General features: G+C 71.2%; 49 protein-coding genes and 1 pseudogene (2 of these 50 cut by a window edge). 27 read left to right on the top strand and 23 right to left on the bottom strand.

The genetic code is table 11. The features are described from left to right. From ACZ5T9_RS04730 to ACZ5T9_RS04715, 4 genes are all read right to left on the bottom strand, one after another. Positions 1–112, bottom strand: the 5' portion of a protein-coding gene (locus ACZ5T9_RS04730; RefSeq protein WP_083855329.1) for a nuclear transport factor 2 family protein. The gene continues 98 nt to the left of window position 1, outside the view; only the first 112 of its 210 coding nucleotides appear in the window; it begins with the start codon at positions 110–112; the stop codon falls past the left edge of the window. A 42-nt stretch (positions 113–154) separates the two neighbouring features. Next, positions 155–1,423, bottom strand: a complete 1,269-nt coding sequence (tnpB, locus tag ACZ5T9_RS04725; RefSeq protein WP_464834134.1) for an IS607 family element RNA-guided endonuclease TnpB — start codon at positions 1,421–1,423, stop codon at positions 155–157. A gap of 132 nt (positions 1,424–1,555) precedes the next feature. Next, positions 1,556–1,738, bottom strand: coding sequence for a nuclear transport factor 2 family protein (locus ACZ5T9_RS04720; RefSeq protein ID WP_040826220.1), 183 nt, complete (start codon positions 1,736–1,738; stop codon positions 1,556–1,558). 143 nt (positions 1,739–1,881) lie between these two features. Then, entirely contained in the window at positions 1,882–3,678 is a 1,797-nt protein-coding gene (locus tag ACZ5T9_RS04715) for a GmrSD restriction endonuclease domain-containing protein (protein WP_464834133.1), read from the bottom strand. 320 nt (positions 3,679–3,998) lie between these two features. Between ACZ5T9_RS04715 and ACZ5T9_RS04710 the strand changes: the two genes are divergently transcribed. From ACZ5T9_RS04710 to ACZ5T9_RS04665, 10 genes are all read left to right on the top strand, one after another. Beyond that, entirely contained in the window at positions 3,999–4,817 is an 819-nt protein-coding gene (locus ACZ5T9_RS04710; RefSeq protein WP_006903283.1) for an SDR family oxidoreductase, read from the top strand. A 135-nt stretch (positions 4,818–4,952) separates the two neighbouring features. Next, a complete protein-coding gene (gene msrA / locus ACZ5T9_RS04705; protein ID WP_464834131.1) occupies positions 4,953–5,582 on the top strand; it encodes a peptide-methionine (S)-S-oxide reductase MsrA in 630 nt (209 codons plus the stop codon). A gap of 67 nt (positions 5,583–5,649) precedes the next feature. Beyond that, entirely contained in the window at positions 5,650–7,353 is a 1,704-nt protein-coding gene (locus ACZ5T9_RS04700) for a long-chain-fatty-acid--CoA ligase (RefSeq protein WP_464834129.1), read from the top strand. Between the two features lie 241 nt (positions 7,354–7,594). Continuing rightward, positions 7,595–8,425, top strand: coding sequence for an enoyl-CoA hydratase/isomerase family protein (locus ACZ5T9_RS04695; protein WP_464834127.1), 831 nt, complete (start codon positions 7,595–7,597; stop codon positions 8,423–8,425). A 211-nt stretch (positions 8,426–8,636) separates the two neighbouring features. Then, positions 8,637–10,028, top strand: coding sequence for an acyclic terpene utilization AtuA family protein (locus ACZ5T9_RS04690; RefSeq protein WP_464834125.1), 1,392 nt, complete (start codon positions 8,637–8,639; stop codon positions 10,026–10,028). A 188-nt stretch (positions 10,029–10,216) separates the two neighbouring features. Next, positions 10,217–10,600: an AtuA-related protein gene (locus tag ACZ5T9_RS04685; protein WP_464834124.1), complete on the top strand. Its 384-nt coding sequence runs from the start codon at positions 10,217–10,219 to the stop codon at positions 10,598–10,600. A 335-nt stretch (positions 10,601–10,935) separates the two neighbouring features. Beyond that, positions 10,936–12,144 (top strand): acyl-CoA dehydrogenase family protein, encoded by a 1,209-nt coding sequence (locus tag ACZ5T9_RS04680; RefSeq protein ID WP_464834123.1) that lies wholly within the window; start codon positions 10,936–10,938, stop codon positions 12,142–12,144. A 150-nt stretch (positions 12,145–12,294) separates the two neighbouring features. Beyond that, positions 12,295–13,077: an SDR family oxidoreductase gene (locus tag ACZ5T9_RS04675; protein WP_464834122.1), complete on the top strand. Its 783-nt coding sequence runs from the start codon at positions 12,295–12,297 to the stop codon at positions 13,075–13,077. Continuing rightward, entirely contained in the window at positions 13,074–14,630 is a 1,557-nt protein-coding gene (locus ACZ5T9_RS04670; protein ID WP_464834121.1) for an acyl-CoA carboxylase subunit beta, read from the top strand. Before ACZ5T9_RS04675 ends, ACZ5T9_RS04670 begins: the two co-directional genes overlap by 4 nt. Positions 14,631–14,685: 55 nt before the next feature. Then, entirely contained in the window at positions 14,686–15,285 is a 600-nt protein-coding gene (locus ACZ5T9_RS04665) for a class I adenylate-forming enzyme family protein (RefSeq protein WP_464834120.1), read from the top strand. Here the strand turns inward: ACZ5T9_RS04665 and ACZ5T9_RS04660 are convergent. Then, complete coding sequence (locus ACZ5T9_RS04660; RefSeq protein WP_464834119.1) at positions 15,248–15,886, bottom strand: DUF2726 domain-containing protein; 639 nt, start codon at positions 15,884–15,886, stop codon at positions 15,248–15,250. The two genes, ACZ5T9_RS04665 and ACZ5T9_RS04660, sit on opposite strands and share 38 nt — an antisense overlap. Positions 15,887–16,001: 115 nt before the next feature. After that, the gene (locus tag ACZ5T9_RS04655) at positions 16,002–16,445 is read right to left on the bottom strand and encodes an acyl-CoA dehydrogenase family protein (protein WP_464834117.1); all 444 of its coding nucleotides are present in this window, start codon (positions 16,443–16,445) and stop codon (positions 16,002–16,004) included. 359 nt (positions 16,446–16,804) lie between these two features. Between ACZ5T9_RS04655 and ACZ5T9_RS04650 the strand changes: the two genes are divergently transcribed. The 12 genes and pseudogenes from ACZ5T9_RS04650 (at position 16,805) to ACZ5T9_RS04595 (ending at position 36,774) form a co-directional block, all read left to right on the top strand. Continuing rightward, positions 16,805–18,562, top strand: coding sequence for an amidohydrolase (locus tag ACZ5T9_RS04650; protein ID WP_464834116.1), 1,758 nt, complete (start codon positions 16,805–16,807; stop codon positions 18,560–18,562). A gap of 384 nt (positions 18,563–18,946) precedes the next feature. Further along, entirely contained in the window at positions 18,947–21,976 is a 3,030-nt protein-coding gene (locus ACZ5T9_RS04645; RefSeq protein WP_464834115.1) for a hypothetical protein, read from the top strand. Positions 21,977–22,248: 272 nt separating this feature from the next. Beyond that, positions 22,249–22,569: pseudogene (locus tag ACZ5T9_RS04640) on the top strand (ATP-binding cassette domain-containing protein); the annotation flags it as partial. Beyond that, positions 22,558–23,304, top strand: coding sequence for an AAA family ATPase (locus ACZ5T9_RS04635; protein WP_464834393.1), 747 nt, complete (start codon positions 22,558–22,560; stop codon positions 23,302–23,304). The pseudogene ACZ5T9_RS04640 and the gene ACZ5T9_RS04635, both read left to right, overlap by 12 nt. After that, entirely contained in the window at positions 23,294–24,316 is a 1,023-nt protein-coding gene (locus ACZ5T9_RS04630) for an ABC transporter permease (protein ID WP_464834114.1), read from the top strand. Before ACZ5T9_RS04635 ends, ACZ5T9_RS04630 begins: the two co-directional genes overlap by 11 nt. Positions 24,317–24,436: 120 nt before the next feature. Next, the gene (locus ACZ5T9_RS04625; RefSeq protein WP_464834113.1) at positions 24,437–26,416 is read left to right on the top strand and encodes a hypothetical protein; all 1,980 of its coding nucleotides are present in this window, start codon (positions 24,437–24,439) and stop codon (positions 26,414–26,416) included. A gap of 204 nt (positions 26,417–26,620) precedes the next feature. Further along, entirely contained in the window at positions 26,621–27,835 is a 1,215-nt protein-coding gene (locus tag ACZ5T9_RS04620) for an AAA family ATPase (RefSeq protein ID WP_464834112.1), read from the top strand. Continuing rightward, positions 27,804–28,892 carry a DUF58 domain-containing protein gene (locus ACZ5T9_RS04615; RefSeq protein WP_464834111.1) on the top strand — a complete coding sequence of 363 codons (1,089 nt, stop codon included), beginning with the start codon at positions 27,804–27,806 and terminating at the stop codon, positions 28,890–28,892. The genes ACZ5T9_RS04620 and ACZ5T9_RS04615 overlap by 32 nt, the downstream gene beginning before the upstream one ends. 128 nt (positions 28,893–29,020) lie before the next feature. Then, positions 29,021–31,645 (top strand): BatA domain-containing protein, encoded by a 2,625-nt coding sequence (locus ACZ5T9_RS04610; RefSeq protein ID WP_464834110.1) that lies wholly within the window; start codon positions 29,021–29,023, stop codon positions 31,643–31,645. Continuing rightward, positions 31,635–35,090 carry a VWA domain-containing protein gene (locus ACZ5T9_RS04605; RefSeq protein ID WP_464834108.1) on the top strand — a complete coding sequence of 1,152 codons (3,456 nt, stop codon included), beginning with the start codon at positions 31,635–31,637 and terminating at the stop codon, positions 35,088–35,090. Before ACZ5T9_RS04610 ends, ACZ5T9_RS04605 begins: the two co-directional genes overlap by 11 nt. Positions 35,091–35,506: 416 nt before the next feature. Continuing rightward, positions 35,507–35,656 (top strand): hypothetical protein, encoded by a 150-nt coding sequence (locus tag ACZ5T9_RS04600; RefSeq protein WP_464834106.1) that lies wholly within the window; start codon positions 35,507–35,509, stop codon positions 35,654–35,656. Further along, the gene (locus ACZ5T9_RS04595; RefSeq protein ID WP_464834392.1) at positions 35,635–36,774 is read left to right on the top strand and encodes an MFS transporter; all 1,140 of its coding nucleotides are present in this window, start codon (positions 35,635–35,637) and stop codon (positions 36,772–36,774) included. Before ACZ5T9_RS04600 ends, ACZ5T9_RS04595 begins: the two co-directional genes overlap by 22 nt. Positions 36,775–37,112: 338 nt before the next feature. Here the strand turns inward: ACZ5T9_RS04595 and ACZ5T9_RS04590 are convergent, their stop codons facing one another. Then, positions 37,113–38,630: an NOL1/NOP2/sun family putative RNA methylase gene (locus ACZ5T9_RS04590; protein ID WP_464834105.1), complete on the bottom strand. Its 1,518-nt coding sequence runs from the start codon at positions 38,628–38,630 to the stop codon at positions 37,113–37,115. Between the two features lie 517 nt (positions 38,631–39,147). Between ACZ5T9_RS04590 and pckA the strand changes: the two genes are divergently transcribed. After that, positions 39,148–40,743 carry a phosphoenolpyruvate carboxykinase (ATP) gene (gene pckA / locus ACZ5T9_RS04585; protein WP_464834103.1) on the top strand — a complete coding sequence of 532 codons (1,596 nt, stop codon included), beginning with the start codon at positions 39,148–39,150 and terminating at the stop codon, positions 40,741–40,743. 240 nt (positions 40,744–40,983) lie between these two features. Here pckA and ACZ5T9_RS04580 read toward each other — a convergent pair whose 3' ends face one another. The 7 genes from ACZ5T9_RS04580 to ACZ5T9_RS04550 all read right to left on the bottom strand — a co-directional run bounded on the left by ACZ5T9_RS04580 (position 40,984) and on the right by ACZ5T9_RS04550 (position 45,048). Next, positions 40,984–41,283: a hypothetical protein gene (locus tag ACZ5T9_RS04580; protein WP_006903258.1), complete on the bottom strand. Its 300-nt coding sequence runs from the start codon at positions 41,281–41,283 to the stop codon at positions 40,984–40,986. A gap of 49 nt (positions 41,284–41,332) precedes the next feature. After that, positions 41,333–41,740 (bottom strand): hypothetical protein, encoded by a 408-nt coding sequence (locus ACZ5T9_RS04575; RefSeq protein WP_464834101.1) that lies wholly within the window; start codon positions 41,738–41,740, stop codon positions 41,333–41,335. Positions 41,741–42,210: 470 nt separating this feature from the next. Beyond that, positions 42,211–42,573, bottom strand: coding sequence for a hypothetical protein (locus tag ACZ5T9_RS04570; RefSeq protein ID WP_464834099.1), 363 nt, complete (start codon positions 42,571–42,573; stop codon positions 42,211–42,213). Between the two features lie 208 nt (positions 42,574–42,781). Then, a complete protein-coding gene (locus tag ACZ5T9_RS04565) occupies positions 42,782–42,946 on the bottom strand; it encodes a hypothetical protein (RefSeq protein ID WP_464834391.1) in 165 nt (54 codons plus the stop codon). After that, a complete protein-coding gene (locus tag ACZ5T9_RS04560; RefSeq protein ID WP_464834097.1) occupies positions 42,871–43,419 on the bottom strand; it encodes a CPBP family glutamic-type intramembrane protease in 549 nt (182 codons plus the stop codon). The genes ACZ5T9_RS04565 and ACZ5T9_RS04560 overlap by 76 nt, the downstream gene beginning before the upstream one ends. A 181-nt stretch (positions 43,420–43,600) precedes the next feature. Beyond that, complete coding sequence (locus ACZ5T9_RS04555) at positions 43,601–44,521, bottom strand: NAD(P)-dependent oxidoreductase (RefSeq protein ID WP_464834095.1); 921 nt, start codon at positions 44,519–44,521, stop codon at positions 43,601–43,603. Positions 44,522–44,655: 134 nt separating this feature from the next. After that, on the bottom strand, positions 44,656–45,048 hold the full coding sequence (locus ACZ5T9_RS04550; RefSeq protein WP_464834094.1) for a hypothetical protein: 393 nt from the start codon (positions 45,046–45,048) through the stop codon (positions 44,656–44,658). 224 nt (positions 45,049–45,272) lie between these two features. On the opposite strand from ACZ5T9_RS04550, the gene hepT reads away from it, so the two are divergent. From hepT to ACZ5T9_RS04535, 3 genes are all read left to right on the top strand, one after another. Further along, positions 45,273–46,340, top strand: a complete 1,068-nt coding sequence (gene hepT / locus ACZ5T9_RS04545; protein WP_006903253.1) for a type VII toxin-antitoxin system HepT family RNase toxin — start codon at positions 45,273–45,275, stop codon at positions 46,338–46,340. Positions 46,341–46,958: 618 nt separating this feature from the next. Continuing rightward, positions 46,959–47,810 (top strand): ribosome small subunit-dependent GTPase A, encoded by an 852-nt coding sequence (gene rsgA, locus ACZ5T9_RS04540; protein WP_464834093.1) that lies wholly within the window; start codon positions 46,959–46,961, stop codon positions 47,808–47,810. Between the two features lie 6 nt (positions 47,811–47,816). Beyond that, positions 47,817–48,491, top strand: coding sequence for a hypothetical protein (locus tag ACZ5T9_RS04535; RefSeq protein ID WP_464834092.1), 675 nt, complete (start codon positions 47,817–47,819; stop codon positions 48,489–48,491). 2 nt (positions 48,492–48,493) lie between these two features. On the opposite strand, the gene ACZ5T9_RS04530 is transcribed toward ACZ5T9_RS04535, so the two are convergent. Further along, positions 48,494–49,165: an SIMPL domain-containing protein gene (locus tag ACZ5T9_RS04530; protein WP_464834091.1), complete on the bottom strand. Its 672-nt coding sequence runs from the start codon at positions 49,163–49,165 to the stop codon at positions 48,494–48,496. Positions 49,166–49,553: 388 nt separating this feature from the next. Here ACZ5T9_RS04530 and ACZ5T9_RS04525 point away from each other — a divergent pair, with 388 nt between their 5' ends. Continuing rightward, entirely contained in the window at positions 49,554–51,020 is a 1,467-nt protein-coding gene (locus ACZ5T9_RS04525; protein WP_464834090.1) for an MFS transporter, read from the top strand. A gap of 183 nt (positions 51,021–51,203) precedes the next feature. Here ACZ5T9_RS04525 and ACZ5T9_RS04520 read toward each other — a convergent pair whose 3' ends face one another. From ACZ5T9_RS04520 to ACZ5T9_RS04485, 8 genes are all read right to left on the bottom strand, one after another. Continuing rightward, positions 51,204–51,761 (bottom strand): N-acetyltransferase family protein, encoded by a 558-nt coding sequence (locus ACZ5T9_RS04520; RefSeq protein WP_464834089.1) that lies wholly within the window; start codon positions 51,759–51,761, stop codon positions 51,204–51,206. A 131-nt stretch (positions 51,762–51,892) separates the two neighbouring features. Next, complete coding sequence (locus tag ACZ5T9_RS04515) at positions 51,893–52,378, bottom strand: peroxiredoxin (protein WP_464834087.1); 486 nt, start codon at positions 52,376–52,378, stop codon at positions 51,893–51,895. Positions 52,379–52,618: 240 nt separating this feature from the next. Then, complete coding sequence (locus ACZ5T9_RS04510; RefSeq protein WP_460039972.1) at positions 52,619–52,843, bottom strand: hypothetical protein; 225 nt, start codon at positions 52,841–52,843, stop codon at positions 52,619–52,621. A gap of 171 nt (positions 52,844–53,014) precedes the next feature. Beyond that, entirely contained in the window at positions 53,015–53,782 is a 768-nt protein-coding gene (locus ACZ5T9_RS04505) for an N-acetyltransferase family protein (protein ID WP_464834086.1), read from the bottom strand. Positions 53,783–53,973: 191 nt separating this feature from the next. After that, positions 53,974–54,309, bottom strand: a complete 336-nt coding sequence (locus ACZ5T9_RS04500) for a hypothetical protein (protein ID WP_464834084.1) — start codon at positions 54,307–54,309, stop codon at positions 53,974–53,976. 308 nt (positions 54,310–54,617) lie between these two features. Further along, positions 54,618–56,309 (bottom strand): sigma-E factor regulatory protein RseB domain-containing protein, encoded by a 1,692-nt coding sequence (locus ACZ5T9_RS04495; RefSeq protein WP_464834083.1) that lies wholly within the window; start codon positions 56,307–56,309, stop codon positions 54,618–54,620. A gap of 17 nt (positions 56,310–56,326) precedes the next feature. Then, complete coding sequence (locus tag ACZ5T9_RS04490) at positions 56,327–56,977, bottom strand: RNA polymerase sigma factor (RefSeq protein ID WP_464834081.1); 651 nt, start codon at positions 56,975–56,977, stop codon at positions 56,327–56,329. Between the two features lie 166 nt (positions 56,978–57,143). After that, positions 57,144–57,671, bottom strand: partial view of a TetR/AcrR family transcriptional regulator gene (locus tag ACZ5T9_RS04485; RefSeq protein WP_464834080.1) — the 3' portion only. The gene runs 36 nt beyond the window's last position; only the last 528 of its 564 coding nucleotides appear in the window; its start codon lies beyond the right edge, outside the window; its stop codon occupies positions 57,144–57,146.

Here is a 57,671-nt window from a genome sequence, read left to right as displayed (position 1 = left end):
TCTTGAGGACACCCCGGAACACGCCCCGGACCGCCACCTGCTCGCCCTCGACCAGGATGGCGTCCAGCTGGTGGCGGCCTTCCTGGATGACCGTTACCTGAAACATCGTCATCTGTTTCGGGCAGCCGATCCTTGCGGATCGGCGGTGCCGGTCTTACCCGGCCATGCGCCGGTGCCGGCTTCCCGCTTCCTTCGGGATCGCCTGCTTTGCGGCAGGCCTTCCATCCCGTCCACGGGCGTTTTCCGTCTCCGGACCACTCCCGGCGACGGCGGCCACCAGGGCCGCGAGATTGCGGGCCGCGTTTTCGTCCCGGTCGAGCACGAGCCCGCATTCCTCACAGCGGAAAACGCGCTGCGAAAGCGGTAGCGATGGCTTGACCGCACCGCACCGCGAGCAACGCTTGCTGCTGGGATCGAAGGGCGGCGCTTCGACCAGAACCGCCCCGTGCCAGGGACACTTATACCTGAGCTGGCGGCGGATCTCCGCCAGGGCCGCATCGGCCAGCACCCGGGCCAGCCGCCGGTTCTTCAGCATGCCCGCCACGTGCAGTTGTTCAACCACCACCACGCCGTAGGTGCTCGCGAGGTGGTGTGTCAGCTTGTGAAGGGCATCCTGGCGGAGGTTCCGGGCCCGCGCATGGAGCCGGGCCAGCCGGCGGCGGGCCTTTTGCCACCCCCGGCTGCCCTTCTGGCGGCGGGCCAGGGCGCGGCTCGTTCGGGCGATCTTTCGGAGCGCTTTTTCAAGGGACCGGGGGTTCGGCCACTTCTCGCCCGTCGAAAGGACCGCCAGGTGCTTCACCCCCGCGTCCACGCCCACCACCCGCCAGGGGAACCGGGGCCGGCCCGGCGGCCGCTCCACCTCGCAGGTGAAGCTGACGAACCACCGGCCCCCTTCTCGGGCGACCGTGGCGGACAGGATGCGGGCCGTTCCCGCTTCGATGCGCCGGAGCAGGGCCGTAGCCGGCTCGTGGGTCTTCACCCGCCCGATCCGGGGCAGGACGACGTGGCTTTGGTCGTCCACCCGGATCGCGCCGGTGGTGAACCGCACCGACTCCCGCCCTCGGCCCTTCTTCCGGAACCGGGGGAACCCCACCCGGCGCCCCTTGCGTTCACCCTTGCGGCTTTTGGACCAGTTCTGCAGGGCCCGGGCCAGCCCGTCCAGCCCCGAGGAGTAGGCTTCCTTCGAGTTCTCCCGCCACCAAGGGGCGACGAGGTGCTTTTGCCGGTTCCACTCCCGCCGCAGGGCGGGAAGGGTCCACGGCACCTCCACATCCTCGCTCCGGTCGCGGGCTTCCAGGCGCTCCTTCACCAGAGCCAGACCCCAGTTGAAGGCGAAGCGGCGGGCGCCCACGTGGGAGGCCAGCGCCCGTTCCTGGCGGGGTGTGGGGTCGAGGGCGAAGCGGTACGCCTGCAACACACGCACGGGCAGGCCCCCCAAAATCATCCAAGGACAGCATACCAGAACATATGTTCCGTGTCAAAGAGTGCGGCCGAGGAGCGGAGGGAGGAGATGCGAAGATTTGATGACGTTGGGCGAGAAATGATAAGAAACGCATTAGCTGTTCTCAGCCCGCTCCCCCTCGAAGAAGCGGCGCAGGGCGTCGATCCCCTCAACGGGGTCCCGACCGCCCCGCTCGTAGCGGACCTCCGGATGGAACAGCCCCAGCAAGCCCTCCAGATCCCCGGCGTCGACCCGCTGGTAGTAGCTTGCGACCACATCCCGCAAGCGCTCGCCCATTGTAGCCCCTCCTCCCCGCTGCGCATCCCCCGGCAGCCGGTCCGCGGCAATCCGGGCAAGGGTCAAGGCTGGCATCCGGTGCGGCGATAGCCTACCATTTGACCATCCCGTTGATCTGAGCCGTACCCCGATCCCTCACGACCCTACAGTTGCTCATACCACCGCTTGATTCGAAGGGCCATGAGACGCCGCCGTTCCGCTAGGAAGACATCATAATCGGGTACGTTACCTTCAAGCACGGACAACGGAATGCAATTCTCCTCCAGGTTATGCTTCAAGTCCTCACGATCGGTAATTCCTCCATACTTCTTAGGACCGCCGTTCACCTGAGCCCAAAGCTCCTTGAAGTAAACATCGGGTGGCGTATCACCAATGGCAATGTTGATTTCACTTTGGGTGACCACAAAGTTGGCAATCTGGTTGTAGCGGCCCCTACTCATTCCAAGCCGCTGAAGGTACTTCCTGGGAAATATGTGGTGGTGGTCGCCCTGGTTAAGAAGTAGATCGCGAACCCTTATATTGGATGAAAGGAATCCCCTGTCGCCGAGCGACACCTGGGCTGCTTTAAACGCAACAAAGTATGGACTTTGGACTGACGATGTCTCCATTAGTTGTGGCAAAAGATTGGTCCAAAAGCTGTCGGAAAGCTCACTGGAAAGGACAGCTTCCGTGTAACGGGCAATGCCGTGGCTCTCAATCTGACGGATGTCGAGGTCAAAAGCCGTTTCGGGGTGGGTTGTGTAACGTCCGGTTAAAATAGACATAACATACCATCGACGGACTATATGCTCCAATTCATCCGCGGCAATTCCTTCTGATCTTCCACGCAGATATAGAATATAAGCAAAGTTCACTGCATTATGACTAGTAATCAAGCTGCTAGTAATGAATCCTGCAGAGCGAAGGATCATCATGAATCGCTTGAAGTGAGTTTCATTGATGAAAGCGTGGATTCCATCTTTCAGCCTAGTGAATGATATTTCAACAATAGTTTCCTCATATTGTCGCGTCTCGAAATTCCGCCCCGACAGGAGAGCAACCAAGTCCTGCAAACGTCCCCGACCAAACTGCGACGTAAATGCCACCCTCAGCATATCCGTGTAATCCGGGTCATAGAGATCATCATTGAAATCTTTGAGCCACCTCATTTTGGACCAGAATTCTGTTCGGGTAAACTCAGCGTCATTTTTCTCAATATGCAGGTAAAACTCGGGATTCCGGGCCAGGTGACAAAAGTAATCAATGGCCTTCCGCAGAAGGTGCCCACCATAGGCTTCGTTGACGGCGATTTTGGACATCGCGAAGTCCGCCTGAGACAGTTCGACGCCGGCTGAGTTGACCCGAATGAAGATCTCCGTAACGGTCTCGATGTCGAGGTCCTCCGCCAGCTCGATAAGGCCGATGTGGTTGTTGACGATCTTTTTGAGCCGCTCCAGGATCCGGCCTACGTGCTTGCGATCGATGTCCGGGTTCTTGGATGTGTAGTCATCCACGAAATCTCCGAGATAAGCATCGGGCGCAAAGAGGCGGCTGATATCGTCGATCCAGGAGGGGTCCCGGGCGATGGCGGAATTTCGGACTTCGAACCGCTCTTCCTTCGGGTTGAACGCGATTTGGATGCGCTTCCGGGCGTAGTTTTCGTCCAGCACCTCCTCCCCCAGGAGGGCGGCGCGGAGGGCTGTCACCCGTTGCTGCCCGTCGATTAGGATTCGCTTTCCCGCCGAGAGAGTGCCGTCCTTAAGGCGGACGCTTGGATTCCGCCAGGCGATGAGGTAACCCACGGGATAGCCCCTGTAGAGGGAATCCAGAAAGTCGCGGACCTTGGTCGCATTCCAGACAAACGGCCGCTGGATCTCGGGGATGGCGATTTCTCCCGACTTGACCCAGGCCAGTAGCGTTTCGATGGGATGGGGGGTCACCGAATAGCGTTGCGTGGACATGGGAAGTCCTCCCTGCCGAAGCACCTGATCGCCCTGGACGCCTGCGACCTGCTGGGTGGATTCCCCACCCGGCGATCAAGTCCTCCGGGGGGCAACACCGCCCCTTTTAAGGGCAACAACAAACCCCCGCCCGGACAGGCCGGGGTTTGCCAGCTGTCGAGACCAGCGAGGCCGGAAAGGCGGGCGCCTAGCGGGCCGCCTCCTCCAGCCGGCGCAGGAACTTCGCACGTAGCGTGGCGGCGAGGGTGTTGGGGGGAACCCGCTGCTCGCCACTTCAATGGGAGAATAGGACCCAAAGGCGAGCAGGAGGGAACGATTCCATGGCAGCTCACCTTACGCCCCAGCCCGCACCCCGGGGACCCGGCAGGTTCGGCGCCCCCGGACGGCCCGTGGCGCTGCTGACCGGCGCCTCGTCGGGCATGGGGTTTGCAGTGGCCCGGCGCCTGGCCGGGGACGGATATACCCTCATCGTCTCCAGCCGGCGGCCCGAGCCCGCGGCGGAGCGCCTACAGGCGGAGGGGGCGACGGTGGTACCCGTGGCCGGGGACCTCGCCCTGCCGGAGACGGCCGAACGCCTGGCCTCAACAGCCGGAGAGCTGGGGCGGCTGGATGCTCTGCTCCTCAACACGCCGGGCCCGGCCGTCCGCCCCTTCGTGGAGCTGGCCGATGACGACTGGGACCGGGCGTTCCGGCTTCTGGTTCAGGCCCCCCTGCGCCTCCTGCGCCGCGTGGTGCCGCTCTTCGAGCGCAGCGGCGGCGGCCGGGTGGTGGCCATCACCTCCTTCACCGTCAAGCAGCCCGGCCCCGGCAGCAGCCTGTCCAACGCCCTGCGGGCCTGCCTGGTCAACGCGCTGAAGACGGCGGCCCTAGAGCTGGCGCCCTCGGGCATCCTGATCAACATGGTCGCCCCGGGCTACACCTTGACCGAAAGCCTGCGCGAGTGGAACGCGGCCCACGCCGCCCGCCAGGGCACCACACCGGAGCAGGTGGCCGCCGGGGCGGCCGCCCGCATCCCGCTCCGGCGCCTGGCCCAGCCGGAGGAAATCGCCGAGGTGGTGGCTTTCCTCCTCTCACCGCGCAACAGCTACGTCACCGGCCAGCAGGTTGCCGCCGACGGCGGCCTGGTGGTCGCCCTGTAGGTCCGGTCGCGAGGTTGATGGCGACCATGGCGGAGCCCTCTGCAGCTGCCCGGTGCCCTTTGAAGCTGCTAGGGGCGCTTGAAGCCGCTGAAGGCGTTTGAATCTACTGGGGCCCTTGATTGGAGGTGGATACCGGTGAACGAAAGGCACGATCCCGCCGGGAGGACGGGCTCGACAACGCCCCAGGACGGGGCTCGGGAAGACCACCGGCCGGGAACCCGGCATCTGGAGACGGCCACCCTGGGAGGCGGCTGCTTCTGGTGTCTTGAGCCCATCTTCGAAGAGCTGGAGGGCGTGGTGCGGGTCGAACCCGGCTACGCCGGCGGCCACGTCCGCAACCCCACCTACGAGCAGGTCTGCAGCGGTACCACGGGCCATGCCGAAGTGGTCCAGGTGACCTTTGACCCGCAGGTCATCTCCTACCGGGATCTCCTGGAGGTGTTCTTCTCCGTTCACGATCCCACCACCCCCAACCGCCAGGGCCACGACGTGGGTCCCCAGTACCGGTCCATCATCCTGTACCACTCGCCGGAACAGAAGGCTACGGCCGAGGCGGTGATCCGGGAGCTGGAGGCCAGCGGCCGGTGGCAGGACCCCATCGTCACCCAGGTGGTGCCCTTCGAGGCGTTCTACCCGGCCGAGGACTACCACCGCCGGTTCTACCGCAAGAACCCCGGCTACCCCTACTGCCGGGTGGTGATCGACCCTAAGGTGCAAAAGTTCCGCAAGGCGTTCGCCCGGCGCCTGAAGCCGGCCGGTTCGTAGTCGCGGCAGGAGTTATCCCCTTCCCGCCGAATGCCCCTCTCCAACACCTTTCTGGGGGTGACCGTCCATGGGGGGGACGGCGTCACGGGTGCGGGAGGGGGACGCTCCGTCCCTTGACCTTGCCCTGAACCTCATCCAGCGGGTCTGCGCTGGCGACATCCTGACCCGCACGGCCCAGCGGTATCCCAGCAAGACGGCCATCGTCGACATCCATGGCGGGAGGGCCCTGACCTACGCCGAGCTGAACCGGTACGCCAACCGGGTGGGCCGGGCCTTGCTCGGCCTGGGCCTGGGGCACCAGGACAAGGTAGCCATCATGGCCCGCAACACCTGGCAGTTCGTGGTGACCTACTTCGCCTGCGCCAAAGCGGGCCTGATCGCCATGCCCGTCAACCTGGGCCTGCGGCCCGAGGAAATCGGCTACGTCCTGCACGACGCCGGGGCCCGGGTGGTGGTGGCCGAGGGGATCTTCCGGACGGCCCTGGAAGCCGCGGCAAGCCGCCTGCCCGCCATCCAGCGGGTCTACCTGACGGAGGTCGACCCGGCCACCGAGTTCACGGCCGGCCATGTCCAGTTCCTGGCCTTCGACCGCCTGCTGGCCGGACCGCCGGCACAGGCCAGCTCCCCCGGCGGTGGGCCACCGGGCGGGGGCGGCCCCCGGGCCGGCCTTGACCCGGACGATGCGGAGCTGGAGGTTTTCATCGCCGACCGGGACACGGTGCAGTGCCTTTACACCTCCGGCACCACCTCCCTGCCCAAGGGCGTGCTGACGAGCCACCTGGCGGTCACCATCACCGCCCTCGCGTCGGCGGTGGCGAACAAGTCCGATCCCGACGACGTCCTGCTGCTGGTGCTACCCATCTTCCACTGCGCCGCCCTCAACGCCCTGTTGTTGCCGGCCCTGCTGGTGGGCGCCACGGCCGTGTTCCTCCGCAAGTACGACGTCCGGGACGTGATGGACGCCCTCGAGCGGCACCGCGTGACCCACGTGCTCCTTTTGCCCATGATGTGGCAGGAACTGCTGCAGCAGCCGGGCGTGCGGGAGCGGGACTTCTCCTCGGTGCGCCGCTGCCTCTATGCCATGGCGCCCATGGCGCCCGAGCGCATCGCCGAGATCCAGGCCCTCTTCCCCAACGCCGACGTGGTGCTGGGGTCCGGCCAGACGGAGTTCACCCCGCCCACGGTCTTCCAGCGCCCCCACCACCAGCACACCAAGCCCGCCTCCTGGGGCCTGCCCACGGTGATGACCGACGTGCGCATCATGGACGACCAGGGCCGGCTCCTTCCCCGGGGCCAGGTGGGGGAGATCGTCTACCGCGGGCCCCAGTGCATGGCGGCCTACTGGAACAACCCCGAGGCCACCGCCGAAGCCTTCCGCCACGGCTGGTTCCACAGCGGCGACGTGGGCTGGATGGACGAGGAAGGCGTCGTGTGGTTCACGGACCGCAAGAAGGACATGGTCAAGACCGGCGGCGAGAACGTGGCGTCCATCGAGGTCGAACGGGCCCTTCTGGCCCACCCGGCGGTGGCCGAGTGCGCCGTGGTCGGGCTGCCCCACGACCGCTGGGGCGAGGCGGTGACCGCCTTCGTCCTCCTGAAGCCCGGCAGCCAGGCCACGGAGGAGGAGCTGATCGCCCACTGCCGGGAACGGCTGGCGGGGTTCAAGGTGCCCAAGCGGGTGGTCTTCGCCACCGAGTTCCCGCGGACGGGTACCGGCAAGATCCAGAAGCACGTGCTGCGCCAGCAGCACCGGGACCTCTACCAGGGCTAGGGGCCGCCACCCGCTGCCCGGGGGCGGGCCGGGCAGCCCGCGCCTTCCGGCGAGCGTGGGGGCGGTGCTTCGGGTGCTTGCCGGATGCGCATGGACGGATGGGCCTGGGCGGGGGTTGGGCCTGGGGCCCAGGCCGGAAGTTGAGCCTGGAGGTGCCCCGGCGAATGCCGTTGGGAGCTGGGAAATCAGATGGCGACCAGAGGGCGACCCCATTGCCAGGCTTGGCAGGAGGTGGTGGCTTGTGGCCGCAACGCAAGGAGAGGGCGGGGTACAGGGGGAGGCCCGGCAACAAGACCAGTTGGTCCTGTACGAGACCGACGGCCCCGTGGCCGTCATCACCCTCAACGACCCGGAACGGAGGAACCCGCTCTCCACCGCCATGGCGGAGGCGCTGATCGGGGCCCTGCGGCGGGCCTGCCGGGACCCCCAGGTGCGAGCGCTGGTCCTTACGGGGGCGGGCCAGGCCTTCTGTGCCGGGGGGGACATCCGCGAGTTTGCCGGGCTCGACCGGCTGACCGGGCCCCAGGTGCTGGAGCAGGGGGAGCGGTCCACCGAGCTCTTCAAGGCCGGACAGTGGCTGACCAAGCCGCTGATCGGCGCCGTGCAGGGAGCCGCCATGGGGGGTGGGCTCGGCCTCGTCTGCCTCTGCCACTGGGTGGTGGCGGCCGACGATGCCGTCTTCGCCACGCCGGAGATCCAACTGGGGCTCTTCCCCCTGGTGATCCTGCCCCTGATGATGCAGGTCCTGGGCCCGCGCCAGGCCCTGGCCCTGGGCCTTTCCGGCCGGCGGATCGGCGCCCAGGAGGCCCGGGCCCTCGGCCTGGCGACGGAGGTGGTGCCCCGGGACCAGGTCCTTGTGCGGGCCCGGGCCGTGGCCACCGAGCTGGCGGGCCGCAGCGGGGCCGCCATTGGCGCCGGCCTCAGGGCTTACGCGGCTGCCCTGAGCCTGCCCGCCCCGGCGGCCATCGACTTCGCCAACAGCCTGAGGGTGAGCACCTTCCTCAGCGCCGACCTCAAGGAAGGTGCCACGGCCTTCCTCGAGCGGCGGGCGCCGCAGTGGACCCACCGCTGAGGCGCGGTTTTCCTGTGGGCGGCACCGACCAACCGGTTGGTCGGGAATCGGGATCCGGCCGGCACCGCCACCGGTCCCGGGGCTCTCGCCGGGCCTTCCCGCCAGGGCCGGTTCGATCGACGGCCGGCCGGCGGCCGGCCTCGCCGCCCGGGGAGCGGCAAGCAGCGGTGGGACCCGAGGGGCAGGGTTCTTCCCCCGGAGGTGATGAGGCATGGCAGCCAGGACCGTCCGCATCGGCGCGGGGCTGGGTTTTTACGGCGACCTCCCCTTTGCCGCGGCGGACGCCGTGCGAGTAGGCGAGATCCAGTACCTCTGCTGCGACCACCTGGCCGAGCTGACCATGGCCATCCTGCACAAGGACCGGCAGCGCGACCCCGGCGCCGGTTACACCCGCGACATCGGGCTCCTGTGCCAGACGGTGCTGCCGGTGGCCATGGCCCGGGGCGTGCGGCTGATCAGCAATGCCGGCGGGCTGAATCCCTACGGAGCGGCCCGCGAGGTCCTGCAGGTGGCGGCCCGCCTGGGCTTGCAGGACCTCAAGGTGGCGGTGGTCACGGGCGATGACGTCCTGGACCGCCTGGACCTGTTCCGGCAAGAAGGGGCACCCCTGGAACCGCTGGACGGCGGCCCGCCGTATGAAGAGGTCCGGCCGCGGCTACTCTTCGCCAGCGCCTACCTGGGCGCCGAACCGGTGGTCCGCGCCCTGGCCACCGGCGCCCATGTGGTGATCACGGGACGGGTGGCCGACGCTTCCCTGTTCCTGGCCCCGCTGGTTTACGAGTTCGGCTGGCGGTGGGACGACTGGGACCGGCTGGCCGTGGGGGTGGTGGCCGGGCACATCAGCGAATGCTCGGCCCAGGCCACGGGCGGCAACTTCAGCGGCCGCTGGTGGGAAGTCCCCGACATGGATCGCATCGGCTACCCCATCGCCGAGGTCGATGAAGGCGGCGGGCTGGTCATCACCAAGCCGGACGGGACGGGCGGCCTGGTGACCCCCGACACGGTGAAGGAGCAGCTCTATTACGAGGTCCACGACCCGGCCCGCTACGTGAACCCGGACGTCACCGCCGACTTCTCCCAGATCGAGCTGGTGCAGGAAGGCCCAGACCGGGTCAGGGTCAGCGGGATCCGGGGCGGTCCCCGGCCCGAGGTCCTGAAGGTCACCGCCGGCTATCACGACGGCTGGCTCGGCCAGGCGGTGATCGGCTACTCCTGGCCCGACGCCCTGGAAAAGGCCCAGGCGGCGGAGCGGATCATCCGCCGGCAGATGGCCCGGGCTGGGCTGAACCCCGAGGCGGTCCATGTGGAGTACCTGGGGGTCAACGCCCTCCACGGCCCGCTGGCCCCCATCCCCGACGAGCCCAACGAGGTCTACCTGCGTTTTGCCATCCGGACCCGGACCCGGGAGGAGGCCGAGCGGCTGGCCCGGCTCTTCCCGCCCCTGGCCCTCAACGGGCCCCCGTACATCGGCGGCGCCTTGCCGGGCCTGGCGCGGTCCCGGCAATTGCTGGGCATCTGGTCCACCACCGTTCCCCGCGAGTGGGTCGAACAGGCCGTGCGGGTCGAGGTGCTGGGGCTGGATGCCCTGGAGAGGGCGGGGTAGACCGGCTTCCCTGGCGGTGCGGGCGGGCCCGCCGCTGGCCTGCCGCTCCGCAGGAGGGGCTCGCGGCCTGCCGCGGGCAGGCCCGGGGAGTTCGCCCTTGGGGTGAGCCGGGGCTTTGGGCGGGCCGGTGTCGCCGGCGGCCGAGCCACTCCCGGGAAGAACGGGGGGACGGTGAAGGAGGGGTTTGCATGGCACGGGTCGCCCTGAGGGGCTACTGCCAGGTCCGCTCGGGGGACAAGGGCGACACCCTGGACCTGACGGTGTTCGCCCCCAATGACGGGTTCTACAGGGCACTGGAAGAGCAACTGACACCGGCGGCGGTGCTGGAGCACTTTCGGGGTCTGGCCCGGGGACCGGCAGAAGTCTACCCCCTGCCCCGGGTGCGGGGTATCAAGATCGTCCTGCGCAACGCCCTGGGGGGCGGCGGGCCCGCCTCCCTGCGCCTCGATGCCCAGGGCAAGTCCCTTGCCGCCGCCATTCTGCGGATGACCGTCGAGGTTCCCGACGAGGTGCTGGCGGCAACCCCCTTCCTGCGCCCGCCGCGGGCCGTCCTGCAGGCGCCGGGGGATTAGCCGGCAGGGCCGCCGTGCGCCCGGTGACCGCGCAGGGCGGTCCGGCACGGCCGGGGCGTTCGGCCGGCATGTCCTTACGCCGCAGGGCGGCCCGGCATCGCCGGCTCGTTCGACCGGCATGTCCTGCCCTCGCAGGGCCGTCCGGCACGACCGGGGCGTTCGGCCGGCCTGTCCGGTGACCCCAGAGGACCGGCTCGGCGGGCCGGCCCAACGGGCCGTCTCCCCCGGCTGGCATGTCCGGCCGCATCGACTGGCCGCCTCCCGCGGCGTCCCGCGGCGAAACCCGACGAAACCACGCGCCAACGACCAGGGCAGCACGAAAGGAGGCACCCGGGGTGCAGCCAACCCATCTCAACCTGCTGGATCTGGGAGACGAGTACCGCCAGGTGGTGGAGATCACCCGCGACCTGATCCGGCGCCTCGAACCCCAGCGGAGCGAGTTCCTCCGCCAGATCTTCGAGGAGCAGCGCTTCCCCGAGGCCATGTGGGAGCAGATGGCCGAGGCGGGCCTGCTGGGCCTGCTGATCCCCGAGGAGTACGGCGGCACGGGGCTCGGCCTGCTGGCCCTGACCCTGGTGATGGAAGAACTGGCCAGCGCCGGCTACGGCAACGCCCTGGTGGTGGTGACCAGCATGGACACCACCGCCATCCTCCGCGGGGGCAGCGAGGAGCAGAAGCGGCGGTGGCTGCCCCGCATCGCCGACGGCACCCTCAAGCTGGCCTTTGCCATCACCGAGCCCGAGAGCGGCACCAACAGCTTCCGCATGAAGACCGAGGCCCGCAAGGAGGGCGGGGTCTACCGGCTGCGGGGCGAAAAGGGCTGGATCACCGGGGCCGACGTGGCCGACATGATCCTGGTGGTGGCCCGGACCATCCCCTATGCCGTCCTGAAGGAACAGGGCCTGCCCCGGACCTACGGCCTGGGGCTGTTCCTGGTGGACCGCCGCGCGCCCGGCCTGCACCTGTATCCCATGAACACCGCCGGGATCGAGGGCTACCGCCAGTTCCGCCTGGTGTTCGACGACGTGGAGGTGCCCGCCGACCACCTGATCGGCGCCGAACACATGGGCGCCCAGGTGCTGTTCTCCGCCCTGAATCCCGAGCGGATCCTGGCCGCCGCCACGGGCGTCGGGCTGGCCGAGCACGTGCTGCGGCGGGCCGCCGGGTATGCCCGCCAGCGCAAGGTGTTCGGCGACCGGCCCATCGGCTCGTACCAGGCGGTCCAGCACCCCCTGGCGCGGATCCGGGTGATGCAGGAGGCGGCCAGGCTGCTCACCTACAGGGCCGCCCAGGCCTTCGACCGGCAGGTCTCGCCGGAGCGGGTGGGCACCTGGGCCAACATGGCCAAGTACCTGGCGTCGGAGACGGCCATCGAGGCCGTCGACCGGGCCATCCAGACCTTCGGCGGGCAGGGGTTCGTCAGGGAGAACCATCTGATCCACCTGTGGACCTCGGCGCGGCTGCTGCGCACGGCGCCCATCAACAACGAGATGGTGCTCAACTTCATCGCCGAGCACGAGCTGGAGCTGCCGCGCTCGTATTGAGGCGGCTTTAAGGCAGCTCTGAGGCGGTTGCGTCGGAAACGGCTGGCTCGGCCGGGGGCGGCTGTGCCGGGGCGGCGCGTGTCGAACCGGCCGTGCCGTACACGGGCGGCATCACCAGTACACGGGCAGCGCCACAAGAGGAGGATGGGCATGAGCTTTGCCGGCAAGGTGGCCCTGGTGACCGGCGCCTCCCGCGGCATCGGCGAGGCGGTGGCCCGCACCCTGGGCGGCGAGGGAGCCACGGTCTTCGTCCACTTCAAGCAGCGGGAGGAGGACGCCCGTCGGGTTGCCGAAGCCATCGCCCGGGACGGGGGGCGCGGCATCCCGGTCCGGGCGGACCTGGAAGACCCCCAGGCAGTGGCGGCCATGATGGACCGCATCCGGGAGGAGGCCGGGGTCCTGGACATCCTGGTGGCCAATGCCGCCGCCACGGCCTTCAAGCCCCTCCTGGCCGTGGGGCCGCACCACATCCAGCGGACCTTTGCCATCACCGTCCAGGCCTTCATCCAGATGGTCCAGGCGGCGGTCCCCCTCATGCAGGGGCGGGAGGGGAAGATCGTCGCCGTGTCGGGATACGACAGCATCCGGTTCATCCCCGGCCACGGCATCCTGGGGGCGGCCAAGGCGGCCATGGAATCTTTGGTCCGCTACCTGGCGGTGGAACTGGCCCCCCTGGGCATCAACGTCAACGCCGTCTGTCCCGGGCCGGTGGAGACCGACTCCGCCCGCTTTTACGCGGGGGACCGCTGGCACGAGGTGGCAGCCCGGCTGGTGGCCGCCACCCCGCGCAAGCGGGTGGCCACCCCCGAGGACGTGGCCCGCATCATCCGGTTCCTCTGCACCGACGACGCGGGCTGGCTCTGCGGCCAGACCCTGGTGTGCGACGGCGGCCTGACGCTGGACGGGGGCGCCACGCTGTTCGGCATGGCATGAGCGGAGGAGGTCACGAGGCGGTGGAACGGGAGGCCCGCATCCTTCAGGAACTCGAACGCATCAAGCGCGGGGGTCCCGAGCGGGGCCACGAGAAGCAGCGGGAGGCGGGCAAGCTCTTCGTCCGCGACCGGCTGCGCCTGTTCTTCGACGACGGCGAGCCCTATACCGAGTTCGGCGAGTTCGCCAGGGCCGGCGATCCCGAGCTGCCGGCCGACGGGGTGGTGACCGGCACCGGGCGGATCGGCGGGCGGCTGGTGTTCTTCGCCGCCAACGACTACACGGTGAAGGCCGGCTCCATCGGCCGCTACCACGGCGAAAAGCTCATCCGCACCCAGGAGGCCGCCATGCGGGCACGGCGGCCCATCCTCTACCTGGTCGACTCCTCGGGGGCGCGGATCGACGAGGCGGGCGGCTACCACGTCGACCGCTACAGCGGCGGCCGGCTGTTCTACTACCACAGCATCATGTCCGGTGTCGTGCCCCAGATCGGGGTGCTGTACGGGTCGTGCTTCGCCGGGACCGCCTACACCCCTGTGTTCTGCGACTTCGTCATCATGATGGAAGGCTCGGCCATGGCCATCGCCTCCCCCCGCATGGTGCAGATGGTGACGGGGGAGAAGGTCTCGCCGGAAGAACTGGGCGGCGCCCGCATGCACGCCACGGTCAGCGGCTCGGCAGACTTCGTCGCCCGGTCGGAGGAAGAGGCAGCGGATCTGGTCAAGCGGCTCCTCTCCTACCTGCCCGACAACTGCGACGAGCGCCCGCCCCGGGGCGAACCGCGGCCGCCGGCCCGGGATCCTGCGGAGATCGACGCCATCATCCCCCAGGATCCCAACCAGCCCTACGATGTACGGCGCCTGATCGAAGCCATCGTGGATGAAGGAAGCTTTCTTGAGGTCAAGGCAGCCTACGCCGGCGAGCTGGTGACGGGCTTCGCCCGCATCGACGGCCGGGTGGTGGGGATCGTCGCCAACCAGCCGGCGGTGCGGGGCGGGGCCATCTTCCCCGAGTCGTCGGACAAGGGGGCCGAGTTCGTCTGGATCTGCGACGCCTACAACATCCCCCTGCTGTATCTCTGCGACACGCCGGGGTTCATGGCCGGGTCGGCGGTGGAACGGGCGGGGATCCTGCGGCGCGGGCGCAAGTTCATCTTCGCCACCTCGTCGGCCACGGTGCCCAAGGTGTGCGTGGTGGTGCGGAAGGCCTACGGAGCGGGGATCTACGCCATGGCCGGGCCTGCATACAATCCCGACGTGACCCTGGCCCTGCCCTCGGCGGAGATCGCCGTGATGGGCCCGGAAGCGGCCATCAATGCGGTCTACTTCAACCGCCTGCAGGCCATCCCCGACCCCGCCGAGCGGGCCCGGGTGGTGGCCGCCCTGCGGGCGGAGTACCGCAAGGGCTACGAGATCACCAGGCTGGCGGCGGAGATGGTGGTCGACGACCTGATCCCGCCGCGGGACCTGCGCCGGGAGGTGAGCCGCTACTTCGAGCAGTTCGAGAACCGGGAGGTACAGCTGCCGAGGCGCAAGCACGCCACCATCCTGAGTTGACACCAGGATCGTCTTGGATCGCATGGGGGTGCGATCATGGGGGCGTACGTGTCGGGTGGGGTGGTCATGGAGCCGCCCCGGGTGGGCGACCTGCTCGCCCGGGCGGCCCTACGGGTCCATCGGGCTGCCGGTGCACACCGTTCAACTGCGCATCGTGGACGACACCGGCCAGGATGTGCCACCAGGACAGGTGGGCGAGCTGGTGGTCCGCGGGCCCAACGTGTGCGCCGGGTACTGGAACAACGCCGAAGCCACCCGGGAGGCCTTCCGTGACGGCTGGTTCCATACGGGCGACCTGGCCCGCCAGGACGACGAGGGCTTTTATTACATCGTCGACCGCAAGAAGGACATGCTGATCTCCGGTGGCGAGAACGTCTACCCCGTCGAGATCGAACAGGTGCTGGTCCAGCACCCCAAGGTCCTGGAGGTGGCGGTGACCGGCGCCCCCGACGAGCGTTGGGGTGAAGTGCCGGCAGCTTTCGTGGTTCCCAAGCCCGGACAAACAGTCACCCTGGACGAGCTGGCCGCCTTCTGCGAAGGGAAGCTGGCCCGTTTCAAGATCCCCAAGCAGCTGCATGTGATGGACCAGTTGCCCCGCAACGCGACGGGGAAGGTCCTTAAGCACGTTCTGCGCGCCCGGGTGGCCGGTTCATGACCGGCCACCCGGCGGGTTCGCGGCGACGACCGGCGGTTGGTGCGTCCGACGACGCGGCACTCTCGGCGTGTGCTGCCGTCACCGCCTGGGGGGCTGCCGGGGTAGGGAGCCCCTCGGATGAACTGAGCTGCCGGGCGATCTCCGCGCCGACCTCTTCGGGACTCAAGCGCTTCCGTACCGGAATCCTCAGCAGGGGTAGGCCGCCTGCTCGGCAGATCTGGTCTACGAGCTCGTTCCGCTGGCGGCGCTGACGCCGGCTGTGGGACGAGTCATCCAGTTCGATGGCCAGCAGCGGTGCCCAGGAGGTCGGGTCGGCGAGGACGAAGTCGATATGTTTGTTGCTGATACGACCAAAGGCTTGCCACCAGTCTTTCCCCGACGCCTGAATGGTGAACAGATCGGCAAGGCGCACCTTGGACAGCACCCGGTAACGACCGCCCGCGACCTGGTCCAGCACCTGGACGAACTGCCTTTCCGCAGGGGTAAGCAACGACGCGACCCTTTGAAACGGTAGCTGGCGCCCCCGGGTCCTTTCCCAGAGGTGGACCAAGGCCAGCATCGCCACGGCAAGCACAATGACCAGCATGATCCACGGCTTCACCATATCGCCCCCTTGATCCAGATCAGGCCGTTCCGGACTACGGCACCCTCCGCGAGCCCCGACTTCCCCCGGCAGCCGCCCCAGGCTAAGGCGTGGTCGGCCGTGCGGTTCTTGGTCAGCTGGGACAGGAAGCGGGCATGGTGGTACCGGGAGAGTAGGGAGGACGATCTTCCCACGCCCCCTGGAAGCGGCGGGCCGCATGGAAGCCTGGCACCAGTCCTCCGGCCAGGCGGGCGGCCATGGCGGTCAGGTCTCGCCGGATCGGGGGGTGGTCCACCAGGGGCCGGACGAAGGACCGGCGCCGGCGCACCCGCTCGAGCACCTCCAGGTGTGCCTTGCGGGCGATGCCGATGCCGGCGCTGGCGTTGGCCAGCCGGGATACGGTGAGGACCTCCAAGTGGTAGGCGACCTCGCGGACGTCGCGGCCCGGCAGCTCCCCGAACCGCGGCGAATCGGCCTGGTGGCTGGTGTATTCGGGCCAGTTGCAGGCCAGGACCTGCCGCAGGTCTGGATTCACGTCCCAGTGATTCAGGCCATAGGCGTAGGATTGTTGCTGCACTCTGCGTCCCCCTCGCGGTCAGCCGGTGGCCCTGCCCGGTGGCCCGTGAAGCCCCCGGGACACCATCGAATGCGTCGCCGGTTGCGCTTCCGCTCCTTTCCACGTCCCCATGGAAATTCCTTTCTCCGGCCACCGGGTGGCGGCGGCATGGCGGGAAAGCCGGAGCTCTGGGTTGGCGAATCTCAGGAGGTTCCCCGGACCTGGCCCGGCTGTGCTAGTTTCACCGCCGGCGCTGGCCTCCACCGCTTCAGGAATTCACCGCTCCGGTGTCGAAGGCTCTTCCCCAGGCCGGGGCTCCTCCGATCGGGGCCACCTGCCCTGCGCCTGTGCGCCTGAACGGTCAACCAAGGAGGTTGGTCATGAACCCGCCCTCGAGCCCAGGGCCATCCGGCCCTGTTCCGTCTCATAAGGCTGCCGGCCCAGCCCAGCCCGCCCGCTACTTCTACAACGGGCGCATCTTCACCGCCGACCCGGACCAGCCCGAGGCCGACGCCATGGTCGTGGCCAACGGCCGGATCCTCTGGATCGGCCGGCAAACGGACGCCAACCCCGGCACCGGCGTGGAACGGGTCGACCTGCAGGGTCGCCGGGTGATCCCGGGCATCATCGATGCCCACATGCATCCCCTGTTCCTTGCCGAAACCGCCCAGCAGATTCCCTGCCTGCCTCCGGCCGCCCGTTCGGTCGACGACATCATCGAGGCCGTGCGGCGAAGGCGGCAGCAGCTCGGCCGGGAGGCCGGGCGGCCCGCGCCCGGATCCGGCACCGCCGGTTCGTCCGGTCCCCTGCCCTGGATCCTGGGCTGGGGCTACGACGAGGGCAAGCTGGCCGAGGGCCGGGCCCCCACCCGCCGGGATCTGGACCGGGGGGCCTCCGATGTACCCGTGGTCCTGACCCGCATCTGCTACCACGTGGTGGCGGTGAACAGCAAGGCCCTGGAGCTGGCGGGGATCACCCGCGAGACGCCGGACCCGCCGGGTGGCCGGATCGACCGGGACGAACACGGCGAGCCCACCGGCATCCTGCGGGAGTCGGCCCGGTACCTGGTCCTGGAGCGCATCCCCACCCCGCCCCCCGCGGCGTGGGCCCAGATGCTGGCCGACCTCAGTCCCTTCCTCTTCGCCCGGGGCATCACCGGGATCACCGACATGATGGCCCGGCGCCGGCCGGTGGACGACCTGGCCCTTTACCAGGACGCCCACGCCCGCGGCTTGCGGCAGCGGGTGGTGCTCTACTACCTGTGGGAGCACCTCCGCGATGAGCCTGCCTCCGCCCTCCGGCCGGAGGCGCTGCCGGGGCCCGGCCAGCCGGTGGCTGCCGGTGGCATCAAGGTCTTTGCCGACGGGAGCATCTCCGGCCGCACCGCGTGGGTCGACCCGCCCTTCAGCGCTTCGGGCGCCCCCTCCCCCGAGGATTCCGGCCTGTCCATGACCTCCGCGGCCGAGCTTCTGGAAGCGGCAGCCGCGGCCCGCCGGCTCGGGGTGCAGCTGGCCGTCCATGCCATGGGCAACCGGGCCATCGACCTGGTGGTGAACACCCTGGCCCGCCTGCCGGGCCGGCCGGACGGCCCGGGCTGGCTGGACGGCGGCCCCTCCATCCGCCTGGAGCACGCCACCCTGGCTTCCCCCGCAGCCATGGCGGTAGCGGCCCGGGCGGGCATCGCCTTCGTCCCCCAGCCCATCTTCCTGTTCGCGGAGGTCGAAAGCTACCTGAGCAACCTGGGCCCGGAACGGGCGTCGCGGGCCTACGCCCTCCGGTCCATGCTTGCAGCCGGGGTGCAGGTGGCGATGTCATCGGACGCCCCGGCCACCTCCTGGGCCGACCCGGCCAGCCCCTTCGCCAACCTCAAGATGGCCGTCACCCGGCGTGCATCCAACGGGATGGTGCTGGGTCCGGACGAGGCGATCCCCCTGGATGTGGCCCTGACCCTGTATACCCGGGAGGCGGCCCGGGTCACCCGGATCCCTGGCACCGGCCAGCTCAAAGCCGGCTTTGCGGCGGATTTCGTGGTCCTGGATCGGGACGTGCTGGCGGCCGGACCGGACACCGCCGCGGAGCTCGACGCGGTGCGGGTGCTGGCCACGTACCTGGACGGCGAGCGGGTCTACGAGGCTTAGCCGGCTTAGCCGGCGCAGCCGGCGGCCCAGGCGGGGTTGCCTCCGCGCCCGCATGAAGCCGGGAACCGGTGAGCAGCCGGTGGGAGCCGGTGGGCAGCCGCTGCGGAGCCGGGAACGGGTGCGGGGCGCCCTCCGTCTATCATGCATGAGGGCGGACGCAGCGGATCACGCGCAGCTGTCCCGCAGCCGTATCCTTCCTGGCAGGCGCCGTGCATCCCTCGCCGTGCCTTGCGCGGCGCCAGGAGCGAGAAATCGCCCTGGGTTCTTACAGGATTTGGAGCCCTGGAAGGCGAACGGCAGAGGGAGGCGGCGGGCCGCCTGCGCCAGCGGCCGGCCGGCCACCGGTGCCGGCCACCGGCAGGGGGAACGGCCTCGGAGGGGGCGATGGACCTGGGATTGACCAAGTTGAACCAGCGGGACCAGCACGCCGGTCCCCTCCCGCGCAGGGGACGGATCGAGGCCGTCCTGGCGATCCTGTTGGCGGTACTGACCACGCTGCTTGCGAGCGTCGCCTTGGCCCTTGCGCCGGCAGGCACCGGTACCTGGCTGCCCCGGGTTGAGGCGGCCACTCCCGGGGGTCCCGCCTCGACCGGTGACAAACCGCGGCTGGAGGTGGCCGCCGGTTACGGCCGGCAGCCGGTGGGCGGCCCGTGGGTGCCCGCCCAGGTCTCCATCACCCACCCGGGTCCGGGCACCTTCCGGGGCACCCTGGAGATCGCGGGGGTGGTCTTCGACCCTTCCTTCGGTTCGCCTGCACCGCCCGTCATCACCCCACCGGGCCGGGGCCAGGCCTTCGTGGATGCCGTCCGCTGGCGCCAGCCTGTAGAGGTTCCCGCCGGAGAGACCCGGACGGTGATCGTGCCCGTGGCCACCGGCCCCCGGGAGACCCCCACGATGGGCCTTGACGTCCGGCTGCGGGACGAACGCGGCCAGGTGGTGGCCTTCGCCCCCCTGCCCGTGGGTCGCGGGCGGCCCGCCGACGTGCTCATCGGCCTCCTGGCCGAGCGCGACATCCCCTATCTGGCGGCCCTTCCCGTGCCCCGGGGCGGCTCGGCCAGCGTGGAGCGCCTCGATCCGCAGCTGAGCCCCCGCACCACGGTGGGCTGGGCCAATTTCGACCTGGTGGTGGTCGACGGTGCCGCGGCCCTGCGCCGGCTGGACGGGCAACAGCGGAGCGCCCTGGTCACCTGGGTCCAGCTGGGCGGAACGCTGCTGGTGGGCACAGGACCCGACGCCACCGCCCTGGCGGAGCTGCTGGGCCCCAAGGCCTTCCCCTGGGAGGTGACGGGGAGCACCACCACCGGCCCCCTCGATGAGGCCGTCATGTGGGCCCGGTCCATCGACCCCGAAACCCCGGCCCCGCCGGCCGGCACGCCGGTGGTGGCCGCCCGGCTCCGGCCCTCAGGGACGGCCCCTGTCGCCGAGGCCGGCGGCACCGGCGAAGCCGCCGGAGCCGGGGAGGCCGGCGAGGCCGCCGGCGCCGGTTCGACCCCCTTGGGATCCGTCGCCCGGGTAGGCTTTGGCCGGGTCTATGCCTGGTCGACCCGGCTCGACGCCGAGCCCTGGCTCAGCTGGCCGGGGACCCCGAACACCCTGGCCGGCTGGCTGGGAGGCGACCTGACCCCGCCCTCCACCCGGCTGGCCACGTCCGTCGCGGCCCAGGTGGGCATGGGGATGATGACGCCGGGGCCCTCGGGGGTGCCGGCTGCGGTCGACATGCCCACCACGCTGGACGCCGGCGGGTACCGGTTCCTGGTGCAGGCGCTGCTGCGCGCCCTCGGATCCCACCAGGCTCCCTGGCAGGTGGTGGAGCTCTGGCGCAGCGGCGCCCAGGATCTGCCGGGATTGCAGTTCCCCTCCACGGCGGTGCTGATCGGCGGGGTGGTCGCCTACCTCCTTCTCATCGGTCCCCTCACCTTCCGTTGGCTGGGGCGGAAGCGACGCCGCCCCTGGGCCTGGGTGGTGGTCCCCGCCCTGGCCCTCCTGGTCATCGGGGCGTCGTACGCCAGCGGTAGCCTGGCGGGCCGCGGTGTCCCCCATACCGGGGCCGGGTTCCTCCTCCTGGACGAAACGGGCACCCGGGGGGTCTGGGCGGGGATGGTCTCCGCCTACCGCCCCGGCGGCAGGGCCCAGCTGGTCTTACGCAACGGGACCCTGGTCACCGCACCGGATGCCGGCATGGGGTTTGGCCCCTTCGACCGGCCGGCGGACAACCGCACCCTGGAGGCGGAGGTCACCCCCCGGGGACTGGAGGTGACGTGGCCCGCCTCGGCCGGACGGGTGATCCCCGTGGCAGCCCACCTGGATCTGCAGCTCGACGCCGGACGCCCGGCGGGAGGGCTGGTAGCCCGGTGGTTCCCCGCCGGAGGCGGCCGCTGGCGCGTGGAGGTCACCAACGGCCTTGGCGTACGGCTTTCGGGAGTCCTGCTGTTGCAGGGGGGCCGGGTGGTGGCGCGCTTCGGCGACCTGAACCCGGGCGAGCAGGCGGTGCAGGACGTCCGGGTCTTCGACCGGCCGTCCACCCCCTCGAGCAGCCTGGTGCCGGGCAGCCTGAGCAGCGGCGTGCCGGGGGCCGGGTTGGCCGCGCCGGGGCCGGCTTCGGGGGCGGACATCGCCACCCTGCGCCAGCGGGCCCGCCTTGAACAGGCCCTGGAATCGCTGTTGCCTGCCGTCGCTGGTGACGCCGTGCTGGTGGCGGGTATCCAGGGGACTCCTGTGGTGGCCGGTCGCACCGGGGGTGCGGTGCCGCCCTCGTCCCCCGGGGCGGGGGGATCCGGGACGGGGGGATCCGAGGCCATCCCGCCCTCCCAGTGGGATCCCAACGGCTACACGCTGCTCCTGGCACCGGTCACCGCACCCGGCCTGGACACCGAAGCACCAGCCGCTCCCCAGGCGGGTGGACCCGGAGGAGCCGCCACCGGCCCGGCCACCGAAAGACCGCTGCCGGCCTTCACCGCCAGCAACGCCATCTGGCCGGCCATGACGCGGTCGCTGCGGGCCAGCGAGGTCTTCGTGCCGGATCCCGACACCGTACGCCTACGCTCGGGCGAGGCGGTGATGGAGTGGCGGCCACCGGCGGCCGTCACCGCGGCTGCCCGCCGGCTGGCGATCGAGCTGCAGTACCGTGGCAGGTTCTCCGCCCCGCCGGCTTCGGCGCAGGTGGCCGTGGACGTTTACGACTTCAGCGCCGGCCGGTGGGTACCAGTCAAGGCCTTTCAGGGTGGCCTGGCCCCCGACGCCCCATCCTGGGTGGCCAGCGGTGTCACGGTGACCGGCGATCAGGTGGTGGTCGAGGGTGATGCCCTGCGCCGCTTCCTCCCGCCCGGGGGCCGCCTGCTGGTTCGCTTGTCCAGCCCGCAGGGTGAGGAGATGGTCCTGGGCCGGCCGGTCCTCTCGCTGGAGGTGAGCCCGTGAGCACCCAGGAAGCGCCGCGGCGGCACGGTCCGCAGGACGCCAAGGCCGAGCCCGCCGGGCCGGCGCTCGGCGGTCATGCGGCCGCCGGCGGTGGCGAGTCCGATCGCAGCGGGCCCCGCGGCCATGAAGCCGGTGGCGGCGAGCCCCGGGGGAAGGAGGGCCGGGGGGAGCCCGCCATCGTCACCCGCCGCCTGCGCCGGCTGTACGGCCGGGTCGAGGCCCTGGCGGGTATCGACATGGTGGTGCCCCAGGGGGCGATCTACGGGTTCATCGGTCCCAACGGCGCCGGCAAGACCACCTGCCTCCGCATCCTGGCGGGCCTGCTCGACCCTTCGGGCGGCGAGGCCCGGGTGTGCGGGGTCGACGTGACCCGCCAGCGCAGCGAGCTGGCGGGCGTCATCGGCTACATGCCGGACTTCTTCGGGGTGTACGACGACCTCACCGTCACGGAGTACCTGGATTTCTACGCCGCCTGTTACGGCCTGCGGGGTCCGGCGGCCCGGCGCCGCCGCGATGCCCTGCTGGAGCTGGTCGACCTGGCGGGCAAGGCAGGCGAGCCCGTCAACGGCCTGTCCCGGGGCATGAAGCAGCGCCTGGGCCTGGCCCGCGCCCTGATCCACGACCCCCAGGTCCTTCTCCTGGACGAACCGGCCAGCGGCCTGGACCCGGCCGCCCGCATCGAGTTCCGCGAGCTCATGAAGGAGCTGGCGGCCATGGGCAAGACTCTGGTGGTCAGCTCCCACATCCTGAGCGAGCTGGCCGACTTCTGCACCCACATCGGCATCCTCCACCGGGGCCGGCTGCTGGTCTCGGGCACCATGGACCAGGTGCTGGCCGCCGTTCGGCGGCGGTCGGCCCGGTTCCACCTGCTGGTTCCGCCCCAGGGCGACCCCGAGGCCGTGGCGGCCCGGGCCCGCCAAGTCCTGGCCAGCCTGCCGGCGGTGACCCGGGTGGAGATGGAGCCCGCCGCTGCAGGGGCCTCGCGGGTCGAGGGCGTGCTGGACTTCGCCGGCGGACCGGCCACCCTGGCCACCGCCAACGCCCGGCTGGTGGAGGCGGGTCTCATGGTCAGCCACCTGGCCGAGCTGGGCGGCAGCCTGGAAGAGGCCTTCCTCCATGCCGTCGAAACCCTGGCGGGCGGCTCTGCCGGGCCCACCGGCCCTGGCGGTCAGGATGAAGCCGGCCGGCCGGGGGGCGGGCGGGGGGAAGCCGGCGGCGGGGAGGGGGCCGGCAGGCGGGCGGAACCCCTGGGACCCGTGGCCTCAGGGGCGCGGAGCTGGCGGCCTTGGCGACGGCGTGGAAGGGGAGGTGGCGGCAGTGCCCGCTAAGGAGGCGGCCTGGCGAGTCAAGGAAGCGGCCTGGCGAGAGGCGCTGCGCCAGAAACTGGGCGGTCTCCTGGCACCCACCCCGCTGAACCCCATCATCGAGCTGGAGTTCCGGGCCCGGATGCGCCGCAGCCGGACGGTGCTCCTCCTGGTGGCCTACGTGGCCGTGGTGGCGGCCGTGTTCGTCCTGGGCGTGGTGCTGTCGGGCATCAACCGGGCCAGCAGGCTCCACGCCAGCCCCTATGAGGTCAGCTGGCTGCTCTTCCAGGCGATGATGCTGGCGGAACTGGTGCTCACCGGCGCCGTGGCCGGAGCGTCGGGCGCCGGCGCCATCAGCGGCGAGCGGGAGCGGCAGACCCTGGACGTGCTCCTGACGACCCGGCTGCCCGCGTGGCGCATCATGACCGGCAAGCTGGTGGCCGCCGTCGCCCTCTCCCTCTGGCTGGTGGTGGCCTCCTTTCCCGTCTTCCTGCCCTTGTTCCGGTTCAATGCGGTGGATCCCGGCACGCTGCTGAAGGTCGGCGCGGTGTTCGCCGCCAGCGGCCTGGCCTGGGCCGCCCTGGGCCTGTTCTTCTCCACCCTGTTCCGCCGGACCATCCCGGCAGTCATCGCCACGTACGCCACGGCCTCGGGCTGGGTCATCCTGACCCTGATCAGCCGCACCCTGCTCAACGCCCTGCGCCAGGGGCCGCCCTACGGCCCGCTGCCGCCCCAGCCCGTGGGCCCGCTGGCCGTGGAGGTGGCCAGCCCGGTGCTGGCGCTGCTCTACGCCATGCGCTCGCCCTTGCTCGAAGCCTGGAACTGGATTGCCGGCAGCATCGCCGTGCCGCCCTCCCCGTCGCCGGTGGCCCCCCTGACGCCGGCGCAGAACCGCCTGACGGTAGCCGCTCGGGTGGCGGCCTACCTGGGGGCCGATGGCTACTTCTGGCTTTATGTCGCCATTGCCCTGCTCGTGACCTTCGTCCTGACGGCGGCCGCAACCCTCTTGCTGAACCGCCGCCGGGCGGAAGGCTGAGGCCGCGGGAAGGGAAGGAAGGGGGAGGAAGGGGCAGGCAAGGCGAGGGAAGGGAAGCCGAGTCAAGGGGAGGGGGTCGGGCCGGTGAAGGATCACCCCCCTGCAAGGGAGCATGGCGCCATGAGGTTCCGCCGCCGCACCGGACCCGGAGCGGCAGCCAACATCCGCCCGGAAGAGGACCGGCAGGCAGGGGGCGGCTCGCAGCGGGGCGACCGCAGCGGGCACCGGCGGGGCTTGTGCGGATCGGGTTCGCACGGGACCCGCCCCGCCTCCGGCGTGGCGGGCAGCATCCGGGAGCAGCCCCAGGGGCTGCCCAGCGAGACGGCCGGGGAGGGGGCGGGTGCCCAGATCCGCTCTGCCCTGGCGCCCTGGCGGAGACGGCTGCGGCGCCGGCACGTCCTGGCCCACGGGCTGGCCGGCCTGGTCCTGGCTGCCGGGCTGGCGCTGCCGGCGCTGGTGACGGACCGCTGGCTCGTCGACCCGGTGGGCCGCACCACCGCCCTCGCCGTGGCCGCCCTCACCCTGGCCGCCGCGGCCGTGCGGGCCTGGATCACCGCACCGGGCTGGACCGAAGCCGCCCGGGCGGCGGATGCCGCAACCAACCTGGGGGAGCAGGCCCTGACGGCCCTGCACCCCGATCCCCTGGTGCCGGCCGCCATGACCCTTCTGCAGCGCCGGCGGGCCCTGGATGCCCTGCGACAAGCCGACCCTCGGCACCTGCCCGTCGCCCCCCGGCGCTGGCGGCGATGGGCGGCGGTGGCCCTGCTGGCGCTGGCTGCGGACGCTGCCCTCTGGCTGGCCCCTCACCCCCTGGCCCCGGCCCGCGCCCAGCGGGCCCAGTGGCGGGCCGAGCTGGCCCGCCTGGAAAGGCAGGTCAAGGCCCTTGACGAAAGCCTTCCCGCCACCGTGAACCCACCGGGGGAGGAACCCGGCACCCCGGCCCCCGCGGGCGCCGGGACCCGCCCGCCGGAGGACCGGCCGCAGGCCGGCGGCGAGGAGGACGCGGATGGCACCCCCTCCCCCTCGGGCGCCAGTCCCGGCCTTCCGGAACCGCAGGGGCCCGATCCCGGCGGCCCGCCCGGCCGCCAGCCCGGAGGTTCCCGGGAGCAGGCGGCCGCCGGCGGATCCCGCGGCAGCCGGCCGGCCGGGGCACCCAGAGGGGGGACGGGGGAAGGTTCCGCATCATCCTCGGTCGATAACGCCTTGTCGGGAGCCCTGCACACCCTGGCCCGGCAGCTGCAGGAGGCTCGAGCCAGCCTGGATCCTGCGGCCCTGGCCCAGGCGGCCGCAACCGCCCAGCGGGCAGCCGACCTGGCCCGGGCCGCCGCGGCGGCCGCACCGGAAACCCGGCTCCCGGCGCCGGCGACGCCAGGGGAGACACGAACGCCGGGGGCGGCAGAAACGGCGGGCGTCACGGGGGGCGCTGCCCAGGAGGCGGCCGCCGGGCTGCAGGCACTGGCCAGCCAACTCTCCACGCTGGCCGGGGGATTGGAGGTTCTGGCCGGGCAGGTGGCCCAGGCCGGCCTCGCCCGGGGGCGCAGCGGCCCCGGAACCGCCCCCTTCGTCCCTGGACAGGGCAGTGGTCCGGACGGCGCGGGAAGCTCGGCCGGAGGAGGAAACGGGCTGGCGTCAGGTAGCCCCCCCGGCTCCGAACAGGGGATAGCGCCGGGAACTGCACCGGGGTCAACCCCCGGGCCCGGTGCGGGCGCCGGCAGTGGATCCGGCGGCGCCGGAGGCGCTGCCGGAGGCAGCCCGGGCGCCGGTGGCGCGGCCCAGGGAGCCGGCGGTGCAGGGTGGGGCCGGGGCACCACCGGCTCGCCCCTGGCCGGCGGGCTGGCATCCACCCTGCCCGGCGGCACCGTCCAGAGACTTCCGGGCGCCCAGGTGCCGGGCTCCCTCACCCTTCCCGGCTGGGCGGACGAACCCATCACCATCCAGCCGGGCCAGACCCTGCCCGCGGGCCAGCTGCAGCGCCAGTGGGCCAGCCAGGCTGCCCTGGACCTGGGCAGGAGCAGCATTCAGGGTCTCTCTCCGGAGCTTCAGTGGCTCGTGCAGGCCTATTTCGGCGGCACGGGCACGGACAGCCTGCCCGGCCCGTGACCCCGGCGGGCCCGTAACCGGGCGGGGGCCGGGCGGCCGGGTGGGCGGGGGGCACACGGGCCGTGACCGCGGGCGGGGCCGGGACGGCCGGCAGGCAGGCGGCCAGGCCGAGGGCCCCGTCCGGCCCGTGCCCCGCGACGACGAAACACGCAGCGGAAGCAGGACGAAACCGGCGCCGCAACGTCCAGACAGGGGGCGGAACGGGTGACGGATCGCGAGGACCGCGGCAGCGACTTCAACCCGCCGGGGCAGGGGACGCCCGGCCTGGAGGATCCCGATGTCCTGGCCCGGCGCCTGGACCAGGTGGCCGAACAGCTGGAGCGGGTCCGTACGGAGCTGGAACGGGTCATCCTGGGCCAGGAAGACGTCGTCCGCCAGGTGCTCTGGGCCCTTCTGGCCGGCGGCCACGTGCTGCTGGAAGGCGTGCCCGGCCTGGGCAAGACCGCCCTGGTGCGGGCCCTGGGGCGGGTGCTGGGCCTTCAGTTCTCCCGGATCCAGTTCACCCCGGACCTGATGCCCGCCGACCTGCTGGGCACCCACATCCTGGAGGAGCAGCCGGGCGGGCGCCGGGGCTGGCGGTGGGAGCCCGGCCCCATCTGGGCCCACCTGGTGCTGGCGGACGAGATCAACCGGGCGACCCCCAAGACCCAAAGTGCCCTCCTGGAAGCCATGGCCGAAGGCCAGGTCACCACCGGCGGAAGCACCCGGCCGCTGCCCCGTCCCTTCTTCGTTCTGGCCACCCAGAACCCCCTGGAGATGGAGGGGACCTTTCCCCTGCCCGAGGCCCAGCTGGACCGGTTCCTATTCAAGGTGCTGGTGCCGTATCCTTCCGAAGCCACCCTGGCCGCCATCGGGCGGCTCACCACGGGTCCGGAGCCGCCCGCACCGGAAACGGTAGCCGAAGGCGCCGCCGCGGTGCAGGCCTGGATCGACCTCACCCGCCAGGTGCCGGTCACCGGGGAGGTGCTGGAGCGGGCCGCCCGGCTGGTGGCCATGACCCATCCCCAGCACCCGGAGGCTCCCCCCGCCGTGCGCCGGTTCGTCCGCTATGGTGCGAGCCCCCGGGGGTTGCAGGCCTTGCTGCTGGGCGCCCGGGCCCGCGCCTTGATGGACGGACGGCTCAACGTGGCCTATGCCGACCTGGGTGCCGTCCTCTTCCCCGCCCTGCGGCACCGCCTGATCCTGACCTTCGAGGCGGAGGCCGAAGGCACCGGCGCCGAACAGGTGCTGGCCGAGCTGGCAGCCCGGCTGGATCTTCCCATCCCCGGAGACCGGCCGGCGGAACCGGCGGGGGACGAACGGGCCCCTGCCGGGAGCCGGACGCCAGCCCACCGCCTGGTGGCTTCATCCCGCCCGCCCGTCGCGGGCGATCGGGGAGACGGTGACCATGACCGCGCCCAACCTGGACCGCTGGCTTGAGCGCCCGCTGGTGCCCCTGCTGGAGCGGCTCCAGCTGCTGGGCCGGGCCGCCGCTCCCCAGGCATGGTCGGGGCGGTACCGCGCCCGGTCCAAGGGACGCTCCCTTGAGTACGCCGGCTTCCGCGAGTACGTGCCGGGGGACGATCCCCGCACCCTGGACTGGCAGGCCCTGGCCCGGCTGGACCGGCCCTACGTCCGGGAGTACCAGGCCGAGAGGGAGCGGACCGTCACCCTGCTGATCGACGGGTCTGCCTCCATGGTGGCAGGCGACAAGGGAGACACGGCCCTTGAGCTGGCCGCGGCGCTGGGGTACTGCACCCTGCACCACGGCGACCGCCTGGAGGTGGTGCTGCTGGAAGGCCCCCGGGCCCTGGCCCTGGGCGGTGGGCGGGGGAGGCCCGCCCGCCACCGGCTGGCGGTGGCCCTGGCGGCGGCAGCCGGCCGGATGGCCGGGCAGCGGGCGGCCGGGGTCCTCCAGGTCGGGCAGCCGGCTGGGGATCGGGCGGGCACGCACGCAGGAAAGGGGCAGGAGGTGCCCGGGGAGCCCGCGGCAGCCCGGGCGGCCGGCGGCGGCCCGCCGGTGCCCACGGCCCTGCGGGCCGCCCTGCAACGCTGGCATTCAGGGCCCGGGGGAGAGCAGGCCCGTGCTGGAGCCCGGGCGGGGCCGGCCTGGGGCCCGCCGCGGCGCGGTGGCCTGGCCATCCTGATCAGCGACCTGCTGGACCCCGGCGGTATCGACAGCCCGGCTTACTGCCGCCAGGTGGCCGCCCTGCTGGCCGCGGCAGGGCAGGGCGCCGTGATCCACCTGCTGGACCTGGACGACCGCGTCCCGCCGCCGGGGGAATGGACCCTGGTGGACGCGGAAACGGGCACCACCGTCGAGGTCACCGTGGACGGCAGCCTGCTGGCCCGCTACCGCCAGGCCGTTGCCCGGTGGGCGGAAGGCTGGCGCCGGGCCTGCCACGCCCAGCAGGTGCTCTACGTGGCGGTGCCGGCTCCGGCCCCCGCCCGCACCCTGATCGCCGGGCACCTGGTTCCGGCGGGGCTCCTGGGTTGAGGGTGCGGCCGGTCAGAAGGGCCGGCGTGCTCCCGGGACGCCGGGAGCAATGGAGGCCGGGGCGAGGATCGGGCACGGCAAGCGGAGCGGGCACGGCAACGGGCACAGCAACGGGAGGTCGGTGAACGGTGCCGGGCGCGGCCGGCAGCATCTTTCTTACCACGGGCTGGGGCTGGCTCGGGCCCTTGCTGGCCCTTCTGGGAGCTGGCCTCATCGTGCTGCTTTACATGCTGCGCCGCCGGCCCCGGATCCGGCCGGTGCCTTCCACCCTGCTCTGGCAGCAGGTGGTGCGGGATCAGGTGGCCCGCCGGCCCTGGCAGCGGCTGCGGTCCCGCCTCTCCCTCTGGCTTGAGCTTCTGGGCGCCCTGGCCCTGGCCCTGGCGCTGGCGCGGCCCGCCCTGCCGGGCGGCACGGCGGCGGCCCCCGGGGTGGTCTGGGTCCTCGATGCCACGGCCAGCATGGGCGTCGAAGGGCGATGGCAGGAGGCCATCGCCCTCCTCCACGACGATCTCCGCCGCACTGGTCCGGGGTTTCGGGGCGCGTTGCTCTGGGCCGGCCCGGTACCCGGCTGGCTGGCCGAGCCGGGGGCGACGGCGGCGGACATCGGCTCCGCCCTGGACCGGCTGGCCGCCTCCCCCTCGGGCCCGGCGGGAGGCACCACGGACTGGGGAACGGTCCTGGCCCTGGCCTACGGGGCAGCGGGGGCCCTGCCTCCCGGCAGCCCCGTGCGGGTCGTCACCGATGGCACCGACCCCGCCCTGGCCCGGCAGCTGGCATCGCCTCCCCCGGCGTCCCTGCATCCCCTGGAGGTGGTGGTGACCGGCGAGCCGGTGGAGAACACGGCCATCCTGGCGGTACACCTACCCGGGCCGCGCCAGGGGACGGGCCCGGGGAACGACTTCGGGAGCGACGTGGGGGACGGCCTCCGGAACGGCGTGGGAAACGGCCTCGGGAACGCCCTCGGGAATGGCCTGGCGTCCCGGGACCCTGGCGGCAACACCGAGCTCACCGTCACCCTGGTCCACTACGGCCGCAAGCCCGCCACCGTCACGGTGGTGGTCGAACCGGCCCCCCGCGACCCGGCCTCGCCAGGCGCCGGCGGGGACAGCCCGGACTCGCCAGGTCCTGGCAAAGGTACCGCGGGCCCGCAAGGCGGTGGCGCCGGTGGCTCGGCTGCACCAGGCCACACCGGGAGCAGCCCGGGCTCGCCAGGCGCCAGCGGAAGCGTGCCGGACGGGCCCGGCGCCAGCCGGACCGGCCCGGGAGCCTCCACCGGCTCCGGGGAGCACGTCACCGCGGCCGGTTCGTCCGGCGACGTCCCGCCGCGCACCGTCGCCTTGCAGCCCGGCCGGCCCCTGCAGGTGACCTTCAGCGTCCCCGGTGGCGCCCCCTTTTACCGGGTGGCCCTGGTTCCCGGCGATGCCTACCCCACCGACGATGTCGCCTGGGCGATCCCCGAAGCCTCGCCCACCGTGCGCATCGGCCTTCTGGCCCCGGGTGAGGCGGCCCTGATCCACCGGGCTCTGGCGCTGCGACCGGGCGCCCAGGTGGTCCGGCTCGTCCCCCCGGGCACGGGCACAACCGGCGGAACCGGGGAAGGCCCCCCTCCTTCCGGGCCACGGCCGGCCGGGGGCGAACCCGCTTACTCCGGCGAAGGCTCCGCCGCGCGCCAACCTGTTCCCCCCGAGGGCGGCCCGGCGGGTGCAGGCGGAAACGGAGGCGCGGGGCAACCCGTGCCCACCGAGGGCCGACCGGCGGCGGGTACGGAAGGAAGCAAACCCGGGGCCGCAGCAGGTGCCGCGCTCGGCCCGGAAGCCGCTGCGGCCCTTCCCCTCGAGGCCGTGGTCGGGCTGGACCTGCTGGTGGTGGTGGGCCTGCCGCTGCCGCCCGGTCTTCCCGAAAGCTTGCCGGTGATCTGGATCGACCCGCCGGGCCCCTCCTTCCAGCCCCGCTCCCTGGCGGTGGCTCCGGGCGGCGACGCCACCCGGCTCCTTGGCCTGGTGCCGCTGGAGGGTGTGACCCTCCTCTCCGCCCAGGCCCTCGAGCCGGCCCGGGGCCAGCGGGAACCCGGCGAGGTCCCGCTGCTCCTGGGCGACGGCCGGCCCATCGCCACCTACCGTCCCCCCGCCCCCGGCCGGGGCGGCCGGGCCGTTCTGGGCTTCGATCCCTACCAGGGGACGCTGCTGCTCCGGCCGGCGTGGCCGCTTCTGGTCCAGGCCCTGGTGTCCGACCTGGCGCCGGGCGGGCTAGGCGCCCCGCCCCGCCAGCGGGCCGGCCAGGTGCTGGCCCTGGCCCCCTCGCCCTGGCTCACGGCGGTGACCGTGCTGTCCCCTTCCGGCCGGCCCGTCCTGCCGGGATCCGTGCTGGACGAACCCGGCCTCTACCGCATCACCGCCCGCCCGGTCGTGCCCCCCACCGGCGGTTCCGGCGGCGGACAAGCGGCGGAGGAGACGGTGGAGGCGGCCCTCTGGGTCCAGCCCGACCCCGGGGAGTCGCTGGCGGTGGCCGAAGGACCCCTGGTAGGCACGGGCCACGTCCCCCAACCTCAGCCGGGCCGGGGGACGGAAGCCGCGGCCGGACGGCAGGGAAGCGATACCCGGGCGGCCGACCCGGCGGCTGGGGACGGCCCACCCGGCCCGGGTACACTGTCCTCCCCCGGCCCCCTGGCCGGTCACCCGGCCTGGCGGTGGGCGGCCTGGCTGGCCCTGGCGGGCCTGGCCGCCGGGACGTGGGTGGTGCGGCATGAGCTTTGACCATCCCTGGATCCTGGTGCTTCTCGTGTGGCCCCTGGCCGTGGCCCTGGGCTGGCCCGGTCCGTCGCTGCAGTGGCCCGGCCGGGTCCTGCAATGGCCGGGCCGGGCCCTGTCGTGGTGGCCCCGTTCGGCCCCGCAACGGCCCCGCTGGGTCCTGCTGCGTTGGCGCCGTCCGGCCCTGGGGCCGGCCGGGCCCCGGCGGCAGAGGCGGGCCACCGCCTCCCGCCCCGCTGGAGGGCCGCTCCTCCGGCTCCAGGCGCCGCGCCCCGGCCGGCTGCTGCGCTCGCTGGCCATGGCCTGCCTCATCCTGGCCCTGGCCGGCCCGTCCCTGCCCTTGCCCTCCCGCGGCCTGGCCGTAGCCGTGGTGGTCGACCGCTCGGCCAGCATGGAACCGGTCCTGGATCAGGTGACCGGGACCATCGACCGCCTCCTCACCTCCGACCCTGGCGCGGACCTTGGGGGCGACCCGGTGCAGGTGGCGGTGATTTCCGCCGGCGGGGAGCCGGCCGTGGAGCGCTCCCCCGGCCCGCTGCCCCAGCCTCCCCTGACCTGGACGGCCCCGGCCCAGCGGGAGGCCACCGACCTGGCCGCCGCCCTGCGGCTGGCGGCCGCCAGCCTGCCCTCCGATCACCGGCGGCGGGTGGTGCTGATCTCCGACGGGCAGCAGACCCGGGGCGACGCGGTGGCCGAAGCCCGGGCCCTGGCGGCGTCCGGCGCCGTCCTGGACACGGTGGTGGTGAACCCGGACCCCCGGCCGGACCTGGCCGTCACCGGGCTCGACGTCCCGGCCACCGCCAGGCCGGGACGGCCCGCGGCCGTTCAGGTCACCGTTCGGGCCCACCAGGCCGGACCGGCCCGGCTGCACCTTATGGCCGGCGACCGGGTCGCCGCCAGCCGTCCCGTCCAGCTGGCCCCAGGGGAAAACCGGTTCGTCCTGACGGTCACCCCGGAGCGGCCGGGTCCCCTGGCGCTGCGGGCGGTGATCGAGGCGGTGCCGCCCTCCACCAGCACCGAGCCGGCCAACGATGCCTTCGATGCCGTCCTCCAGGTGGAAGGCGCTCGCCCCGTGCTGGTCTTGAGTCCCCATCCCGACCCGCCCCTGGCCCGCTTGCTGGCCGCCCAGGGAATCCCGGTGGAAAGCCGCCGGCCGGCCCAGCGGCCGGCGGACCTGGCGGGGTGGGAGCGCTACGGGGCGGTCATCCTCGACAACGTGCCCGCCCCCCAGCTGGGCGAGGCCGCCATGGCCGACCTGGAGCGGTTCGTCCGGGACCTGGGCGGGGGCCTGGTGATGGCGGGGATGCCCGACACCTTCGGCCCCGGGGGCTACACCGGCACCCCTGTGGAGCGAGCCCTGCCCGTCCACAGCGACCTGCGGAACCGGAAGAACCTGCCCACGGTGGCCCTGACCCTGGTGATCGACCGCTCGGGAAGCATGGCGGGGCTGAAGCTGCAGATGGCCGTCGAGGCGGCCCGCCGGGTGGCCCAGCTGCTGACGCCGGCCGACCGCCTGGCGGTGGTCCTCTTCGACAGCCAGGCCTACGTCACCCGGCCCCTGGAGCCGGTCCGCAACCCTGGCGAGGTCGACCGCGCCTTCCCCGCCGCGGCACAGGGCGGGACCAGCCTGGGCAGCGGCCTGGCGGCAGCCCTCCCCTTGATGGAGGGCGTCCAGGCCGACGTGCGCCACGTCATTGCCCTGACCGACGGCGTCTCGGAGCCCTTCGACGTGACCGGCCTGGCCCGCGCCTTCCGCCGCCAGGGCGTCACCCTTTCCGCCGTGGCCATCGGCCCGGACGCGGACCGGAACACCCTGGCCCAGCTGGCGCGGGAAGGGGGCGGGGCGCTGTACGAGGCTGCCGATCCCGGCCAGTTGCCCACCCTGCTGGCCCGCGACACCGCCCTGGCCGCCCGCCGTTTCATCCGCGACGAACCCTTCCGCCCGGTGGTCACCGCGGCGCCGGCACCGGGCGGCCCCGGCGCCATCCTGCAGGGAGTGGTGCCCTCGCCGGTTGCGGCTCCAGGGGATCCGGGGTCGCAAGGCGGTCCGGGGGCGGGGGCGCCGGGAGGTCCGGGGGCGGCTGCAGGTCCTGGGGCATCCGGGGTAGCCGGCGGCGGGCCGCAGGCGCCGCCCGGGGAGGGAGCCTTGCTACCGCCCCTGGGGGGCTATGTGCTCACCGCACCCCGGGACCGGGCCGAGGTGCTCCTGGCCGGCGAGGACGGCGATCCCGTGCTGGCCGCCTGGTTCTACGGTCTCGGCCGGGCGGTGGCCTGGACGGCACCCACGGCAGGACCCGGCATCGCCGCCTGGACCGGCGGCGCCGCACCGGAGGGAACGGGCCCCTTCGCCCGCCTGTGGGCCAACATCGCCGACTGGCTGCTGGAGGGAGCGGCGGGCGGCAACATCCCCTGGCAGGTTGGGGCCCGGGCCACGCCGGCCGGCACGGTGACGGTCACGGTGGAGGGCTCGCCGCCCTTGAGCGGCAAGGTCCGCCTCGGGGACGCGGAGGCGCTGCTGATCCCCGTCGCGGCGGGCCGCTCGGAGGCCGTGCTTCCTGCGCCGGAGCCCGGTGTCCACCCGGTGGTGGTGGAACCGGCGGGGGGAGGAACCGGCACCCTGCGCACCGTCGTGGCGGTACCCTACCCGGCGGAGTTCCTCCAGACCGGAAGCGACCCCGTCTTGATGGAGACCCTGGCCGCCCTCACCGGGGGCCGGGCGGTGCGGCTGGAGGCATGGGATCCCCGCACCGCGCTGGACCCCCAGGGCGTCCCGGCGCCGCCGGGCCGCTGGTTCTTGTGGCCGTACCTGCTCCTGGCCGCCGCCGCGCTGCTACCGGCTGACGTGGCCGCCCGGCGCCTGGGCTGGACCTGGGGAAGCTTCAGGAGACTCCCGGCCGCCCTGGCCACCCTGCTGTGGCCGGACCGGAGGGCCCAGCGGGTCCAGCGAGCCCAGCGGCCGGGCCAGCTGGCCCAGGAGGAGGTCCGGTCAGCCCAGCGGGCGGCCGAGCGGGTGCAGCAAGAGGCCCCACCGGCCCAGCGCATGGCGCGTGACCCGCGCCAGCTTGGGGCAGGCCCGCCGGGCGCGGCCAGCAGCCAGGCAGGTCACCCCGCCGCCGGCACGGCAGGCGAGCCGCCGGGAGACTCGGCCTTCGAACCCATCGCCCTTTCCACCCCTGCCCCGGACGAACCCGCCCCGCCGGCCCGGCCGGTCGCCGCACCCACCCCATCGGGCCCCGCAGCCCAGCCAGGCTGGCAGGGTGAAGGGGTCCTGGAAAGGCCTGGCGCCGCGGGAGCTTCAGGTGCTCAGGGTGCCCAGCCCGGTCAACAATCGCCTGCACCCGCCCCGGTGCAGGATGCCGGCCTGGCCCGCCTTCAGGCCGCCCGCCAGCGCTCCCGGGCCCGCCTGGCCGAGCGGGTGCGCCGGCACGTGGATCCCTCTGCCGGGCCTTGACGCCGCCGCACGAAAGGGCGGGCTGGCAAGGGCGACGGTGCACGGGGAAATCGGAGCGGACCCCCAAGTTCGGCCAGGTTGTTGGAGGGAAGGCGCACCGGTCGGAGCGGACGGGCAAGCGCCCGGCAAGCGCCCGAGGAGAAACAAACCAGGTTGCCCGAACCGTCCATCGTCCCCGAACCGTTGTCGTTATAGTTGACGATGGGGACTCGCCCGGCCGATCCCCTCTTGACCGGTTCTCGCCAGTGGGCTAGAATCACGAACATCCGTTTGCATGTGGGTTTGTTTGTATGTGGAAGGGTGGGCTCCCGTCCCCCATGCCTGTTCCGGCTCGCCGTTCCCAAGCCCGTAGACCAGCTGGGTCCTGGATCTCCGGCACCCCCCTTCCCTTCCTGCTGGCCGCAGCGGTGGAGGGGATGGGGGACGTGGCGGTCTACGCCTACGCACCGGTGTTCATGCGCCAGGCCCTGGGGGAACCGCGCCTCTCGGTACCGGCCGCGGGCCTCGCCCTGGCCTCTCTGGCGACCTTCTTGATGGCCGGGCGCTGGGGGCGCTGGGGGACCTGACGGGCCGGCCCGCACGGCTGGTCGCCCTGGGACTGGCGGGCGCCGCCCTGGCCCTGTCTCTGCTGCCCTTGGTGCCGTCGTCGGCGGGGTTCATTACGCTCCTGGTCACCACCACCGCCTTTCTGGCCGCCGTGATGCCCCTGTCCGTCGCCTGGCTGACCCTGCGCCATCCCGACCGGCCCGGCGAGGCCGCAGCGGCTCTCTACCGGGCCCGGTCCGTGGGCTGGGCAGCCGGCAGCTTCGGCAGCGGCTGGCTGGTCGACCGGGCCGGCATGGCAGGCATCGAGCTGTCCTTCTGGCTGGCCGCCGGGATGGCCCTGGCGGCCGCGGCCGTGGTCAGCGGGCTGGCCTCCCGGGCCCCGGCGGTGGCGCCGGTCACCGGCGGCAGCGGCCCGGCGTCGCCCCCGGCCTTGGCCTGGGGCGAGGCCGGGCCGGAAGGGCCGGGATCGTCCCCGGTTGACCTGCGCCGGCCTTCCCGGCCGCTGAGGGGCGCCGGCACCGTCACGCCCTCCCCGCTGCCGGCTCCGCTCCCCTCGCCGGCGGCCCCGGCGCGGCCGGTTTGGCGCTACCCCGCGGTGGTGGCCATCGCCGTGGCGGTGCTCTTCACCGCCGCGGGCAACGAGGCGTTCTTTGCCGTCTTCGGGCCGTATCTCACCGAATACCTGCACGGAAGCAGCGGCCAGGTGGGATGGGCCCTGGGGATCGCCAGCACCCTGGGCATCCTCATCATGGCGCCGGTGGGGCGGCTGGCCGACCGCTGGGGACCACAGCGGGTCTTCACCCTGGGCATTCTCGGGTATGTGGTGATGTACGGCCTGATCGCCGCCTTCCGCACCCCGCTGGCCACGGTGGCGGCTTTTGCCCTGCCGCTTTACCCTTTGACCGCGACCGGCGCCACCGGCATCATCAGCCGGACCATCCCCCCGGAGCGGCGGGGCGAGGGTGTGGGGGTCTACGAGGGCAGCGCGGCCCTGGCCGCCTCGGTGGGAGGGGCCCTGGGCGGGCTGGTGGCCGACGCCGCAGGGCTCGGGAGCGTGCCGCTGGTGTCCCTGGCCCTGGCGCTGGCCGGCACTGCGGTGGCCTGGCGCTGGGTCGCCGGTGGAACGGGCGGGCGCTGAGCCCGTGGTACGATCGCTGAGCCTGCATTGCGGGCAGTGAGCCCGCGGCGCGGGCGCTGGGGCCGAGTTGCGGGCGATGGCCGAGACGCTGGGGGTGAGCCCGAGTTGCGGGCGCTGAGCCCGAGGCGCTGGGGGTGAGCCCGCGGTACAGGTGCTGAGCCCGCGGTACGGGTGCTGAGCCCGCGGCGCGGGCGCTGAGGCCGACGGCATCGCGCACAACACGGGCCTTCTTACCGCCATGGTCCCGCCATGGTCCAGGGGACCCACCCGGCTGGCGCCGTGGGCGAAGGGACCCGCCCGGCTTACCGCACCCGCCTGGCTCGCCCCGCCCGCCTGACTCAGCGCGTACCTCGTCCATTCCCCGCTCCCTGGTGCTCCCCCGCTCCGGCGGCCTCGCGGGCCAGAATGCTGCGCAGTTCCCCCGCCCGTTCCTGGGGCAGCGCGGAACGCAGGCGCTCGCCGTCCCAGAACCCGCACCCCACGGCGTAGCCCCGGTAACGCAGGGCGACCCAACCCCGCCTCTCCAGCGGCGCCCCGGGCGGCGGCGTCACCTGCCGGCCTTCCAGCAGCGCCCGCAAGGCCTCCTTCTCCAGGTCGACCACATTCCGCGTGGCCGCTGAACCCCACTGCACCAGGCCAAAGCTGGTGGGCTTCCAGGTAGCCCCGTGGGCCCGGACCAGCCGGAGCCCCACCGACCACCGCTCTTCCCAGCTGGGAATGCGGGGCAGCGACGCCAGCCAGATCCCCTGCCCCTCGCTGGAATAGGCGTAAAGGCCGGCCAGCACCGCCTCGTCCAGACCGAACTCCTGCCGGAACCAGGCCACCACCTGCTCCCGCAGGCCGGCATCGGCAGCCTGCCACCCCACCCCGTCCGGGCCGCCACCGGGGCCGGCCCCGCCTGGCGGGACGGCCCCGGGGCCGCCGGGTTCTTCCCACGGGACGGGACCTTCCTTGCGCAGCCGGGCCACGAACATGCCGCCCGAGTCCAGGTGGTGCGGGTAGATCCGCCGGCAGAGCGCCACTTCGGGCCGGAAACGCTGCCCCTCCCAGGCGCTCACCCCGGCCGTTCCGGGCAGGCCCGGCGGCAGGGGCTCCAGCCGCACGGCCCCCTCCGCCTCCCGCAGGATCCGGTCGACCACGGCCTCGTTCTCCTCCGGCGCGAAGGTGCAGGTGGAATACACCACCACGCCACCCGGCCGGGCCAGCGCCAGGCCCCGCCGGAGCAGGGCCTGCTGGACCGCCGGTAGCCGGCGCCGCTGGTGCCGGCCCACCCCCTCCCGGGCCCGGGCACTGCGCCGGGCGTTACCTTCGGCCGAACAGGGGGCGTCGACCAGCACCCGGTCGAAGGCCACCCCGCCGGGGAACTGGCGGCCGTCGGCCCGGGTCACCACGGCCATGGTGATCCCCAGTCGCTGGAGGTTGTGGGCCAGGGCCGCCAGGCGGCGCGGGTCGGGGTCGTTGGCCACCACCATGCCCCGGCCGCCCATGCGCTCGGCCATCTGGGTCGACTTGCCGCCCGGGGCGGCGCTGAGATCCAGCACCACCTCCCCCGGCCGGGGGTCCAGGGCCAGGACGGGCACGGCCGCCGCCGCCTCCTGGAGGTAGAACCAGCCCAGCCAGTGCTCCAGGGTCAGGGCGGGCGAGAACGGTTCCTCCACCACCCGCCAGAGGTCCGGATACCAGTCGTAGGGCTCGAGGCGGAAGCCGCGTTCTTCCAGACGGGCGCGCAGGGCGCCGGGATCCGCCTTGAGGCGGTTCACCCTGAGGGTGGCCGGCTGGGGCCGGGCCAGGGCGGCCTGGAAGGCTTCCCAGTCGTCGATGATGGTGCGGTAGCGTTCGAACACGGCCGTCGCCACGGGCGCGCCCTCCTCCTTCCAGACCCTTCGCCTGCAACCTCTTCAACGGACCGAATGACAACATTACAACGGACCCGGCAGCAACAGGACCCGGCGGCAACAGGACCCCAGGCAACCGGGCCCCAAGGGTGACGATACCCCAAAGCGGAGGGGCTGCGGTGCACCGCGGGTGGCCGAACCGGCCCGGCTTGCTTCATGCCGCAACCGGCCCCCGGCCTGCCGCCAGGATGCGTGCCCGTTCGCCGTTGCCGCCGGCGCCCAAATATGCTGAAATGGAACCTGCAACACGGCCAGCCCGGCGCAGGTTATCTTGCCTGCCCGCCCGTACCCGTCCGCACCTGACCTCGGGCCGCGGGCGGGGCTGGCTTGTGGCCACACCACGGGGTCGTGGTACAAGGCTTTCGAGGGGCTGCACCGGCCAGCAGGGGCCGGGCGGCGCGCCGGCAACGCCGGCCGCCATTCCCAGGGGTACCTGCAGGGCCGCGACGCCCGGCCGCACTGGGGGTAAGAGCCCGCCATGGACGCACGTTTCCGGGACGATTACGAACCCGCACCCCACGCCAGCCGCAAGGTGGCGCCGGTGGTGCACCGCAACCTGCCCGCCGCCCAGCTGGTCGAACTGGCCCTGGCGCGCGGGGAGGGCCAGCTTAGCGACACCGGCGCGCTGGTGGTCACCACCGGCAAGTACACCGGCCGCTCGCCCAGGGATAAGTTCATCGTGGACGAACCGTCGGTGCACCCGCACATCGGGTGGGGTCCGGTGAACCAGCCCTTCCCGCGGGACCGGTTCGACCGGCTCTACGAGCGGGTCCAGCAGTACCTGCGCCAGCGCAACCACTTCATCTTCGACGGCTTCGCCGGCGCCGACCCCGCCTACCGGTTGCGGGTCCGGGTGGTGACGGAATACGCCTGGCACAGCCTGTTCGCCCGGCAGCTGTTCCTCCGCCCCGAGCCGGAGGAGCTGCGCGGGTTCGAGCCCGACTTCACCGTGCTCTACGCCCCGACCTTCCACGCCGACCCGCGCACCGACGGGACGCGCTCGGAGACCTTCATCCTGGTCAGCTTCGAGCGCCGCACGGTGCTGATCGGCGGCACCGAGTACGCCGGCGAGATCAAGAAGTCGATCTTCAGCGTGCTCAACTACCTGCTGCCCGAGCGGGGCGTCCTGCCCATGCACTGCTCGGCCAACGTGGGGCCCGAGGGCGACGTGGCCCTGTTCTTCGGCCTGTCGGGGACGGGCAAGACGACCCTCTCGGCCGACCCCGAGCGGCGGCTCATCGGCGATGACGAGCACGGCTGGTCGGATCGCGGGATCTTCAACTTCGAGGGCGGCTGCTACGCCAAGTGCATCAACCTGTCCAGGGAGTACGAGCCCCAGATCTGGAACGCCGTCCGCTTCGGCGCCGTGCTGGAGAACGTGATCCTGGACCCGCAGACCCGGCAGCCCCTCTACGACCGGGCCGACCTGACGGAGAACACGCGGGCCGCCTACCCGGTGGAGTACATCGACGGCGCCGTGATCCCGGGCGTGGCGGGCCACGCGCGGACCGTGTTCTTCCTGAGCGCCGACGCCTTCGGGGTGCTGCCGCCCATCGCCCGGCTGACCCCGGAGCAGGCCATGTACTACTTCCTGTCGGGGTACACCAGCAAGCTGGCGGGCACCGAACGGGGCGTGACCTCGCCCGAGGCGACCTTCTCGACCTGCTTCGGCGAGCCGTTCCTGCCGCGGCGGCCGGTGGAGTACGCCCGCATGCTGGGCGAGAGGCTGCGGCAGCACGGGACGCGGGTGTACCTGGTCAACACGGGCTGGACCGGCGGGCCCTACGGCGTCGGCAGCCGGATGAAGCTGCCCTACACGCGGGCGATGATCCGGGCCGCGCTGCGGGGTGAGCTGGACGGCGTGGAGCACCGGACCGATCCGGTCTTCGGGCTTGCCGTGCCGGTGGCCTGCCCGGGCGTGCCGTCCCAGGTGCTGGATCCGCGTGGCACCTGGGCGGAGCCCGAGGCCTACGACCGGCAAGCCCGGGAGCTGGCCGCCCGCTTCGTGGAGAACTTCCGCCGCTTCGAGGGCGTCTCGGAGGAGATCAAGGCCGCGGGGCCGCGGGTGGGGTAGTCGCACACCCCCGTCGGGAAGGTAGGCCCCAGACGTGAAGGCCGAAGCAATGTGACGACCAAGATCGACTGGTAGCGAGCGGCAGGGGGCCCGGCCGGTCGACCGGCTGGGCCCCCTGCCGCTCTGCAATGCGCAGGTTCTTCCGGGCACCCCGACGGGCCTCGGGAGCGGGCGCAGGCGCCCCGGGGGAGCGAACGACCTCACGGCAACGGCCGGCCCACACCGCCCACGTCCACCGGTTCACCGATTCCCGTTTTTCCTTCGTACACCAACCTCCAGGGCTACAGCCGCGCCTCCGACGCCAAGGAAGTAGAGCACCTTCATAGCGGCGACCAGGGTATCGTCGGACAACCGCTCGATCGGCGGCACCTCCAACACTTCATTCCAGACGGCAATCGCACCTAGGCTGGCTAAACACACCGCGGCCACCGTCAGCCAGCCGGATCTTCGGCCGAACGTCAACAACGCCAACACGACGCCGACGGCAACTAGGTAGAGAAGTTCCACCCTATGCGTGTACAGCCATTCCAGCGGCGGCACGGCAAATCAGCTCCTTACGTATCCCGGCGACCTTGGGGGACCCTCAACCTCATTGAATGGTCACATTACGTTTGGGATTGTAGTGGATCTCGAACCTCGGCTCATCGGGGGTGATTCGTCGCCGCACCACGGTGTGAAACGGAGGCGTGGGGACCCACACATCGAAAGTGTAGACGGCCTCATCCCGAGCGTATCCAGGTGTCCGACCCCGCGGGAGAACAAACATCACCTGTCCGTTGGCGTCGGTGACCTTCTCGAGGCCCAGTTCCCGGACCGCAACCACGGCGTCGGCTAGAGGTGGAAGCTCACCCTTCGTCATGTCCACGATATCGCTATCGGGGAGGCGGCGGACCACTATGGTGATGGTCGTTGACGGTTCGCTTGCGCAGCCGGTGAACAGCAGAAATGCAACCATGACGAGAGAGATATGGCACCATTTTCGCCAGCCGACGACCATAATTTATGCCCCCCCCCGCAACTCCAGGCTGGCTCTACCAATGGCATGCCCCCCATCCAAGGGGGCATGGGGCCTGTTGCAGATTAACAGCCGACGGCCCCGCCCCGATGCCCACTCATCCCGAACTCTCAATGCGCTTTTGAATCCACGCACCAATGGCTTCCCGACGCTGGGCCGCCGTCCGATACACCACCAATCCTTGGCGTTCTGCGACCGCCGCAATGACCGCAACCTGCACGACGCCGGTTTCGGTAACCTTCCATACGATACGAATCCTCTTACGGTCCACGTACACACTCCGGAAACCTGCCATGTTGAGGCCAGCAAGATGCCCCAGCGGCTTCCCCACCCGATCCGGCGCCCGCGCGATCTTCACAATGGCCCGGAGGACGAGGACTCTCTGCGACCGGTCCAACCGGCCCAAGTCGGCCCTGGCGTCGGGGAAAAACCACACGTTGGGTGGTAGGACTTCACTCATCGTCCATGTCCACGTCCCCCGCCAGCTCGTCCGGGGTGATCCCGAACTCCTTCATCACGTCGGTCAACGGGATCAGCTGCTCCCTGGAGAGTGCCGCGTGAAGCACCCGTGCCAGAACTTCCAGCTCCAGCTCGAGTTCGGCAGCCTTCTCGGCCTTCTGCCACAACGCCTCGAACTGGTCATAGGGAAGGATCGTGGTCCGGGGATCGGATCCCGAAAATACCAGGACATAGGGAAACTCGCGAAGCTTGGGTTCCACACGAGAACGCCAGTTGCGCGCCACATCGGTGGCCGACACGATCTGGTCTCGTGTAAACGGCGGCTTGGAAGCCATGGCGGCCGTGCCCCCTGCCATGTTCAACCTCCTTTCATCGTATACGCTTATTCACGATTTTATGCGCATTTATTTTCGCGCATCTGCTCGATTCGCACAATGCCTCCGGCTCGCTGACGGCCCAGAGGCGGCCTAGCGACGGCCACTGCACGGCCTAAGGCTGGGCCGGCTCAAGGCGGTGGGGAGCAAGATGATGGACCTGGCGGCCAGGTCTGCGGCCAAGGAGGCGTCACTGCGGTCCGGGCCGTCGGAACCGCCGGCGCTCCCCCGTTGACGATCTCCACCCCGGCAGGAACCACCCGTGCTTCCCCAGCACGGTCATGGTGACGTTGACCAGGAAGTGCGCCCACACCGCGGTCCAGATGCTTCCAGTGAACCAATATCCCCAACCCAGGAGGAGCCCGATCCCCACGTCCCCGCCAGCAGCACGGGCCGCGTTACATACCGCACGTGGGCCACGGCGAAGACAGCCGCTGCCACCGCTAGCCCTACGGCCACGGAGGGGATCCAGCGAAGGAGCAGGGATTGGATCGCCGCCCGGAAGAAGAGCTCCTCGCCGAGGGCCGTCAAGGCCATGAGCAGGATGATGTGGGCGTAGCTGAGCCGGGTGAAGAAGGCGTTGGTTCCGTCGTCGGCCCACAACCGTTCGGGGAGGAACACGGCGATGCCGATTTGCATCGCCAAGGCGAGAACGCCCAGGATCGTTCCCAGGCCCAACACCTGCCGCGCATCCCCCAACGCAAGCAGCTCGGACCACGAGGGCATCTTGGCATCGTCGAGCAGGAGGACGAGGAAACCAAACACCCCGACGAACACGGCACTGAGGTAGAACGTCCACAGGGAGGGCGTCCCGTTCCGCTGTTCCACGCTATAGGGCTCCTTCTCGTCTTCTCGTCGGCAGACATTGCATGGGGAGCGGTAGAGATCCCCCAGAACGTGGTGGAAGGTCGAATCAAGTTCACCACGGTTGCGACACCCGTCACCAGAGATCGTGGCACCCGTCAGCCGCAGCACAGGGCGCCCCAGGCGCCCACGGGAACGGAGACCTTCAAGCCGCCTCCGGCCCGCTCCCCGGATTCGCCTCCCGGCCCCCCCGCCGCTCCACCTCGCACAGGATCGCGCTAAAGTCGAGATGCCCCAGCCCCCCGGCCGTGGCGGCGGCGTAGGTCTGGGCCACCTGGGCGGTGGCGGGCAGCGGCACCCGTGCCTCGTGAGCGGCCGCCAAGGCCAGGCCGAGGTCCTTATGCATCAGGGCCAGCTGGAACTGGGGCGGGAAGTCCCCGTTGCACCACGAGGGCAGCTTCATCTTGAGCAGGGGCGCCGCGGCCGGCCCGGATTCGAGCAAGTCGAGGAACGCCTGCCGGTCGACCCCCAGGCGCTCGGCCAGGACCAGGCCCTCGGCCGCCACCTGCAGCAGCCCCGCCAGCACGAGGTTGACCGCAATCTTGGCCGCCTGGCCCTGGCCGGCCTCGCCGAAGTAGATGGTCTTGCGACCCAGGGCCGTGAAGAGCGGTTCGAGCTGGCGCACCACGGCCGGGTCTCCGCCGGCCAGGATCACCAGCTGCGCCTCTTCCGCCGCCCCCAGGCTGCCGCTGACCGGCGCGTCCACGAACGCGATGCCCCGTTCCCGGGCTTCGGCAGCGAACTGGCGGGCGGCCTGCGGCCCGATGGTGCTCATGTCGACCCAGACGAACCGGCGCCCGGCTCCCGCTGCGGCCAGCAGGCCCTGCTCGCCCCGGGCCACGGCGGCCACCGCCGCCGGATCGGCCACCATGGTCACCACCACGTCGGCTTCGGCTGCCACCTCGAACGGGGAGTCCTTCACCACGGCCCCGCTCCGGCCGAGTTCCTCCGCCCGGGCGGGCGTCCGGTTCCACACGGCCACATCGGAACCCGCCTTGATCAGGTTACGGGCCATGCGGCTCCCCATGGCGCCAAGGCCGATCCACCCCACGCGCTGCACAGGCACGGACCCGCCCTCCTTCGCCGACGTCTTGCTGATGTGAAGACCGAGCGTCCTTCCGGCGGGACTTCGGTCGCATCGGGCTTGGCCGCCGGGCTCATCCTACCCGACGGCACGCCGCCCTTACGGCCCGGCCGGACTCACCCTACCCGAGAGCGCCCCGCCCTTACGGCCCAGCGGTACGCCAGCAGGGCCAGGGCGAACTCAAGCACCAGCTCCTGCACGCCCGCCATACCCGGGGCCATCGCCACCAGGCCCAGGGAGACGGCCACCCACATGGCCACCAGGACGGCCAGCAGCCGGCTGGCCGCCGCTCGCCCGGCCTCCCGGGCGACCACGGCCGCGACGGCCGCCAGGGTGAGGAGCATGACGTAGCGTCCGATCGAAAAGACGCTGATGAGGGCGAAGGCGAACAGCGCCGCCACCGCCGCCCAGCCCCACCGGCGGGCGGTCGCCGGCGTCATGCGGTGGCTCAGGGCGAACACGCTGACGGCGAACACCATCGTCCCGGCTCCGAACCAGACGCCCCACACGAGCGGTCACCGCCCCTCATCACGGGCTACGCACGGCGCCGTGCCGGTTCGACCGGGCGCGGGCCGCCGCCGGAGGATTTCGCGTAGGGTGACGGCAAGACCTACCGGCACTCCACCCCGTTATTGAAGAATTTCCCTCGTCCTTCCTTCCCTGGCGGGCCACTCCACCGGCCGGTGGGCCTTCGCCGGTGGTAACATCGTACTGATACGGGAGGTTCGGAGCCGTGGTCCGTAAGCTGCGGGTGACCGGCGAGTTCGTCCGCGTCGACGAGCGGCTCTACCGCCTTCCGGGCGTCTTCGCCCGGTTCGACGGCCTGGTGGCCGCATTCCTCCACGGCAGTTACGGCACCCCGCACCAGACGCCTCTGAGCGACGTGGACCTGGCCGTGGTCTACCGGGCGGAGCGGCTTCCGGACCTCCGGGAACTCGCGAACCTCCAGGGCGCCGTGGAAGACGCTTTGGGCCTCGAAGACGTGTCCGTCACCGTCCTCAATCGGACGCCGCTGCCCTTTCAGTTCCGCGGCCTCACCAACGGCGGGCTGCTCTACGTCGCGGATCCCGTGGCCCTGGCAGACTTCCGGGAACGCGTCTGCAAGCTTTACGGCGACTTCGACCCCGACTACCGGCGCCTGGCGTTGGACTACGACCGGGCGCTGAAGGAGGCCTACGCGCCGATGTACGGGGTGCCGCCCTCCCATTCTTCTGGCGGGTCCCAGGATCCGGGCAGGGCCAAGGGAGAAGGTCCGGATCCCGGCGGCCCCACACCCACGGACGAACCCGGCTGGCCGATGGCAGGACCGCGTCGGGATGGCCCCGAGCGGGTGCCGGAGGATCGGCCGGCCATAAACGGCGGGTCCCCGGCCGCACCGATGGGCGTCATCGACCGGGAGAAGGTACGGGACAAGCTCGAGTTCATTCGGAGGAACCTGGTGCACCTCGAGGCCCTCGCCCGGCGCGGGCCCGCTGCCTTGCGCGACGACAAGATCGCCGAGGGCGCGGCCGTCCACATGCTACAGACCTCCATCGAGGCGATGATCGACGTGGCCAACCACGTGGTGGCCCGCCTGGGGCTTGGCGTTCCCAAGTCGTACCGCGAAGCCTTCGACCCGCCGGTGGAGGCCGGGCGCCTCCCCGCGGAGCACCGGTCCACCTTCCACCGGATGGTCCGCTTCCGCAATCGCGCGGTGCACCTGTACGACACGATCTCGCCCGAAGAGGTTCATGCGATCCTGGCCTGTCCCATGGGGGACTTCGACCTGTGTATCGGAGCCGTGGTCCGACGGTTCTTCTAATCCGGTTTCGCCGGTGCCGTCACCCGGGAACAGGACCGCCTGTAGCGAGCGGCTCCAATCGACCGGCTCAAGAAAGGGATCGGTAGGCCGGCGGGCGGCGTCCCGAGGCGGGTTCACAAGTCGATTGGGAAGCGGTCGATGGGCGTGAAGCCATGCAAGCCGGGGCGGGTCACGACCAGGAGCTCCCACCGCCGCCGGTTCTTCCGCATCCGCCCTGACCGGTGCCGGCTCCAGCCGGCTCCCCTTTTACCGGTTCCACGTCTACGGGCTCTTGGAAGCGGTTCAGTTCGACCAGCACGTGTAGAGGCTCTACCTGCTGGGCCGTGGGTTCACCCTGGCGCAGGTATCCCTGGTATACGTGGTCTACTAGAAAAATCGCCGGACTGGGCGCTGCGGCAAGGCAGAGGCAGGGGCAGGAGGGATAGGCTGTTGCGGAGAGCGTGGGAGAACTGGTTCGACCGGAAGTGGAAGAACCGCCGGGCGCTAAGAGCGAGGGAGAGGCGCTCAGCGAAGTACCGAGCGCGCCTGGAACGAGAGCAGGGGGACACGCCGGAGCCAGGTGGAGATGATGCGCCGTTGGCTGTTTCAGATGATGCGTCGATAGGCGTTGTTTGCGAGGTGCGCAGCGACATCCGTGTTGTGATGGTGGGTGAGCGGTGCTACGAGAGCCTGACCCGCGTGCCGGTGGTTGTCGGCGACCGGGTTCGGTTTGTTGTCGAGGGGAACCATGCCGTCATACTCGAGGTGCTGCCCCGCAAGAGCAAACTGGTCCGGATGCGGGGGGATGCCACACGCCGCTCGGCCTTCAGCAAAGAGGAACACGTCCTGGCCGCGAACGTGGACGTGGCCGTGATCGTCGCCTCAGCTGCCGCGCCGCCCTTTCATCCGCGGCTGATCGACCGGTACCTCATCATGTGCCAGTATGGTGGCATCCGCCCCCTCATCTGCGTTAACAAGATCGATCTGGTGACTACCCGTCCGGATTTGAGCCTGTACACCGACATGGACATCCCCGTGGTCTACGTATCGGCGCTCACCGGGGCCGGCATGGAGAGGCTGAAGGAACACCTGCGCGGCAGGTGTTCGGTGCTCACGGGAAAGAGCGGTGTCGGCAAGTCCAGCATCTTCAATGCCTTGCTTCGTGAAAGCATCCAACGCGTGGGCGAGCTGACCCGCACGGGCCGGGGCAGGCACACGACTACCAGTTCATTGATGTACCGGTTGGATCACGACACCTTCATCATCGATACGCCGGGGATTCGCTCGCTGGGGCTGTGGGACATCGACCCGGATTCATTGCGGTTATATTTCCCCGACTTCTTGCCTTTCGCCACGGCGTGCAGGTACCGGGACTGCAGTCACACCCATGAGCCGGATTGTGCGGTTAAGGAGGCCGTCAGCCGTGGCGAGGTGGCCCCGGGACGTTACGAGAGTTACCGTCGCCTGATGAACGAGCTGGTAGGGAAGTGACTGGCGGTGAGGCAGCTTCCACCCCAGGCAACTCAGGCAAGCCGGATCCGTTACCGTTTGGCTCGTGACCTTGCGGCGCAATGCCCGGCGGAGCTGGCACAGGAGATCGCCGCCACGGGCTCGACGTCCCGCGGCGTCGCCGGCGCGCGCTCAGATCTCGAGATCAACTTTTGGACCGACACGATTCCGGATGCGTTCCACGAGCGGCCTGCGTGGCTTGCCGGGCAGTTGACTTGGCTCCGCCGTCTTGATGGGGTTTCCGATGTCTACGTCGACGATCCTCCAATCGCTGACGGGTCGGTGTCGGTCACGTTCGGGTTTCACGGTGTGTGGGTTGCGGCTGCGTGGCAAGGCATCCAGACCCAGAGTCAACTCGTGGCGGAGACGTTGCGCGGGGATGTCTTGGACCATGAGCGCTTGGTCGTCGCAGATGCCGTCTTTCATGCGCTTCCCTTGCGCACTGCCGGTGCGCTTGCGCGGTGGCAGCAGTCCCTCTCCGTTTACCCGAATGGGCTGCAGTCGCGGCTGATCCGTACAGCCGTCGAGGGCTGGGTGTATCCCCTCCACATAATCAGGCGCAGCCTGGACGAGATCCAGCAGCTGCGCGAATGTATCGCCATGGTTGCTGCGGAAGCCCGGGCCGACGGGGAGCGGAAACCCCTGTTCCTGCGGTTCTTCTGAATTCAGCCGCTCGGCTCGAGGGCGAAGGTCACCTCGACCTCGGCGCCGATCTCCCGCTGGCCGGGGCTGATGGGAGCGGCAGGTTCCTCTGCGGGTCCTGCCGAGTACACCACGAAAGAATCGCGGTAGTCATAGCGGGACGCGCGGCCACTCAGGCGCAAGTTCATCCGGAGTGGTGGACCGACCCGGACTCCCGCCGCCCGGGCGGCCGCCTCAGCCCGCTCCCGCGCGTGCCGGACGGCATGTTCAACGGCCTGCAGGTCCAGTTCCCGCACGTCGGAAATCTCAAACCCCCACAAGGTCGCCTCGCTGGCCCCCGCAGCCAGAGCCCGCCCGACCAGCTTGCCCGCCAGCTCGAAGTCCCGCACTCGGGCTTCCAGGACGTACCGGACCTCGTGTTCGATCAGGTGCCGGCGACCTTGGCGATCGGTGTGGTGACGGGTGTTGGTTTCGATGTCCACGGTCCGCAGGGCGTCGTCGGCGAGTCCCTCTTCCCGCAGGGCGGCGATGACCTGCTGCGCGGCATCGACCGCCGCCCGGTAGGCAGCCATGTGGTTCGTGGGATGCGTCCTGTAGACGTAGAACCGCAACACCGCCACGTCGGGCGTGACCGAGACCGTTCCGTATCCGGTGGCGAAGAGGGTGGGTTGGCGGGGTTCGGCATCCGGCGACACGACGGCTCCTCCTTGCACCCTGTGGTATGAACTGCCACGGAGAACCGGTTCGCCACGGGAACAGGACCGCCTGCAGCGACCGGATCTACCGGAAGTGATCGGCAGGCCGGCGGGCGGCGTCCAGAGATGGGCAGGCCCGGAAACCTGCACGCCTGCAATCGCCGCCGGAGCCAACCCTCGGAGCCAACCCTCCACGTTATCGAGGAGGCTTGCCATGTCCGTTCCTTGGAAGCAATCACTTCGTGGCACCCAGTACCGGGCGATGGCGCGGCAGGTTCCCGCAGGTCTGCGGCCAATTCCAATGTTGTTTGACGTTCGGCGTTGTTCGTATTCGGGTGGTGCGTAGATTCGCATTCGGCCGGTTCGTGATTCGAAGGGGAAGCGGTCGATGGACGTGGAGCCCTACCATCCGGGGCAGGTCACCGCCAAGGGCCCCCACCGGCGCCGGTTCTTCCGCATCCGCCCGGACCGGCACCGGCTCCCCCTTTACCGATTCTACGTCTACGGGCTCTTGGAAGCCGTGCAGTTCGACCAGTTCGTGTGGATGCTCTACCTGCTGGGCCACGGGTTCTCCCTGGCGCAGGTATCCCTGGTGTACGTGGTCTACCAGGCGACCATGTTCACCACCGAGGTGCCGTCGGGGTACCTGGCCGACCGCCTGGGACGCCGCACCTTCCTGGTGGCCGGGATGGCCTGCAAGGCGACAGCCGCCCTGCTCTTGCTCTATCCGGTGAACCTGGGGGTCGTGCTGGCGTCGGCAGCCCTGACGGGCCTGGCGCGGACCCTTCCTTCCGGGACGAACCTGGCCTATTTCCGGGAGGTGGCCGAGAAGGTGGCTGGGGCGGCGGCCGAGGCGGCTCAAAACCGGGACCCGGCCGAGTCGCCATCCCCGCCCGGAAGAACCGGCCCTGACGGCCATCCGCGCGAGGTTGCCGCCTTCGACCGGCTGCTGGCCACCTACGTCACCCTGACTGCCACGGGCACGCTGCTGGCCGGATGGGTCGGCGGCCTGGTCGCCGGTCGGTCCTTCCAATGGCTCTACGCCCTGGAAGCGGCGGTGGCGGCGACGGGGATGATCGTGGCGGCAGGACTCCCCCGCACGGGTGGGGGTTCCGGTCCCGTTCTCCACGGGGCGGGCGGGGCCGGGGTGAGGCGCGGCGACTTGCTGGCATCGCTCGCATCGCGATGGTCCCTGGCCCGGTCCACATGGACCGTCGCGAGCCGGAATTGGCAAACCTTGGCCCTGGTTGTCGTGGTCGCCCTGACCTGGGCGGGATCGGCCGCGGCCACCGAATATACCCAGCCCTTGCTCCTGGCCCTCGGCGCCAGTCCGGGTGCCGTCTCGACCCTTCTGGCCGGTGCCTCGCTGGTCACCATGGCCGGGGCCCGGCTGGCCGGGGCGTGGCGCGGGCCGCGGCGGGCCGTGTTCGTCCTGATTCCGTGGCTTTTGGCAGCCGGGGCCCTGCTGCGGGCCCTGGCTGCGGTGCCGAGCGTCGGTGCGCATCGCGTCGTCACGGGCCCCGCAGAACCGGACGGCGGATTGGCGCTCTTGAACCCAGCTCTGGCGTTGGCCGTGGGGGGCCTCGTGCTGCACCGCCTGGCGGGTGGAGCCAGCCAGGTGACCTTCAACGCGCGGTTACTGGAGGCGGCACCCGCCCACCTTCGGGGCACGGTGCTGTCCGCCGCCAACACGCTCTGGGCGGCGTTGTCGCTGACCTCCTTCCCCGTGTTGGGCTATGCAGGGGAGCGGTGGGGGCTGGGAGTCCTGTTCGGGATCCTGGCGGTGGTCCATGCCGTCACGGCGCTGGCGGCCGTCCGGGTTCGCACCCGATCGGACCGCGGAGTCAGTAGCTAGGCTGCCGGGCAAGGCCTGACCTGTGACGGTGACCGCCACCTTGCCCCCATCACGAGATTGGACGGGAGGAAGTTCGTCACCCAAGCCCCGGCGAAACCGACATCAAACCGACGTCGCACCGACCGTGACCGGTTCAAGCCCGCGCCCTCCCGAGGCCGAGCAGTGCTCTCCTCATGGGCAGCCTCACCCATCATTCCGCGCTGTCAGATCCCGAACCATGATCACGTACGGAGTGGTTCCGCTCGGGAAGCGGAAGTCCTTCAGCAAAGTTGTCCAGTTCATGCGCTCGTACAATCGACGGGCGGGGGTATCCGCATCCAGGGTGGAGAGTACCGCCTTTCGGTGCGGGATGCCGTCGAGAAGGGCGTTGTGCAGCAGTGTCCCGATTCCTTTCCTCTGGTATGCCGGCATGACGGCCAACTCGACAAACTCGAAGCAGCCTTCCAACCAGCGTACGACGCTCTCCTTGTCCAGGGCGCAAGCTACTGTGTCCCACCACCAGCCACCGGGGAGTCCACTGTACCCGTAGGCGAACCCCACTACCTTGTCACCGTCGGGTTCCAAAGCAACATAGCAGCGAAACCCCGGGCGTTCCAGGTGCGAAGCCAGTGAGGTGTTGAACCGCTCGAAGTGCTCCGGTCCTTCACAATAGGGCGGGGCAGAGAATGCCTCCCGATAGACCTTTAGGATGCCATCGCGGTAACGAGTGATCTTCGCCCGTTCAACCCGAACAATCTTCAAAGCGGTCGCCCCTTTCCTCCCCCATTCCGACCGACACGTAGTCGAATAAGTAAGTCAAAGAAAGTAAGTAAGCAGTGAGATGAGTGGAACGGCAGACTGGGGGCGACGTCGCGGGAGTGGGGGTCGCAGTCTCATCCGCGTTTCGTTGGAACCTGCAACTCGCCTTGAAGCAGCTCGAGCGCCTTCTCCGCATGACGGTTGGGCGGGATCCCCCGAAGCACCCCAAGGATCCGCCCGTCGGGCCCGATCACGAAGGTCACCCGGTCCACCAGGGGGACGAACCGGCCGATGACGGGTAGGTCCCGCCGCACCCCGTACGCGGCGGCCAGGCTCCGGTCGGGGTCCGCAAGGAGGCGGAACGGCAGGCGGTGCCGCTGGCGGAAGCCCTGGTGGGTTTGGGGCGGGTCCGGACTGACGCCCAGCACCACGGCCCCCAGGGCTTCCAGGTCGGCATGGCGGTCCCGGAAGTGGCAGGCTTCCGCCGTGCAGCCGGGCGTGTAATCCTTGGGGTAGAAGTACAGGACGACGGGCCTTCCGCGGAAATCCGAGAGGCGAACCGGCCGGCCCGCATCGTCGACGGCGGTGAAGTCGGGGGCGGGGTCACCCGGGGCAAGCATGGGATCATCTCCTTTGCTTCAACGGGCTCTCAAGGGCGACGGGTTCAACGGGCCCTAAAGGTCGAAGGGTGCCATGGCGGGGTGCCATGGCGACCTCATGACCCATTAACCCGCTCTCCCCCGTCGGAACCCCGTCGGACCCCAGAGAGCCCCGGTCGATCCGGAGCAGTCCACGAACGGACGGCCGTCCGACCCCGGTGCGTGGTCCGACGCACCAATGCCCGCCTGGGCCTCATCGCGTCACGACATCGTCAGCACCGCGATGACGGCGTTCACCAGGACGAGAACGATGGCCGCGGCTACGAGCGCCAGGGGCGTCGCCACCACCCACCACAGGACGCCCCGGCCGCCGCGGTTCCCACCGGCCGAAAGCCGGGCGGCCGCGACCAGCCCAAGGACGGCCACCGCGAGCCAAAGGGTCACCCACAAGAGCGGTCCGCCCGGCGCGGCATACGATACAGACATCCATCCCCCACCGCCTTCGTTCGTGATCCGTACAACGCCCCTTGTCTTCTACGGCTCGCTGCTGCTTGCCCGTTTGCCAGTGGTCGGGTGAATCCGATCCCACCCATTTCCGCCGTCGAACCACGGCCCATCATGGCGTAAGGTCTCACCCCAGTGGCTGCGCCGACCTCCTCAGGAGCCCTGTCCCTCCAGCCTTCGCAACAACCCCTCGAGGTTCGCCCATCCGTACCCCCACTCCTCCAGGTCCACCCCGCCGATCGCTATGGTCCGGGTACGGACGCGAGTGCCACCCAGGGTCTCGTAGAAACGCCGGTAAGGGTTTTGGGCCAGCACCCACACCAGCATCGACCGATGACCGCGGGCCAGCAGTTCCCGGACGGCCGCCGCCACCAGGCGCCGGCCCACGCCGCGCCCCTGGTAGTCCTTCAGCACGTAGATGGCGCCCAGCTCCCCGCGAAACTCGGGGTCCCCCGACCGCTCCGGGCCGGCGGCGGCGAAGCCCACCACCCGCCCCGCCGTTTCCACCGGAGCATCGCCCTTCCGCGTCAATGTCCGGGCCGCTCCCGCCGGGTGTTTCGCCACCGGCCGTCGTTCCGCATCCGGTGCGATCCCTTCCTGGTGCGCACCCGTCCTGCCCGCCCGGAATTCGTCGCCGGAGGCACCACCACCGGCCTCCCGGCCCGAGCCGCCCCCGTCGGCGGCCCCAGCATCGCCGCCAAGGGTCACCCCATCCACCGCCACCACCACGAAGGACGAACCGGCATCTCCCGCGTCGCGGGCGATGACGTCCTGCCACCACCGGGCCCGGGGTTCCTCCTCCATGGCATCCAGATACGCGTCCGGGATCACCCCCCGGTAGGTGCTGCGCCACGTGGCCACCTGCACCCGGGCGATGCCGGCCGCATCGGCCGGCATCGCCCGGCGAATCTCGATGCCCATGATGTTGCCTACCCCCGCGATGTTGCCTGCCCCCGTGGTCCGGACCGCACCACGCCGAGGGTCTGTGGTGCAAACACCGTCGGCACTCGGTCCGTTACCGCGTCCCGTCCTACCACCCTCTGCCTTCGCAGTTACGGACCGGGCTACTACCGGATCGGTAGATGACGTCGCACTGGTCGACCCCTATCGGCCTAGATCTGGCCCGTGATCGCGGCCGAAACCAGCATCCACGCCAGGATAGCGACCAGCGGCACCGTCGCCAGGGCCGCTGCGGCCCGCACGTCCCCCTTCCTGCGGAGCACCAGCACCGCCACGATGGCCAGCACGATGCCCACCGGTGCCACGTACTGAAAGCGCGGCGTGGCGGCAAAGTAGACAAGGGGTCCGATGGCGAACAGCGCTGCCGCATAGACCCACCCTGCCCGGCGGGTAACCAGCGCCGCCAGCCCGCACCCGATGGTCAGCACCCAGCCGGGAATCCCCAGCAGGGCGCCAAGCAGCAGAGTGTCCAACGCATCCAGCGGCACCTGCCTCACCCCTCCCGGCGGCCAGCGCCCCTCATCCAGATCATACCTCCGCCGTGGCCAGCGGGAAACGCGCACGGCCGCCTGCTCCGGCAGGGAGACGACGCTGACCGCATTCGCCGGTGGGGCAACGAAAGCGGCGCGGGCGGCCGGATTCCGGCCCCGCCGGAATCCGGCCGCCCGCGCTCGAGCGTCCCGGTCACGCCGCAGCCACCCTGACTTGCAAGGCCGGCGTGCCGGTTGTGCCGCCTTGGCCTTGACTCGTCCCGGCCCTCTTGTCCCGCCTCGTCCGTTGCTCTTGTCCGCTTTCCTCACGACCCGCGCGGATCGTAACCCACCACCGTCCAGATCCCCGTCTCGTCCTGGCGCACCAGCCGCTCCAGGTACACCCGCGCCACCGGGCCGACCTGGATCTCGACGATGGCCCGCCTGCCGTCGTTGTGCACGACGCGGATGTGCTCGTCGACCAGGGCCGCGGGTTCACCCATCTGCTCGCCGAACTGGCCCATCAGGAAGGCCCCCGCCACCTGCACGGGATCCAGCATCCACGGAAAATGGCCGCCGTCGACCTGTTGCTGCGAGTTGCGCTCGACCTCCATGTCGACGGAGACCTCGACCTGGGGGTCGAAGCCGGGCCTGGCGCCGGGATCTCCGCTGGCGTCCGGGAGCTGGAGGTCCGGCGCCAGGGCGCGGGCCAGTTCCACCCGCCGCGGCCCCTCGACGGTGATCTCGAGTGCCTGCTGGCGCCAGCGCAGCCGCTCGCCGAACACCTCGAGCACGCCGTCCTGGCCGGCGGAGCCGAGGGCGGCGTTCGGCTGGGGCTCGAACGGGCCCTGGGCCGGTTCTTCCACGATCACCGTCTCACCGTAATCCAGGACCACCCGGTCCCGAGCCGCCAGGATCCGACGGGGCGCCTCGTCCGGCAGCAGCGGCGTGAAGCCGGCGATGGCCGCCGCCTCCGCGGGCGTGTCCACCAGCTGCCCGGGGTTCTCCTCCTCCACGCGGTAGCCCGCCGGCACCTCGAAACGGAACCGGGACGGGTCGACGGGCGCGTTGGCCTCGAACCGGACGAAGGTGGTCTCGGTCTGGAGGCCGTTCTGCATCGCCGTCCGCAGGCGCAGGGGCAGGTGGGTCTCGGCATCGACCCAAAGGTCGTAGGGGAGCCCGCCCGGCGGCTCGATGCGCAGCCGGATCGCCTCGCGTCCCGCGACCTGCTCGCGGCCCACCACCCGGTGGGGGTAGCGCAGGGCGGCGCGGGCCTCGTCCTCCAGGTCGAAGGGCCGCACGTCGGGCAGCGGGGGCAGCACCGCCACCACCCGATCGGCGGGACGAACCTGCCACTTGCGCCGGCCGTCGTGGACCGTGACCACGCCGGTGTCGTCGCGGGTCGCGTAGCGGTCGCCGTCGACCCACACCTCGATCCGCCGCACCAGCCACGTCTCCCCGTCGGCGTTGGTCGCGCGCTTCTCCAGGACCCCGTGGTAGCTTTGGAGCTGCGCGATGGCCCGCTCCATGGCATGGACCACGTCGGTCTCCGCCGCCGGTCCGAGCCCCAGCTGCGCCCGGAGCCACCCGCCGAGACCGGTGGTCCCGGGCCAGGGGGCCAGCACTGCCACCAGCGCGATCCCGGCCACCAGGGCCGCCGCGGCGATCCCCACCCGCCGCCGGCGGCTGCGCGTCCCACCGACCTCCCACCGTCGGGCGCGGGCGTGATCCCGTTGCCGGGCGCCCCAGGCGTGGCCGGCGCTGCCGGCCGCTTCCGGACGTCCCCCTGCGGACGAACCCGGCCACCCGGCGGCGACCCGCGGCTGCCACCCCTCCGCCGGCTCCGGCACACCGCGCAGGCTCTTCAACATGCGGGCGACGGCCAAGAGTTCGGCCTCGTCTCGGTCCGCCGGCGCGGGGGGACGGCGCTCCTCGTTCAGGGCGTCGATCATCCGGTCGAGCCGCTCCTCGCGGAGGGCCCGCAACCGACGCCGGTTCCAGTCGCGCCAGGAGGCCATCGGGCCCTTCCCTCCCATCAGCGGTCCACCTCCCGCAAAAGGTCCCGCAACGCCTTGAGAGCCCGGAACTGCAGACCGCGGACGGCGGCCTCGCTGCGCCGCATCTGGCGGGCGGTCTCGGCCCTCGACAGCCCCACGACGATGCGCCAGTGCAGCACCTCGCGATATGCGGGCGGCAGCCGCCGCAGCCGCTCCTCCAGCCAGAGGCGATCGACCACGGCCGCCGTATCCACGTCCGCGGTCCCGCCGCCGCGGCTTGGGACCCGGCCTTGCAGCAGGGCCTCCTCGAGGGGCACGGCTGTCCCGTCCCGCCGCTGCCGCCGCCAACGGTCGCGGATCAGATTGAGGGCGATGGTGCGGACCAGGGCGTCGGGCGGCGGGAACCCGCTCCGCGTCGCCTCCGCCGGCGCGGCTCCCTGAGCGCCGGAACCGGGCGCGGGGGCACCGAACGCGGCACCACCGCGGGCACCGGAGCCGCCGGGGCCCGCGGCCCGGCCGCCCCGCAGCACGCGCAGCACGGTCTCCTGGGTCACGTCCTCGGCCTCCTCGCGGTTCTGGACCCGGGCATAGACGAACCAGTAGAGCCAGGGCCACGTCGCGTCGTACCACCGCCGGACCGCGTCCTCGCCGGCGGGGGACGGCGACCAGGCGTTCGCTCCTTCGGCCATCGCGACACCCGCTTTCCCAACCGTGGCTCGGAGAGGCGCCTCCATCGGGGAAGAACGCAGCGGGGCGGGGGGCGTCACGCGGCAGGGATGGGGGTCCTTCGCGGAAAGTGGCGCCTGCCCACGGTGCGCGTCGGGTCGCGATCGGGTCGCGCGCCGAGCGGCCGCTCTAGGGCTGGTAGAGACCGTCGCGGACCAGCTCGAGATAGCGTTCCCACTTCGCGACCCATCGGTCCAGATCCACGTAGCCGAGGTCGGGACGCTGGCGGATGGCGGCGAAGATGCGCGGCATGAGGCCGTCGCCGAGCAGCATGAGCAGCTCGACTGCCTCTTGCACCGTCACCCCCGGCCGCAGGCGTCCCGTGTCGACGTCGTGGTAGAGCAGGTCCTGACTACGGGCCGCCGCCTCGGCCAGCCGCTGGCGGAACTCGGCGGACACGGCGGGGTCGACCATCGATCTTACGATCAGCCGGTAGGCGTCCGGGCGGTCCCGGTACACCTGGAGCTTGATCGCGCCCAGCCGGCGGAGCCGCTCGAACAGATCCCGGGGAAGGTCGGGCGCCGCCTCTTCGAGGGCGGCTTCGATGGGCTGGAGCGCGCGGTCCACGGCCGCCCGGTAGAGGTCGTCTTTGCTGCCGAAGTAGTAGAGCACCAGGCTCTTGGCCACGCCGGCGCGACGGGCGATGCGGCTGAGGGA

Source organism: Thermaerobacter nagasakiensis, assembly GCF_055396825.1.
This window is presented reverse-complemented; position numbering and strand designations above follow the sequence as displayed.

What these genes read in the sequence shown, in the direction of transcription:
- ACZ5T9_RS04510 (WP_460039972.1), bottom strand. Translation starts at nt 52,843, where the DNA reads ATGTCTGTATCGTATGCCGCGCCGGGCGGACCGCTCTTGTGGGTGACC.
- pckA (WP_464834103.1), top strand. Translation starts at nt 39,148, where the DNA reads ATGGACGCACGTTTCCGGGACGATTACGAACCCGCACCCCACGCCAGC.
- ACZ5T9_RS04490 (WP_464834081.1), bottom strand. Translation starts at nt 56,977, where the DNA reads ATGGCCGAAGGAGCGAACGCCTGGTCGCCGTCCCCCGCCGGCGAGGAC.
- ACZ5T9_RS04505 (WP_464834086.1), bottom strand. Translation starts at nt 53,782, where the DNA reads ATGGGCATCGAGATTCGCCGGGCGATGCCGGCCGATGCGGCCGGCATC.
- ACZ5T9_RS04615 (WP_464834111.1), top strand. Translation starts at nt 27,804, where the DNA reads ATGACCGCGCCCAACCTGGACCGCTGGCTTGAGCGCCCGCTGGTGCCC.
- ACZ5T9_RS04635 (WP_464834393.1), top strand. Translation starts at nt 22,558, where the DNA reads ATGAAGCAGCGCCTGGGCCTGGCCCGCGCCCTGATCCACGACCCCCAG.
- ACZ5T9_RS04715 (WP_464834133.1), bottom strand. Translation starts at nt 3,678, where the DNA reads ATGTCCACGCAACGCTATTCGGTGACCCCCCATCCCATCGAAACGCTA.
- ACZ5T9_RS04570 (WP_464834099.1), bottom strand. Translation starts at nt 42,573, where the DNA reads ATGGCAGGGGGCACGGCCGCCATGGCTTCCAAGCCGCCGTTTACACGA.
- ACZ5T9_RS04720 (WP_040826220.1), bottom strand. Translation starts at nt 1,738, where the DNA reads ATGGGCGAGCGCTTGCGGGATGTGGTCGCAAGCTACTACCAGCGGGTC.
- ACZ5T9_RS04525 (WP_464834090.1), top strand. Translation starts at nt 49,554, where the DNA reads ATGGACGTGGAGCCCTACCATCCGGGGCAGGTCACCGCCAAGGGCCCC.
- ACZ5T9_RS04675 (WP_464834122.1), top strand. Translation starts at nt 12,295, where the DNA reads ATGAGCTTTGCCGGCAAGGTGGCCCTGGTGACCGGCGCCTCCCGCGGC.
- ACZ5T9_RS04710 (WP_006903283.1), top strand. Translation starts at nt 3,999, where the DNA reads ATGGCAGCTCACCTTACGCCCCAGCCCGCACCCCGGGGACCCGGCAGG.
- ACZ5T9_RS04690 (WP_464834125.1), top strand. Translation starts at nt 8,637, where the DNA reads ATGGCAGCCAGGACCGTCCGCATCGGCGCGGGGCTGGGTTTTTACGGC.
- ACZ5T9_RS04685 (WP_464834124.1), top strand. Translation starts at nt 10,217, where the DNA reads ATGGCACGGGTCGCCCTGAGGGGCTACTGCCAGGTCCGCTCGGGGGAC.
- ACZ5T9_RS04495 (WP_464834083.1), bottom strand. Translation starts at nt 56,309, where the DNA reads ATGGCCTCCTGGCGCGACTGGAACCGGCGTCGGTTGCGGGCCCTCCGC.
- ACZ5T9_RS04515 (WP_464834087.1), bottom strand. Translation starts at nt 52,378, where the DNA reads ATGCTTGCCCCGGGTGACCCCGCCCCCGACTTCACCGCCGTCGACGAT.
- ACZ5T9_RS04645 (WP_464834115.1), top strand. Translation starts at nt 18,947, where the DNA reads ATGGACCTGGGATTGACCAAGTTGAACCAGCGGGACCAGCACGCCGGT.
- ACZ5T9_RS04650 (WP_464834116.1), top strand. Translation starts at nt 16,805, where the DNA reads ATGAACCCGCCCTCGAGCCCAGGGCCATCCGGCCCTGTTCCGTCTCAT.
- ACZ5T9_RS04625 (WP_464834113.1), top strand. Translation starts at nt 24,437, where the DNA reads ATGAGGTTCCGCCGCCGCACCGGACCCGGAGCGGCAGCCAACATCCGC.
- ACZ5T9_RS04605 (WP_464834108.1), top strand. Translation starts at nt 31,635, where the DNA reads ATGAGCTTTGACCATCCCTGGATCCTGGTGCTTCTCGTGTGGCCCCTG.
- ACZ5T9_RS04600 (WP_464834106.1), top strand. Translation starts at nt 35,507, where the DNA reads ATGGGGGACGTGGCGGTCTACGCCTACGCACCGGTGTTCATGCGCCAG.
- ACZ5T9_RS04575 (WP_464834101.1), bottom strand. Translation starts at nt 41,740, where the DNA reads ATGGTCGTCGGCTGGCGAAAATGGTGCCATATCTCTCTCGTCATGGTT.
- ACZ5T9_RS04700 (WP_464834129.1), top strand. Translation starts at nt 5,650, where the DNA reads ATGGGGGGGACGGCGTCACGGGTGCGGGAGGGGGACGCTCCGTCCCTT.
- ACZ5T9_RS04670 (WP_464834121.1), top strand. Translation starts at nt 13,074, where the DNA reads ATGAGCGGAGGAGGTCACGAGGCGGTGGAACGGGAGGCCCGCATCCTT.